53 protein-coding genes (2 of these 53 running past the window's edge) are annotated in these 56,630 nt (G+C 72.1%); 18 read left to right on the top strand and 35 right to left on the bottom strand.

The genetic code is table 11. The features are described from left to right. The 10 genes from GQF42_RS33700 to GQF42_RS33655 form a co-directional block, all read right to left on the bottom strand. A protein-coding gene (locus GQF42_RS33700; RefSeq protein ID WP_158926275.1) for an MFS transporter crosses the window boundary here: on the bottom strand, positions 1-881 show its 5' portion. 1,777 nt of this gene lie to the left of the window's left edge; 881 of the gene's 2,658 nt are visible here — the first part of the coding sequence; the start codon lies at positions 879-881; its stop codon lies off the left edge, out of view. A gap of 256 nt (positions 882-1,137) precedes the next feature. After that, the gene (locus GQF42_RS33695) at positions 1,138-1,581 is read right to left on the bottom strand and encodes a hypothetical protein (protein WP_158926273.1); all 444 of its coding nucleotides are present in this window, start codon (positions 1,579-1,581) and stop codon (positions 1,138-1,140) included. A gap of 341 nt (positions 1,582-1,922) precedes the next feature. After that, positions 1,923-3,914, bottom strand: coding sequence for an SWIM zinc finger family protein (locus tag GQF42_RS33690; protein ID WP_456115213.1), 1,992 nt, complete (start codon positions 3,912-3,914; stop codon positions 1,923-1,925). A gap of 536 nt (positions 3,915-4,450) precedes the next feature. Continuing rightward, complete coding sequence (locus tag GQF42_RS33685) at positions 4,451-7,297, bottom strand: DEAD/DEAH box helicase (protein WP_158926271.1); 2,847 nt, start codon at positions 7,295-7,297, stop codon at positions 4,451-4,453. 98 nt (positions 7,298-7,395) lie between these two features. After that, positions 7,396-7,977 (bottom strand): sugar kinase, encoded by a 582-nt coding sequence (locus GQF42_RS33680; RefSeq protein WP_158926269.1) that lies wholly within the window; start codon positions 7,975-7,977, stop codon positions 7,396-7,398. Beyond that, positions 7,974-9,119 carry an ROK family glucokinase gene (locus tag GQF42_RS33675; protein ID WP_158926267.1) on the bottom strand — a complete coding sequence of 382 codons (1,146 nt, stop codon included), beginning with the start codon at positions 9,117-9,119 and terminating at the stop codon, positions 7,974-7,976. The genes GQF42_RS33680 and GQF42_RS33675 overlap by 4 nt, the downstream gene beginning before the upstream one ends. A gap of 118 nt (positions 9,120-9,237) precedes the next feature. Next, on the bottom strand, positions 9,238-10,041 hold the full coding sequence (locus GQF42_RS33670) for an ATP-binding cassette domain-containing protein (protein WP_407699505.1): 804 nt from the start codon (positions 10,039-10,041) through the stop codon (positions 9,238-9,240). Further along, positions 10,038-11,099 (bottom strand): ABC transporter permease, encoded by a 1,062-nt coding sequence (locus GQF42_RS33665; RefSeq protein ID WP_158926265.1) that lies wholly within the window; start codon positions 11,097-11,099, stop codon positions 10,038-10,040. Before GQF42_RS33665 ends, GQF42_RS33670 begins: the two co-directional genes overlap by 4 nt. Continuing rightward, positions 11,096-12,100, bottom strand: a complete 1,005-nt coding sequence (locus GQF42_RS33660) for a sugar ABC transporter substrate-binding protein (protein WP_158926264.1) — start codon at positions 12,098-12,100, stop codon at positions 11,096-11,098. Before GQF42_RS33660 ends, GQF42_RS33665 begins: the two co-directional genes overlap by 4 nt. 166 nt (positions 12,101-12,266) lie before the next feature. Then, on the bottom strand, positions 12,267-13,016 hold the full coding sequence (locus GQF42_RS33655; protein ID WP_158930870.1) for a GntR family transcriptional regulator: 750 nt from the start codon (positions 13,014-13,016) through the stop codon (positions 12,267-12,269). A 118-nt stretch (positions 13,017-13,134) separates the two neighbouring features. Between GQF42_RS33655 and GQF42_RS33650 the strand changes: the two genes are divergently transcribed. After that, the gene (locus GQF42_RS33650; protein WP_158926262.1) at positions 13,135-14,157 is read left to right on the top strand and encodes a Gfo/Idh/MocA family protein; all 1,023 of its coding nucleotides are present in this window, start codon (positions 13,135-13,137) and stop codon (positions 14,155-14,157) included. Between the two features lie 59 nt (positions 14,158-14,216). Here the strand turns inward: GQF42_RS33650 and GQF42_RS33645 are convergent, their stop codons facing one another. The 10 genes from GQF42_RS33645 to allB all read right to left on the bottom strand — a co-directional run bounded on the left by GQF42_RS33645 (position 14,217) and on the right by allB (position 23,794). After that, positions 14,217-15,401: a cytochrome P450 family protein gene (locus GQF42_RS33645; RefSeq protein ID WP_325100369.1), complete on the bottom strand. Its 1,185-nt coding sequence runs from the start codon at positions 15,399-15,401 to the stop codon at positions 14,217-14,219. Positions 15,402-15,473: 72 nt separating this feature from the next. Next, positions 15,474-16,145, bottom strand: a complete 672-nt coding sequence (locus GQF42_RS33640) for a response regulator (protein ID WP_158926260.1) — start codon at positions 16,143-16,145, stop codon at positions 15,474-15,476. Between the two features lie 13 nt (positions 16,146-16,158). Continuing rightward, complete coding sequence (locus GQF42_RS33635) at positions 16,159-16,368, bottom strand: hypothetical protein (protein WP_158926258.1); 210 nt, start codon at positions 16,366-16,368, stop codon at positions 16,159-16,161. A 257-nt stretch (positions 16,369-16,625) separates the two neighbouring features. Continuing rightward, positions 16,626-17,885 carry a sensor histidine kinase gene (locus GQF42_RS33630; RefSeq protein ID WP_375994730.1) on the bottom strand — a complete coding sequence of 420 codons (1,260 nt, stop codon included), beginning with the start codon at positions 17,883-17,885 and terminating at the stop codon, positions 16,626-16,628. A 241-nt stretch (positions 17,886-18,126) separates the two neighbouring features. Next, positions 18,127-18,522: a ribonuclease domain-containing protein gene (locus GQF42_RS33625; protein ID WP_158926256.1), complete on the bottom strand. Its 396-nt coding sequence runs from the start codon at positions 18,520-18,522 to the stop codon at positions 18,127-18,129. An 85-nt stretch (positions 18,523-18,607) separates the two neighbouring features. Next, positions 18,608-19,519: a DMT family transporter gene (locus tag GQF42_RS33620; protein WP_158926254.1), complete on the bottom strand. Its 912-nt coding sequence runs from the start codon at positions 19,517-19,519 to the stop codon at positions 18,608-18,610. A 110-nt stretch (positions 19,520-19,629) separates the two neighbouring features. Beyond that, entirely contained in the window at positions 19,630-20,256 is a 627-nt protein-coding gene (locus tag GQF42_RS33615; protein WP_158926252.1) for a dihydrofolate reductase family protein, read from the bottom strand. A 75-nt stretch (positions 20,257-20,331) separates the two neighbouring features. Continuing rightward, complete coding sequence (locus GQF42_RS33610) at positions 20,332-21,147, bottom strand: AIM24 family protein (protein WP_158926250.1); 816 nt, start codon at positions 21,145-21,147, stop codon at positions 20,332-20,334. A gap of 140 nt (positions 21,148-21,287) precedes the next feature. Then, entirely contained in the window at positions 21,288-22,403 is a 1,116-nt protein-coding gene (alc, locus tag GQF42_RS33605; protein ID WP_158926248.1) for an allantoicase, read from the bottom strand. Positions 22,404-22,456: 53 nt separating this feature from the next. After that, positions 22,457-23,794, bottom strand: a complete 1,338-nt coding sequence (gene allB / locus GQF42_RS33600; protein WP_158926246.1) for an allantoinase AllB — start codon at positions 23,792-23,794, stop codon at positions 22,457-22,459. Between the two features lie 271 nt (positions 23,795-24,065). Here allB and GQF42_RS33595 point away from each other — a divergent pair, with 271 nt between their 5' ends. Next, a complete protein-coding gene (locus GQF42_RS33595; protein WP_158926244.1) occupies positions 24,066-24,860 on the top strand; it encodes an IclR family transcriptional regulator in 795 nt (264 codons plus the stop codon). A 108-nt stretch (positions 24,861-24,968) separates the two neighbouring features. On the opposite strand, the gene GQF42_RS33590 is transcribed toward GQF42_RS33595, so the two are convergent. Next, positions 24,969-25,283: a DUF5955 family protein gene (locus GQF42_RS33590; protein ID WP_158926242.1), complete on the bottom strand. Its 315-nt coding sequence runs from the start codon at positions 25,281-25,283 to the stop codon at positions 24,969-24,971. A gap of 129 nt (positions 25,284-25,412) precedes the next feature. Between GQF42_RS33590 and GQF42_RS33585 the strand changes: the two genes are divergently transcribed. After that, positions 25,413-26,015 (top strand): nucleotidyltransferase family protein, encoded by a 603-nt coding sequence (locus tag GQF42_RS33585; protein ID WP_158926240.1) that lies wholly within the window; start codon positions 25,413-25,415, stop codon positions 26,013-26,015. A gap of 184 nt (positions 26,016-26,199) precedes the next feature. After that, the gene (gene aceB / locus GQF42_RS33580; RefSeq protein ID WP_158926238.1) at positions 26,200-27,825 is read left to right on the top strand and encodes a malate synthase A; all 1,626 of its coding nucleotides are present in this window, start codon (positions 26,200-26,202) and stop codon (positions 27,823-27,825) included. 54 nt (positions 27,826-27,879) lie between these two features. On the opposite strand, the gene GQF42_RS33575 is transcribed toward aceB, so the two are convergent. The 3 genes from GQF42_RS33575 to GQF42_RS33565 form a co-directional block, all read right to left on the bottom strand. After that, positions 27,880-28,794 (bottom strand): HipA family kinase, encoded by a 915-nt coding sequence (locus tag GQF42_RS33575; protein WP_199272887.1) that lies wholly within the window; start codon positions 28,792-28,794, stop codon positions 27,880-27,882. A 103-nt stretch (positions 28,795-28,897) separates the two neighbouring features. Continuing rightward, the gene (gene trpS / locus GQF42_RS33570) at positions 28,898-30,010 is read right to left on the bottom strand and encodes a tryptophan--tRNA ligase (RefSeq protein WP_233273535.1); all 1,113 of its coding nucleotides are present in this window, start codon (positions 30,008-30,010) and stop codon (positions 28,898-28,900) included. 171 nt (positions 30,011-30,181) lie between these two features. Further along, positions 30,182-31,687, bottom strand: a complete 1,506-nt coding sequence (locus GQF42_RS33565) for an IucA/IucC family protein (RefSeq protein ID WP_158926232.1) — start codon at positions 31,685-31,687, stop codon at positions 30,182-30,184. Positions 31,688-31,915: 228 nt separating this feature from the next. Here GQF42_RS33565 and GQF42_RS33560 point away from each other — a divergent pair, with 228 nt between their 5' ends. Genes GQF42_RS33560 through GQF42_RS33550 form a run of 3 tightly spaced genes read left to right on the top strand, consistent with a single transcriptional unit; the run spans position 31,916 to position 35,511 of the window. Next, positions 31,916-33,430 carry an IucA/IucC family protein gene (locus GQF42_RS33560; protein WP_158926230.1) on the top strand — a complete coding sequence of 505 codons (1,515 nt, stop codon included), beginning with the start codon at positions 31,916-31,918 and terminating at the stop codon, positions 33,428-33,430. A 9-nt stretch (positions 33,431-33,439) separates the two neighbouring features. Then, entirely contained in the window at positions 33,440-34,702 is a 1,263-nt protein-coding gene (locus tag GQF42_RS33555) for a VWA domain-containing protein (RefSeq protein WP_158926228.1), read from the top strand. Then, positions 34,702-35,511, top strand: a complete 810-nt coding sequence (locus tag GQF42_RS33550) for a hypothetical protein (protein WP_158926226.1) — start codon at positions 34,702-34,704, stop codon at positions 35,509-35,511. The genes GQF42_RS33555 and GQF42_RS33550 overlap by 1 nt, the downstream gene beginning before the upstream one ends. Positions 35,512-35,580: 69 nt before the next feature. On the opposite strand, the gene GQF42_RS33545 is transcribed toward GQF42_RS33550, so the two are convergent. Then, entirely contained in the window at positions 35,581-36,207 is a 627-nt protein-coding gene (locus GQF42_RS33545; protein ID WP_158926224.1) for a winged helix-turn-helix transcriptional regulator, read from the bottom strand. An 81-nt stretch (positions 36,208-36,288) separates the two neighbouring features. On the opposite strand from GQF42_RS33545, the gene GQF42_RS33540 reads away from it, so the two are divergent. The 6 genes from GQF42_RS33540 to GQF42_RS33515 all read left to right on the top strand — a co-directional run bounded on the left by GQF42_RS33540 (position 36,289) and on the right by GQF42_RS33515 (position 41,953). Then, on the top strand, positions 36,289-37,497 hold the full coding sequence (locus tag GQF42_RS33540) for a pyridoxal phosphate-dependent aminotransferase (RefSeq protein ID WP_158926222.1): 1,209 nt from the start codon (positions 36,289-36,291) through the stop codon (positions 37,495-37,497). 155 nt (positions 37,498-37,652) lie between these two features. Beyond that, positions 37,653-39,524 carry an FG-GAP-like repeat-containing protein gene (locus GQF42_RS33535; protein ID WP_233273534.1) on the top strand — a complete coding sequence of 624 codons (1,872 nt, stop codon included), beginning with the start codon at positions 37,653-37,655 and terminating at the stop codon, positions 39,522-39,524. Positions 39,525-39,551: 27 nt separating this feature from the next. Further along, complete coding sequence (locus GQF42_RS33530) at positions 39,552-40,085, top strand: DUF4232 domain-containing protein (RefSeq protein WP_158926220.1); 534 nt, start codon at positions 39,552-39,554, stop codon at positions 40,083-40,085. A 75-nt stretch (positions 40,086-40,160) separates the two neighbouring features. Beyond that, complete coding sequence (locus GQF42_RS33525) at positions 40,161-40,763, top strand: histidine phosphatase family protein (RefSeq protein WP_158926218.1); 603 nt, start codon at positions 40,161-40,163, stop codon at positions 40,761-40,763. 96 nt (positions 40,764-40,859) lie between these two features. After that, positions 40,860-41,480 (top strand): hypothetical protein, encoded by a 621-nt coding sequence (locus GQF42_RS33520; protein ID WP_158926216.1) that lies wholly within the window; start codon positions 40,860-40,862, stop codon positions 41,478-41,480. Between the two features lie 50 nt (positions 41,481-41,530). After that, entirely contained in the window at positions 41,531-41,953 is a 423-nt protein-coding gene (locus GQF42_RS33515) for an acyl-CoA thioesterase (RefSeq protein ID WP_158926214.1), read from the top strand. 16 nt (positions 41,954-41,969) lie between these two features. Here the strand turns inward: GQF42_RS33515 and GQF42_RS33510 are convergent, their stop codons facing one another. After that, a complete protein-coding gene (locus tag GQF42_RS33510; protein WP_199272886.1) occupies positions 41,970-42,371 on the bottom strand; it encodes a winged helix-turn-helix transcriptional regulator in 402 nt (133 codons plus the stop codon). 91 nt (positions 42,372-42,462) lie between these two features. Between GQF42_RS33510 and GQF42_RS33505 the strand changes: the two genes are divergently transcribed. Next, entirely contained in the window at positions 42,463-43,902 is a 1,440-nt protein-coding gene (locus GQF42_RS33505) for an MFS transporter (protein WP_158926212.1), read from the top strand. Positions 43,903-43,977: 75 nt separating this feature from the next. Here GQF42_RS33505 and GQF42_RS33500 read toward each other — a convergent pair whose 3' ends face one another. Further along, a complete protein-coding gene (locus GQF42_RS33500; RefSeq protein WP_407699504.1) occupies positions 43,978-44,832 on the bottom strand; it encodes an NAD(P)H-binding protein in 855 nt (284 codons plus the stop codon). Positions 44,833-44,927: 95 nt separating this feature from the next. Here GQF42_RS33500 and GQF42_RS33495 point away from each other — a divergent pair, with 95 nt between their 5' ends. Then, positions 44,928-45,731 carry an AraC family transcriptional regulator gene (locus GQF42_RS33495; RefSeq protein ID WP_158926208.1) on the top strand — a complete coding sequence of 268 codons (804 nt, stop codon included), beginning with the start codon at positions 44,928-44,930 and terminating at the stop codon, positions 45,729-45,731. Between the two features lie 96 nt (positions 45,732-45,827). Here GQF42_RS33495 and GQF42_RS33490 read toward each other — a convergent pair whose 3' ends face one another. The 8 genes from GQF42_RS33490 to GQF42_RS33455 all read right to left on the bottom strand — a co-directional run bounded on the left by GQF42_RS33490 (position 45,828) and on the right by GQF42_RS33455 (position 53,601). Then, positions 45,828-47,195, bottom strand: a complete 1,368-nt coding sequence (locus tag GQF42_RS33490; RefSeq protein WP_158926206.1) for a nucleobase:cation symporter-2 family protein — start codon at positions 47,193-47,195, stop codon at positions 45,828-45,830. A gap of 734 nt (positions 47,196-47,929) precedes the next feature. After that, a complete protein-coding gene (locus GQF42_RS33485; protein ID WP_158926204.1) occupies positions 47,930-49,315 on the bottom strand; it encodes an 8-oxoguanine deaminase in 1,386 nt (461 codons plus the stop codon). Positions 49,316-49,387: 72 nt separating this feature from the next. Next, the gene (locus GQF42_RS33480; protein ID WP_158926202.1) at positions 49,388-50,800 is read right to left on the bottom strand and encodes a nucleobase:cation symporter-2 family protein; all 1,413 of its coding nucleotides are present in this window, start codon (positions 50,798-50,800) and stop codon (positions 49,388-49,390) included. Between the two features lie 64 nt (positions 50,801-50,864). Then, on the bottom strand, positions 50,865-51,788 hold the full coding sequence (gene pucL / locus GQF42_RS33475; protein ID WP_158926200.1) for a factor-independent urate hydroxylase: 924 nt from the start codon (positions 51,786-51,788) through the stop codon (positions 50,865-50,867). 3 nt (positions 51,789-51,791) lie between these two features. After that, entirely contained in the window at positions 51,792-52,199 is a 408-nt protein-coding gene (gene uraH, locus GQF42_RS33470) for a hydroxyisourate hydrolase (RefSeq protein ID WP_158926198.1), read from the bottom strand. A 4-nt stretch (positions 52,200-52,203) separates the two neighbouring features. Further along, positions 52,204-52,716: a 2-oxo-4-hydroxy-4-carboxy-5-ureidoimidazoline decarboxylase gene (uraD, locus tag GQF42_RS33465; protein WP_158926196.1), complete on the bottom strand. Its 513-nt coding sequence runs from the start codon at positions 52,714-52,716 to the stop codon at positions 52,204-52,206. Between the two features lie 262 nt (positions 52,717-52,978). Next, a complete protein-coding gene (locus GQF42_RS33460) occupies positions 52,979-53,341 on the bottom strand; it encodes a helix-turn-helix domain-containing protein (RefSeq protein ID WP_158926194.1) in 363 nt (120 codons plus the stop codon). Next, complete coding sequence (locus tag GQF42_RS33455) at positions 53,338-53,601, bottom strand: hypothetical protein (protein ID WP_158926192.1); 264 nt, start codon at positions 53,599-53,601, stop codon at positions 53,338-53,340. Before GQF42_RS33455 ends, GQF42_RS33460 begins: the two co-directional genes overlap by 4 nt. A gap of 149 nt (positions 53,602-53,750) precedes the next feature. Between GQF42_RS33455 and GQF42_RS33450 the strand changes: the two genes are divergently transcribed. From GQF42_RS33450 to GQF42_RS33440, 3 genes are all read left to right on the top strand, one after another. After that, positions 53,751-54,590, top strand: a complete 840-nt coding sequence (locus GQF42_RS33450; RefSeq protein ID WP_158926190.1) for a TIM barrel protein — start codon at positions 53,751-53,753, stop codon at positions 54,588-54,590. A gap of 42 nt (positions 54,591-54,632) precedes the next feature. Beyond that, positions 54,633-55,523: a 2-hydroxy-3-oxopropionate reductase gene (locus GQF42_RS33445; RefSeq protein WP_158926188.1), complete on the top strand. Its 891-nt coding sequence runs from the start codon at positions 54,633-54,635 to the stop codon at positions 55,521-55,523. 183 nt (positions 55,524-55,706) lie between these two features. Further along, positions 55,707-56,630, top strand: partial view of a catalase gene (locus tag GQF42_RS33440; RefSeq protein WP_158926185.1) — the 5' portion only. The gene runs 540 nt beyond the window's last position; the window shows 924 of its 1,464 coding nt (coding positions 1-924); its start codon is at positions 55,707-55,709; its stop codon lies beyond the right edge, outside the window.

Here is a 56,630-nt window from a genome sequence, read left to right as displayed (position 1 = left end):
TTGCTGAAGACCGCGCTGCGGAACAGCCGCATCGGGATCAGGGCCTCCTCGCCCATGGCCCGCTCGACCAGCACCCACACGATCAGGCCGACCGCGCCGACCCCGTAACAGACGGCTGCCTTGGTGGAGGTCCAGCCCCAGTCCTGGCCCTGCTCGGCCACGAGCAGCAGGGGCACCACACCGATGGCGATGGTCACGGCGCCCCACCAGTCGATGCGGTGGTCGCGCCGGGTGTGCGGGAGGTTGAGCACCTTGGCGACGACGAACAGCGCGACGATGCCGACCGGCACGTTGACCAGGAAGACCCAGCGCCAGCCGGTGATGGCCAGGATGCTGCCGCGGCCCGCCAGGAAACCGCCGATGAGCGGGCCGAGCACGCTGGAAGAGCCGAACATCGCGAGCATGTAGCCCTGGTACCGGGCCCGCTCGCGCGGCGGCACGATGTCACCGATGATCGCCAGCGCCAGTGCCATCAGGCCGCCCGCGCCGATGCCCTGGAAGGCCCGGAAGGCCGCCAGCTCCGTCATCGAGGTGGCGAACGAACAGGCCGCCGAGCCGACGATGAAGATCGAAATGGCCGCGAGGAAGAAGGGTTTGCGGCCGTAGATGTCGGACAGCTTGCCGTACAGCGGCGTGCTGATGGTGGAGGTGATCAGGTACGCGGTGGTGACCCACGCCTGCGCGCTGAGACCGTGCAGATCGTCGGCGATCGTTCGGATCGAGGTGCTGACGATGGTCTGGTCGAGCGCCGCGAGGAACATCCCCAGCATCAGGCCGCTGAGGATCGTCATGATCTGGCGGTGCGTGAGTCTGCCGGCCGGCGGTGGTGGCGCGGATATCTCTGCGGTTCCCCCGCGGGCCGGGGACGCGGACATGGTCATGCGTGCAAATCTCCTTGCCTCGCCTCGCCCCCCGGGCACTGCCCGGCTCCGAGGCTCGTGTACGTGCGGTCCACCAGGTCGTCGTGGGGGCGCTTCACCGGACCCCGTCCACCGTGCGAGCGCACGGCACCCTCACGACCTCGCCGACGGCCCGTGCCGATCATCACTCACGTTCCGTTGCTTGCGGCTACCAACTGAGTGTAGATCCTGCCCGGGGCAGGCTCTATCTGATATGTCCGATCGCTCGATTCTGCCGTCAGGGCATGGCCAGCCAGCCGATCACGCCCGTCACCCCGAAGACGGCGAAACCGACACCGCACGCCTGCAGCAGCCGGCTCAGCATCCGGCCGGCCTTCGGTGACCACAGGGCCGCGCCGATCCGGCCGCCCAGCCGCGGCATCACGGTGGCAAAGGCGCCGCACAAGGAGGCCAGGCCGCCGACGAGTGCCACCACACAGGCGCAGATCCCCGCCAGCCGCCCGGCAGTCGGGGCGACCCCGACAAGGTGGCAACGGCCCCTCGCGTCCCGCTGGACCGGTAGGACCGTCCCCTTCTGGTAGGACTCGCCGATGGCGGCGAACTGGTCCGTGACCTGGTGATCGTCGGAGCGGAAGACGCCGTGGCAGTCGGTGTGCCGCTGTTTGCCGGTACCCGTGGTGATGCACTCGTCGATCGTCAGCAGCCCCGGGGTGCCGGACATTCGCGTCGAGTACCTCAGGTCCCCGGCGAGACCCACGCCTCCGCCGATCCCGAGGCCGGCGAACAACACCCCGACGAACACCATGAACAGCGCCGTCCCGATACGGCCCAGCCTCGTCCTGGGTTCGCTGCCCGGCCTCGTTCGGGGACGTCTTTGCGTCCTCACCGGTGTCACGTCTCCCCCGCCCGCCGATGTCGATCCGGCCGGTCATGATGCCACCGGCCACCAGGCACCGGCGCACCGCCCCGTACCGGCACACCGGACATCCACAGTTCGTGCGCGGTCTTCGCAGGCACCACCGCACTAGCCGCGCCGGGGGAAAGAGCGTGACCGCCACGGCGTCACGGGTGCACACCATCGCCCTGCGCGTCGTCCGGTGTGCCCAGGCCGGTCAGCGCGCCCACCGGATCCAGGTCGGGCGTGCCACGGGGCCACCAGTCGTCCTGGCCCGGATCCGACTCGTACGCGTACCACAACCCCTCGCGGCTCAGCCGGAGCTGGACGTGGCCACGCGGGTGGGTGAGGCGGTTGCGCCAGGGGCGGAAGGCCGGGAGGTCGGCGGCGAGCAGCAGCGGGCGGGCCCGGTCGAAGCGGCCGGCCGGCGGGTCCCACGGCTCCTGCAGGACGGCCAGCCCGCTCGCCCCGCCCTGGCGCCAGGCGGCGACGGCCCGCGCGAGGTCGGACGGGGTGCGGCCGACGGCGGTGGCGAGCGTGGCGTAAAGGGTGCGGGTGGTGGCGGTGAGGCCGGAGCCGGGGCGGGCCGCGGCGAGGCGCACCGCGTCCTGCCACAGGGTCAGCTCGCCCACCGGGTCATGCCCGGTCCCGAGCAGCGTGTGCGCCCGGGCGGCGGCGTCCGTGGCGAGCTGGTCCAGCGCGAAGGGGTCCGGGCCGCCGGGCGCCGCCGGGTACACCGGTGGCTGCTCGGGATGCGGTGGGACCGGCAACGGCGGGGGCAGCGGCGGCAGTTGACGGGGGGCGAGCGCGTCGGTGGCGCGTACACCGGGCAGGGTCCCGGGCCGCCGGTCCCGGGCCGCGCGGGCGGCGCTGCGCCGGGAGAGCGCGTCGAGCAGGTCCTTCTCGCCCCGGCCGCGCAGCAGGAGCAGCACGAACGGGTCGGCGTCGAGCAGCCGGGCCGTCTGGTAGCACAGGGCGGCCGCGTGCTTGCAGGGGTGACCGGAGTCGGGGCAGCTGCAGCGCGGGGCGAGGTCGCCGGGGCCGGGCAGCAGGGGGACGCCGCAGGCGGCGAGGGCCTGGGGCAGCTCTTTGTCGAGCAGCGCGGCGATGTGCCCCGGCCGCTCGGCTGCCGCGTCGAGGAAACGCTCCCAGTCGGTGTCCTCCAGCGTGCGGACCCGTACCTGCACGCGGTACGGCCGCGGCCGGCTCCCTCGCACGTACGCCAGCACGAGCCCCGGTGTCACGGTGATCGCGTCGACATGCCCCTGGTCGGCATAACCACGCCCCCGCTCCAGCCGCTTGGGATCCAGCGCCCCCTGCTCCAGGGCATCCGCCCACGCGTTGCCCCACCAGGTCGCGGCGAACGACGCACCCTCAGCGGTGGCCTCGCGGGGCGCGAACTCCGGGAACGTACGCCGCAGTTCGAAATCGCGGTGCGGGGTGGCCATGGTGAGGGGCAGGCGCGGGGACGTGGGCGCGGGGGTCGGGTGATGAGGGTCGTCGGGGCTGGTGGGGGTGATCTGGGTGGCAGAGGCAGTGGGCGACTGAGCCGCGTGTGCCTGGTCGGTGGGGGCGGCGGGAGCCGAAGAGGACCGGTCCTGGCGTGCGTGGGCGCCGGAGTCGGTGTCGGTGTCCGTGGTCCGGTGCTGCTCCTCCGGGGTGTCGGACCAGGTCGGCATCCGGAAGGCGTCGGCCAGGTAGTGCCGTATGTCCTGGACCGCCTTGACGCGAGCCGCTCGGGAGTCCGGCCCGGGGTCGGGCGCGGTGGGCGGCGTCGTGGCGGCAGGGCCGCCGGTCACGCGGGGCCCGCGCCGGGTGCGCGGTTCTGCCGCGCGGGTGCCACGCACGGTGGCCTGCTCCGCCTCGTTCTCGGCCCGAAGTGCCTCCTGCCGGGCCGCACGCAGCGCTTCCCGGGCGACGTCGGCGGGACGGCCGCCGGGCGGGGCTGTGGGGCGGGGCATGGGGCTCTCGGCCTGGGCCCCGCCGCTGCCGTCGGCCGGTGCGGCGGCGGGGAGGGTCCGGGGCTCCGGAAGCTCACTCCGAGCCGGGGTAGTCACGTCGCCCGCCGCGGCGGCAGCCCGAAGCCGGGCCACCGGATCCCCACCCCCGGCCGAAACAGGCGCCTCACCCGCCACAACCCCAGGACCGAGCCCGGACATCGGGTACTCACCGCCCCGAGCCGAAACAGGCGCGTCCCCCACCGCAGCGCCAGGGCGAGAACGAGACCCCGGATCCCCACCCCCGGCCGACACCGGCGCCTCACCCGCCGCAACGGCAGGGCGAAGCCGGGACATCGGGTTGTCACCGCCTTGGGCCGAACCCGCAACCGCGGTCCTGAGTGCCGCGCGTGCCGCGTCGGCGGGCCTCGGTTCGGTGCGGGCGGAGTGTTCCGCCGCGGGCTCGGCCAGGTCCTGCGGTGGCCGGGTCTGCGTCTGTGCTTGTGCCGTACCGCACGGCTGCGGCTCGCTGCCGGGCGAGACCTCCGCCGCCTCCGCTACGTCAGTTGCCTCCGCTGCCTCCGTTGCTCCCCCGGCGCCGCCGGGTGCCGGGGCCTGCGTCGTGTCCGGTGCCACGTCCGTGTCCGGTGCCGCGTCGCGCTCGGCCTGTGCCCGCTCCCGTGCAGCCCGCAGGGCCTGCCGGGCCGCGTCGGCCGGGCGTGGGGTGGTGGCCGGGGTGGGGTCCTGCGGGGGGAGGCTCATGGTGTCCTCCGCAGGGAGACGAGGTCGGACAGCTCGCGGTCGGTCAGTTCGGTCAGGGCCGCCTCGCCGGAGCCGAGGATGGCGTCGGCGAGGGCACGCTTGGCGGCGAGCATCTCGGCGATTCGGTCCTCGACCGTGCCCTCCGTGACCAGGCGGTGGACCTGGACGGGCTGGGTCTGGCCGATGCGGTAGGCGCGGTCGGTGGCCTGCTCCTCGACGGCCGGGTTCCACCAGCGGTCGAAGTGGATGACATGGCCCGCGCGGGTGAGGTTCAGGCCGGTGCCCGCCGCCTTGAGGGACAGCACCAGGACCGGTGTCTCACCGCTCTGGAAGCGGTCGACCATGCGCTCGCGCTCCGGCACCGGGGTACCGCCGTGCAGGAGATCCACCGGGACCGCTCGGGCGGACAGGTGCGCGGTGATGAGGCGGGCCATGCCGACGTACTGGGTGAAGACGAGCGCCGAGCCGTCCTCGGCGAGCAGGGTGTCCAACAGCTCGTCCAGCAGGGCGAGTTTGCCGGAGCGAGCCGCCAGGCCGTCGCGGCGCGCGTCTTCCTTCAGGTACAGCGCCGGGTGGTCGCAGATCTGCTTCAGGGCACCCAGGAGCTTGAGGACCAGGCCCCGGCGGGCGATGCCCTCGGCGGTCTCGATGGCGAGCAGCGACTCGCGCACCACCGCCTCGTACAGCGCGGCCTGCTCGCGGGTGAGGGGCACCGGGTGGTCCGTCTCGGTCTTGGGCGGCAGCTCGGGGACGATGCCCGGGTCGGACTTCTTGCGGCGCAGGAGGAAGGGGCGGACCAGGCGGGCGAGGCGGTCAACGGCCTCCTGGTCCTCGCCGTTCTCCACCGCGCGGGCGTGGCGGGCGCGGAAGGACTTCAGGGGGCCGAGGAGGCCGGGGGTGGTCCAGTCGAGCAGGGCCCACAGTTCGGAGAGGTTGTTCTCCACCGGGGTGCCGGTGAGCGCCACGCGCGCGGGGGCCGGGATCGTGCGCAGCGCCTTGGCCGTGGCGGAGTAGGGGTTCTTCACGTGCTGGGCCTCGTCGGCGACGACCATGCCCCAGGGCTGCTCGGCCAGGCTGGCCGCGGCGGAGCGCATGGTGCCGTACGTGGTGAGCACAAAGCCGCCCGCCAGGCCGTCCAGGGTGCGCTCCTGGCCGTGGAAGCGGCGGACCGGCACGCCTGGCGCGAACCGGGTGATCTCCCGCTGCCAGTTGCCGAGCAGGGAGGCCGGGCAGACCACGAGGGTCGGCTCGGTGCGGGCCCGCTTCAGGTGCAGGGCGATGAGAGTGACGGTCTTGCCGAGGCCCATGTCGTCGGCGAGGCAGCCGCCGAGGCCGAGGGAGGTCATGAGGTCGAGCCAGGCCAGGCCGCGCAGCTGGTAGTCGCGGAGGGTGGCGGCGAGGCCCGGGGGCGGGTCCGCCGGGCGCAGGCCCGCCGTGAGGCGGTCGCGCAGAGCCGCCAGGGCGCCGGCCGGTACGGCTTCGACGCTCTCGCCGTCGACCTCGGCGGTGCCGGTGAGCGCGACGGACAGCGCGTCGACCGGGTCGAGCAGGCCCAGTTCACGCTTGCGGGCTTTGCGGACCAGCGCCGGATCGACGAGGACCCAGCGGTCCCGGAGCCGTACGACCGGGCGGTGGGCCTCGGCGAGGGCGTCCATCTCGGCCTCGCTGAGCGGATCACCGCCGAGCGCCAGCTGCCAGCGGAACTGCAGCAGGTCCTCGCTCTCGAAGAAGCCGGTGCCGTCGGTCGCCGAGCCGGGGGCCGGGCGGACCACGGCGGCGGCCGTCAGATCGCGGGCGAGGTCCCGCGGCCAGTGCACGGCGACCCCGGCGGCGGCCAGCCTGGAGGCCGCGACGCCCAGCAGCTCGCCCAGCTCCTCCTCGGACAGGGCGAGCACGTCGGGCACGTCCTGCTCGGCAAGCCGGTCCAGGGGCGGCCACACACGGGCCGCGCGCCGGACGGCGAGGGCGGCGTCCACGCGCGCGCGGGGACCGAACGCGGCATCGGCCTCCCCCGCCCACAGGGCCGCCGCGTCGGCCACCAGGGTGGGGTCGGCCAGGCTGTGCACCTGCACGATCGCCGCCCCCGCGGCCCGCGCGCCGTCGGCAGCACCTGCGTCGAAGACGTCGTACGCGGACAGGTCCAGGCGCAGCGAGATGCGTACGCCCGCGTCCATGCCGGCGGCGACCTCGGCCGCCCACGCGTGCGCCTGGGGCAGCGCCACGGGCTCGCGGGCGGCGAAGGGCCGGCCTGCGGTGTGCGGGGCGGCCGGGGTGCGGGGCAGCACGTCGGCGACCGCGTCGAGGAAGGAGCGGACCAGGGCCTCCGGCTCGGGCAGCCGGAGCGGGCCGGGGTCCGGCAGCGGTACGGCGTGGCCCTCCGGCGGCAGGGCCGCGGCCACCGCGCGCAGATGGGCGATGTCGTCGGGCTCCAGGGGGCCGGCCCGCCAGGCGTCGTGTCCGCTCGGGGTCAGGCCCGGCAGCAGCCGGCCGCGGGCGACCAGCCTGAGCGCGTGCAGCGCGGCGGCGCCCCAGCAGGCCGTCGCCGGGTGGGCGGCCGGGTCGCGGCGGGCCCTGACCAGCAGCGGCAGGGCCTCGGTGAGCGGCAGGGTCAGCGCGGGGACCTGCCGGCGGCGGACGCTCGCGCCTTGACGTCGTACGACGGTCAGTTCCTCGGTGTCGCCGGGGCCGGGCAGGGCGCCGCCGTCGGGGTCCCAGAAGGCGATGCGGCCCTCGCGCGGCAGGGCCGCGGGCAGATAGACCGACGCGAGGCGCACCGGGACCCGGTCCCCGGTCCGCCCGGAACCGTCCGCGCGCTCGGCCACCGCGGCCGTGCCTGTGCTCATACGTCCCTTCCACCTCCCGCCCGTGCGCCGGATCAGACGTCTTCGACTCTACGGGCGGGGTCTGACAACCGGCCCCGGACACCGGCCGGGGTCCGGTGTCACGGCACGGTGCGCGAGACGACGTACACCGCCGGAGCGCTCGGGTCGGACATGTTCACGACCACGTCCTGAGTGGGTGCGGGGTTCTTCTGCGCGTGCGTGAGCCCCAGCCAGGGGCCGGTGCCGGTGAAGTGCCAGCCGCTGACCTTCTGGTCGCGGGCGCCGATGGCGATGTCGTCCCTCTTCAGCTCCTCCCGGCGTGCGCCCATGGACTCCAGGAAGGCGTCCAGGCCCGCGGCGTTGGTGCGGAACTGTACATAGAGACGGCTGGTCTTCCAGTTGTTCGTCTCGTAGGAGGCGACGGAGACGGCGGGGTGCGGAACGGTCACCTGGTACAGGCGGCGCTGCACCTTCGACGGCCAGAGCGGGGTCAGGCCGGTCGCCGCGTACTTCGCCTCCTTGTCCTTGCCGCTGTTGCGGCTCTGGTTGGCGGAGATCACCAGGTAGCCGGCCGGGATGCCGATGAGCAGGCCGATGATCAGCAGGGTGAGCGCACGGCGCTTCGCCTTGTGCCGGGGGTTCTCGACCGGGTGGCGCGGCTCGTCCGGCGGAGCGGCCTGGCGGGGCAGCGCCGCGGTCATGCGGTGTCCTGGTCGCGGCGGACCTGGGCGTAGCGTTCGTAGCGCTCGTAGCGCTCCACCCGGCGGCGCTTGGCGCGGCGGAACCGGCGGGCCACCAGCCGGGCCAGGTCGGCGGCGCCGACCATGCCGGCCTCGGGGCCGAGCTGGGCGCGGGTGATGCGGGCCTCGGGGCGGTAGCCACGGCCGGTGAGGTGGCGCTTGAAGGCGTCCCGGGCCGGGCTGATGAGCAGGTCGTCGGCGGCCGAGACACCGCCGCCGATCACGAAGCAGGACGGGTCGAGGGCGGCGGCGAGGTTGGCGATGCCGACGCCGAGCCACTGGCCGATGTCCTGGAGCAGTTCGATGCACATGGCGTCGCCCTCGCGGGCCAGCTCGGTGATCATCGGGCCGGTGATGTCGCCGATGTTGCCCTTGACGTGCTCGATGATCCCGTAGGCCACCGGGGAGTCGGCGGCGGCCAGCTCCCTTGCCTCACGGACGAGGGCGTTGCCGGAGCTGTACTGCTCCCAGCAGCCGCGGTTGCCGCACGGGCAGCGGTGGCCGCCGGGCACGACCTGCATATGGCCGAACTCGCCCGCGACGCCGAACTTTCCGCGCTTGACCTGGCCGTCCTCCAGGATGGCGCCGCCGATGCCGGTACCGAGCGTGATCATCACGAGGTGGTCCTCGCCGCGGCCGGCGCCGAAGCGCCACTCGGCCCAGGCGGCGGTGTTGGCGTCGTTGTCGACGAGGACCGGCACGGAGAGCCTGCCGCTCAGGCGGTCGCGCAGGGGTTCGTTGCGCCAGGACAGGTGGGGGGCGAACAGGACGCGGTTGCGGTCGGCGTCGACCCAGCCGGCGGCGCCGATGCCGACCGCGTGCACGTCGTGCCGGTCGGACAGGTCCAGGACCAGTTCGACGATGGTGTCCTCGACGACCTGGGGGCTCTTGGACTTGTCCGGGGTCTCCGCGCGGAGCTTCTCCAGGATGTTGCCGTCGGCGTCCACGACGCCCGCCATGACCTTGGTCCCGCCGATGTCGATACCCACCGTGGGGACACGCGGTGCGGTCAGGTGGGAGCGGCGTTCCCTGGTGCCGACCGTCCGGAGCACGGGGGCCCGGCGGGAGCCGATGGGGGCGGTGAGGTCGCGATAGGTGCTCATCGTTCGTCGATTCTGCCTCACCGCCGGTAAGCGTGCTGTACGGGGAAGGGCAGGCGGGGGCGCGATCGGTGACGGGTGCGAGTGGTCCGTGGTCGATCGCGTCGCTGCCCACGCCCCTCTAACTGCGCTGCAGTTCGTGGCGTAGCGCGTCCAGGTCGGAGCCGCCGGCCATTTGCCCGGTCAATTCGTCCAGGGTTATTTCATCCCGTGTGTAATTGCCCACCATCGTGCCTCGGCGCAGGAGTACGAACCTGTCCCCCACCAGGTAGGCGTGGTGCGGGTTGTGGGTGATCAAGACGACGCCCAGGCCTTCGTCCCGTGCTGCCGCCACATATTTCAGGACCACACCGGACTGCTTCACACCCAGTGCCGCCGTCGGCTCGTCCAGGACCAGGACCTTCGCTCCGAAGTGGACGGCGCGGGCGATCGCCACGCACTGGCGTTCGCCGCCGGAGAGGGTGCCGATGGGCTGGTCCACGTCCCTGAGGTCGATGCCCATGCGCAGCAGTGCCTCGCGGGTGGTGCGGCGCATGAGGTCGATGTCCAGGCGCTTGAAGGGGCCGACGCCCTTGCGGGGCTCGGAGCCCAGGAAGAAGTTGCGCCAGACCGGCATCAGCGGGACGACGGCGAGGTCCTGGTAGACCGTGGCGATGCCCCGGTCCAGGGCCTCGCGCGGGGAGGCGAGGCGGGTCTCCTCGCCTTCGATGCGCAGGGTGCCGCCGTCGTGGCGGTGCAGGCCGGCGATCATCTTGATCAGCGTCGACTTGCCGGCGCCGTTGTCGCCGAGTACGCAGGTGATCTCGCCCGCGTGGACCTCCAGCGAGACGCCCTCCAGGGCGCGGACGTTGCCGTACTGCTTGGCCACGTCGGCCAGCTCGACCAGCGCCGTGCGCTCGGATGTCTCGGTCACTTCGTCGGTCATGCCGTCGCCTCCGCGCGCTTCTTGACCCAGGCGTTGAGCAGGGTCGCGAGGAGCAGCATCGCTCCGAGGAAGAACTTGAACCAGTCCGGGTTCCACTCGGCGAAGACGATGCCCTTGCTCGTCATGCCGAAGAGGAGCGCGCCCACGGCGGAGCCGATCGCGCTGCCGTAGCCGCCGGTGATCAGGCAGCCGCCGATGACGGCCGCGATGATGTAGATCAGCTCGTTGCCGACGCCCTCCCCGGACTGGACGGCGTCGAAGGAGAAGAGCAGGTGCTGGCCGGAGATCCAGGCGCCGAACGCCACGCCCATGTAGAGGCCGATCTTGGTCGCCGCGACCGGGACGCCGACCGCGCGGGCCGCGTCCTGGTTGCCGCCGACGGCGAAGATCCAGTTGCCGGCGCGGGTGCGCAGCAGGATCCAGGAGGCGAGGGCGACCAGGCCCAGCCACCACAGGATCGTGACCTTGAAGTCGACACCGCCGATGGAGAGGGTCGAGGCGAAGACGGCGCGGGCGGAGGGGAAGCCCTCCATGTCCCCGATGGTCTTCGTCGACACCGTGCCGTCGATCAGCTTGGTGAAGCCGAGGTTCAGGCCGGTCAGCATCAGGAACGTGCCCAGGGTGATGATGAAACTGGGCAGCCTGGTGCGGGTGAGCATGAACCCGTTGAAGGCACCGACGGCCAGGGTGACCAGCAGGGAGACGCCCACGCCGACCCAGGTGTTCGCCGTCATCTGGTAGCTGAACATCGAGGAGATGAGCGCCGAGGACGTCACGAGGACACCGGCCGACAGGTCGAACTCGCCGCCGATCATCAACAGCGCCACCGGTACGGCCATGATCCCGATGGTCGAGGAGGCGTACAGGACGGTGCTGAGGCTGGAGGCGTTGAGGAAGCCGTCGGCGACGACGGCGAAGAAGACGAAGACGGCGAGCGCGCCGACGACCGAACCCAGCTCCGGCCGGGAGAGCAGCTTCTTCAGCGGCGAGGTCTGCAGAATCCTTTCGTCAGCCGTCTTCGGGGGTTCGTCGGCCGTCTTTTCCACGGTCGCGCTCATCGGGTGCCCCGCTCGGTGTACTCGGCCAGCGCCGCGGCCTGGTCCTTGGTGATGATCTGCGGACCGGTCAGCACCGGCTTGCCGCCGCCGAGGACGTCGCCGTTGTACTTGTAGGCCCACAGCAGGTCGACCGCCTCGTAGCCCTGGAGGTACGGCTGCTGGTCCACGGCGAAGCCGAGGGTGCCGCTCTTCAGCTCGGCGGCGACCTGGGCATTGAGGTCGAAGGTGTCGATCTCGGCCTTGCTGCCCGCGTCGCCCTTCGCCTTCACGGCGGTGTCGGCGTAGGGGGCGCCGAGGGTGACGACGGAGTCGATGGACCTGTCGGCCTGGAGCTTGGCCTCGATCGCGGACTGCACGTCGGGCATGTTGGTGCCGTTGACGTACAGCTTCTGGAGCGTGCCGCGGAAGGTCTTGGCGACGCCGTCGCAGCGCTGCTCGTGCCCGACGTTGCCCTGCTCGTGCAGGACGCACAGGGCCTTCTTCTTCCCGCGCTTGTTCAGCTCGTCGCCGACGGCCTCGCCGGCGATGGTCTCGTCCTGGCCGATGTGGGCCAGGGCGCCGAAGGCCTTGGACTCCTCGGAGCCGGAGTTGACCGTGATCACCGGGATGCCCGCCTTCTCGGCACGGGCCACGGCGGCCTTCATGGCGTCAGGCTTGGCGAGGGTGAGGATGATGCCGTCGACCTTCTTGTCCACGGCGGCATCCACCAGCTGCGCCTGCTGCTGGGCATCGTCGTCGTGCGAGTACAGGAAGTTGATGTTGTCCTTGACGGCGGCCTGCTTGGCCCCGTTCTGCACGATGTCCCAGAAGGTGTCACCGTCTCCGGAGTGGGTGATCATCGCGAAGGTCCAGCGCGGGGTGTTCACCGCCGCCCTGCCCTGGGCCGCCGCGGCGTTGCGGGCGTCCTCGGCCCGCTTGCCGCCGGTGCTGCTGCACGCCCCCAGAGACAGCGAAAGTGCCCCTGTCAGCGCGATGACTGCCCAGGTCCGAAACCGTGCCACGAGGCCGTGCCCTTCTTGCCGTGTTCATACGTACGGAAGGGGCCGGCGATCAGTCTTCAGCGGCCCCAAATACTCCAGTATCGAACACCGTGAACACTCATGACAGGGCAGGGGGTGGCCCAGCGGTCCTCTTGTCCGGACATTGCGACGAATCCGGAGTCCTCCGTCACGGCCGTACGAGCAACTGGAACTCGAAGGAGTAACGGCTCGGACGGTAGGTGTGGTCGCCGAACTCGACCGCCCGGCCGGTGTCGTCGAACGTGGTGCGCTGCATGGTGAGCAGCGGGGCGCCTTCGGTCTCGGCGAGCCGCTCGGCCTCGGCGGCCGTGGCGCCGCGGGCCCCGATGGACTGCCGCGCGCTGTGCAGGGTGATCCCGGCGGCACGCATCAGCCGGTACAGGCCGGTGGCCTCCAGCTGGCCGGTGTCCAGGTCGAGCAGCCCGGTCGGGAGATGGTTGACCAGGTACGCCATCGGCTCACCGTGCGCAAGGCGCAGCCGTTCGATGCGGTGCACCTCGGCGCCCTCGGTGACACCGAGCGCGGCCGCGACCGCGGCGGAGGCCGGCACGACGGTGTTGACCAGCACCTTGGTCGCGGGCCGCTGGCCGGCCGCCTCCAGGTCGTCGTAGAGGCTGCTCAGCTCCAGCGGGCGCTTGACCTGGCTGTGCACGACCTGCGTGCCGACGCCTCTGCGGCGCACGAGGAGCCCCTTGTCGACCAGGGACTGGATGGCCTGGCGGACGGTCGGCCGGGACAGGCCGAGCCGTGCGGCCAGCTCGATCTCGTTGCCCAGCAGGCTGCCCGGGGTGAGGCTGCCGTGCTCGATCGCAGCCTCCAGCTGCTGGGAGAGCTGAAAGTACAACGGCACCGGTGAACTGCGGTCGACACGGAGGTCGAGCGCGACGGTCGGGTCCACATCTGGTTTCGGCACGGGCTCGAGCGTAGCCGTGTGACGGGTTGACGGGAAGTTGTGTAGTCCGATTGTCCGGACATTTGCATTGACAGCGCCAGGGGTCCGCCCTCACTTTGTTTCCATGCGCATCGGGGTCATCGGTACGGGCCGCATCGGCACCCTTCACGCGAGAACGCTCAGCCGCCACCGAGAGGTCGGCTCGCTGATCCTCACGGACACGGATCCGGCGCGGGCGCAGGAACTGGCGCACCGGCTGGGCGAGACGGCGGCTCCCGGGGTGGACGAGATCTTCACCTGGGGCGTGGACGCGGTGGTGATCACCACCGCGACCGCGGCGCACGCCGAACTGATCGGCCGGGCGGCCCGTTCGGGCCTGCCGGTCTTCTGCGAGAAGCCGATCGCGCTCGACCTGCCCGGCACGCTGCAGGCCCTCACCGAGGTGGAGTCGGCCGGAACGGTCCTGCAGATGGGGTTCCAGCGGCGCTTCGACGCGGGGTACGCCGGCGCCCGCGAGGCGGTGCGCTCGGGACGGCTCGGGCGGCTGCACACCGTACGGGCGATGACCTGCGACCAGTCCCCTCCCCCGGCCGAGTGGCTGCCGCTGTCCGGTGGGCTGTTCCGGGACACACTGATCCACGACTTCGACATACTGCGCTGGGTGACGGGGCGTGAGGTGGCCGACGTGTACGCCGCAGGTTCGGACGCCGGGCCCGTGATGTTCCGCGAGGCCGGTGACGTGGACACCGGCGCGGCCCTGCTCACCCTGGACGACGGCACGCTGGCCACGGCGAGCGCGACCCGTCTGAACGGCGCCGGTTACGACGTCCGCATGGAGTTGGCCGGGGAGCGGGACACGGCGGTGGTCGGCCTGGACGACCGTACGCCGCTCGCATCCACCGAGCCGACCGGGCCGCCGCCCGCGGACAAGCCGTGGACGGGCTTCCTGGAGCGCTTCGGGCCCGCCTACGAAGCCGAGCTGAACGCCTTCGTCGAGGTGGTGCGCGGCGAGCGGCCCAACCCGTGCGACGGCCGCGAGGCCCTGCAGGCGCTGCGGATCGCCGAGGCCTGTGAGATCTCCCGGCGGGAGCGGCGCCCGGTGGCCCTCGCGGAGATCCCGGACCGGGTGCAGCCGTCGTACGGCTGAGGGCGGGGCCTGCGCACGACGCATCCCGTGGGCCGCCCACACCCCGGGTCAGGGGCCGCTCACCAGCGCACCGGAAGGCTGCGCATCCCCCTCATCAGCAGGCCCGGCAGCCACGCTCCCGGTGTGCCGTCGAGCGCGAGGCCGGGCGCGCGCTCCAGGAGGGCGCCGATGGCGATCCGGCCCTCCAGGCGGGCCAGCGGCGCACCGAGGCAGAAGTGGATGCCGTGGCCGAAGGCGAGATGGCCCCGGGTGTCGCGGCGGATGTCGAAGCGGTCGGGGTCACCGAAGCGGCCGCCGTCGCGCTGGGCGGCGGTGAGGCCGACCACCACATGGTCGGCCTTCCCGATCGGCGTGCCGGCGATCTCCAGGGGCTCGGCCGCGAACCGGTACGTGGCGGTGTGCACCGGGCCCTCGTAGCGCAGCATCTCCTCCACGGCACCGTCCAGGAGCCCCATGTCGCCGCGCAGGGCGGAGAGTTGGTCGGGGTGGGTCAAAAGGGCGTGGATGCCGTTGCCGATCAGGTTGACGGTGGTCTCGTGGCCGGCGATCAGCAACAGGAAGGCCATGCCGCGCAGTTCCCGCGCGGAGAGCCGGTCGCCGTCCTCGGCGGTGGTGCGGAGCAGGTCGCTGAGCAGGTCGTCGGTGGGGCCGGCGCAGCGCTTGTCCTCGATCAGCTCGGTGAGGTACGCGCCGAGGCGGACGACCGCGTCGTCCGCCCCCTGCGCGGCGGACGGGGCGACCACCTCGGTGGACATCTTGCGGAACTCCGCGCGGTCCATGTCCGGGACGCCGAGCAGCTCGCAGATGACGGTGATGGGCAGCGGGTAGGCGAGCGATCCGATGAGGTCGGCGCGGCCCGCCGGGAGCATCTCGTCCAGCAGATCGTCGGTGATCTGCTGGATCCGCGGGCGCAACTGCTCGACCCGGCGCATCGTGAACGCGCGCGTGACGAGGGCCCGCAGGCGGGTGTGCTGGGGCGGGTCGGTGGCCAGCAGGTGATCGCCGACCATCTCCCGCTCCATGACGGTCACGCCGATCTTGCTGGTGTCCTTGGCCAGCCGGGGGTCGGCGAGGGCCGCCCGCGCCGCCTCGTAGCCGACGACCAGCCAGGCGTCGTCGTCCCAGCCCGGGAACCGGACGCGGTGCACGGGACCCTGCCGGCGCAGCCGGGCATAGACCGGATGCGGATCCTCGCGGAGCGCCTCGTCGAACTCCCGCAGATCGACCACCTGTTGCCCGTCCACAGTTCCCCTTCCGGACTCCCCCGAGGCCCACCGGGTGTCTCCCCGTGAAGGGACAACGGGCGGCGTACGGCGTTAGTGCCCGTCCTCGTCGAGAAGTCCCGCGTCGTAGGCGAGCAGGGCGATCTGGACCCGGTTGTTGAGGCCGAGCTTGGCGAGGACGCGGGAGACGTGGGTCTTGACGGTGGCCACGCTCATGAACAGGTCGGTGGCGATCTGGGCGTTGGCCAGGCCGCGGCCGACGGCGACGGCGACCTCGCGCTCGCGGTCGTTGAGCGCGGCGAGCCGTTCACGCGCGCGTGCCTGCCGGGAGTCGGCGGCGGTGCCGGCCGCGTGCCGCATCAACTGACGGGTGACGTCGGGCGACAGCACCGGTTCGCCGGCCGCGACCCTGCGCACCGCGTCGACGATCTCGGCGGGCGCGGTGTCCTTGAGGACGAACCCGGCGGCGCCCGCGCGCAGGGCGTGCAGCACCTGTTCGTCCGCGTGGAAGGTGGTCAGCACCACGACCTGCGGGGCGTCCGCACGCGCGCGCAGCCGCTCGGTCGCCGCGAGCCCGTCCACCGAGGGCATCCGGATGTCCATCAGGACGACGTCGGGCCGGGTGCGCCCGACGAGGTCCTCGACCTCGGCGCCGTCGGCGGCCTCCCCGACGATCTCGATGTCCTCGGCCCCGCCCATCATCAGCGCGAGTCCGGCGCGCACCAGGGGGTCGTCGTCTACGAGGAGGAGTCTGATCGGCGTCATGGGCCCAACGTAATCACGGTTCGTGCGGCCCCGGGTGCCGCCGTGGACCCACCCGCTCGGCGGGCCGGGGAAAGCCGCGCGTGACACCGGGCCGCCGCCCACGGAACCGATCCGTATCAGCGGCGGGCCCGACGGGGGCGTCCAGGACGACGCCGATGCCGATCTCCATGACCGTGCTCATGCCCACGCCCGTGCTCATGCCCGCGCCCGGGCTCGTGCGCATGCCCGTGAACTCCCGCCCCTGGACCGGCGGACCGCCGGACCCCGTCTCCCGCTCGAATCCCGCCCGGATCCCGCCCTGATCCCGCCCTGATCCCGCCCTGATCCCGCCCTGATCCCGCCCGGATCCCGCCCGGATCCCGCTCGGATCCCGCTCGGGTCCCGCTCGGGTCCCACCCGGATCCCGCTGTCGGTCCGACGCCCGCACGCGGCCGGGGGGGTTGGTCCCCGCCGCCCACCCCGGACGGGACCGCGCCCCGTTCACCCCCAGGGCAGCCAGGCCCGGATCTCGAATCCGCCGTCGGCCGTGGCGCCGTGCTCCAGCCGCCCGCCGGCCAGTGTCGCCCGCTCCCTGAGGCCGATCAGGCCCTGGCCGGAGCCGGGCACGGGCGGGGCCTCGGCCTTCGGGGGCGGGTTGGTGACCGTGATCGTGAGGCCGTCGCCGGGGGCGCCGGCGAGGCGGAGGGCGACCTCGGCGCCGGGGGCGTGCTTGCGGGCGTTGGTCAGGGCCTCCTGGGCGATGCGGTAGGCGGTGCGGCCGACCGAGGCGGGTACGGCGGCCGGGTCGGCGACGCGGTGATCGAGGACGATCTTCATACCGGCCTCGCGACACTCGCCGACGAGTTGGTCGAGCACGGCGAGCGTCGGCTGCGGACGGCCGCCTGCCGCGTCGTCGGAGCCGCCGGTGCGCAGGACGCCGATGATCTCCCGCAGGTCCTGCAGAGCCTCGTGGGCGCTCTCGCGGATGACGCCGGCGGCCCGCACGACCTCCTCGCGGGGCGCGTCCGGCCGGAACTCCAGGGCACCGGCGTGCACGCTGAGCAGGGTGAGCCGGTGGGCGAGCACGTCGTGCATCTCGCGGGCGATGTCCTCACGGGCGAGCCGCTGGGCCTGCTCGGCGCGCAGCCGCGCCTCGGTCTCCGCCCGGTGGGCACGGTCCCTGAGGCTCAGCATCAGCAGCCGCTTGGAGCGGACGAACATCCCCCAGCCGATCACGGCGACGGTGAGCAGCAGCGCGAAGACGAGGCCCGCCGTGTACGACAGACCGGACTCGGGCCGCAGCCAGTAGTAGAGGGGTACGAGGGCGAGGTTGGCACCGCCGGTCCAGGCGACGTACCGGAACGGCCGGTGCACGGCGACGGTGAACAGGGTGACCAGGGTGACCCAGCCGGAGGTCTCGGAGGCGAAACCGACCGCGATCATCACGACGGCGAGGCCGACCGGCCAGCGGCGGCGAAACCAGACGGCGAGACAGGACAGGCCGCCCAGCACGACGTCGGCGACGACGTAGCCCTGGGGCACGTCGGGATGCCGTACCAAAGACACCGCGGTCACCAGGTACAGCAGGACGACCAGCAGGAAGCAGCAGGTGTCGACGGCCCAGTCGCGGGCCGTGCGCCGGAGCCGGCGCCCCTCGGGCACCGCGTCCGGGTCCAGTTCCTTCACCACGGCCGACGGGAGCATCCAGCGGCGCAGCTCGTTCTCGGGAACGGGGGCCGGCCGGGGTCGGTCTTCACTCACGGTCGACAAATCTACGCAGAGCCCGTCACTGGTGACCGCCCCGCGCGCGGGATCGGCTACCAAAGTCGCAGGATCACCGACTTTCGGCGCGTACCACCGGCCTTCGTACGGCCCCTGGGCGTCCGGGCCGGCGCCGGCCCGGACGCCGCTCGCCCTGCGGCCCGGGGTGGGGGCGTGGCCGCGGGGCGAGGGCCTGGCTGTCACATCTGTCGCGCTGTTCTCCCGGGTCCTGTCGTCCGGCTCAGCAGCCGAAGTCGATCAGGTTGAACGTCGCGTAGTGGTCGGAGGTGTAGTAGTCCTCCTGGGACGCCTCACCGGTGACGATGCGCCGGGCACCGCGCGTGGGGGAGCCGGGGGTGATCACCGTGTACTCGTGGTAGTACCCGCTGGGCTCGCTGGGCAGGACGCCTTCACGGTTGGAGAAGACCACGCCGTCCTGCGAGTACGGGAAGGGGCCGCCCTGGTCGATGAGGTCCAGGGTGTCGTGGGCCTGCGACGGGAGGCTGCCGTAGCAGATGCTGCCGACCGAGTCGGCCGCGGCGTTCGCCGTGGTGGCGGAGACGGTGCCGCCGACGACGAGGGCGGACAGGAGCGCGGCTGCGGCGCCGATGCGAGTTGCGCGTGGGGGGAATCTCATGCCCTCATGATGACGCGCGTAGACGTTGGCATGTCAACGACAATATTGAAGATTTTCCTTTCAAGTCCGATGAGTTTTCAGGAAGTTAACCTGCCGCCCTGCGTCCCCACGCGGTCCCCACAAGCACCAGGACGCCACCGGCGAGACCGGCTGTGCCGAGCCGTTCCCCGCCCAGCGCGATGCCGGCCGCGGCGGCCCACAGCGGCTCGGTGCCGAGCAGAAGACCGACCCGGGACGGGGACGTGCGGCGCACCGCCCACATCTGCACGAAGAACGCGAACACCGTGCACAGCACGGCGAGGAACAGCAGCCCGGCCCAGTCCCGCACGCCGAGGTCCGCCGCGACCGCCCAGGGCGCAGGACCGCCGGAAAGGGCCGACAACAGGGCGAAGACGGCGACGGACGCGCCGAGTTGGACGGTGGTGAGCGGCAGCGCGTCGGCGCCCTGGACGGCCCGAAGCCGGGACATGGCGAGGACGTGCACGGTGCGGGCGAGCGCGGCGAGCAGCATCAGCAGGTCGCCGGGCGAGGGCCGGGTGAGGCCGCCGTTCTGGGTGAGCAGGACGACGCCGAGCACCGACAGCAGCGCAGCGCCGAGGAAGGCCGGGGTGGGCCGGGTGCGGGTGACGGCGGCCTCGGCGAGCGGAGTGAAGATCATGGTGAGGCTGATGATCAGGCCGGCGTTGGTCGCCGACGTGTGCACCACTCCGTAGGTCTCCAGCAGGAAGATCCCGCTGAGGATCAGCCCGAGCAGGGCCGCACCGCGCCACTGGGCGCCGGTGAGCGAGCGCAGCGCGCGGCGTCCGGCGACGGCCAGGACGGGCACGGCGAGCGCGAACCGCAGCACCAGGACGGCGAGCACGGTACGGGCCGTGGTGACGTCCTTGGCGGCGAGGTAGCTGGCGCCCCAGCACACGGCGACGAGCAGGACGGGCAGGTCGGTGCGCCAGGCACGGCGTGGCAGGGCGGCGGCGCCGGACACGGTGAGCGAGGACATGCGGGCGGCTCTCCCGGTCTCCGTAGGGGGTGCGGAGACGTCGGCGGCTCGCACGGGGCGCGCTCACCGTACCGGCGGCGATGATCTTCGGCCACCGCTTTCGCGCGCGGTCAGGCGTCCTCGGGCAGTTCGTACGACCCGTACTCGGGGTCGCCCGTCAGGTCGTAGGTCTGCAGGGAGATGCCGGCTGCGGTGACGCGGCCGCCGGTGTGCCGGAAACGGGTGGGCACCGTGCCGTCCGGGAACAGGCGGTGGCCAGTGCCGAGGACGACCGGGAAGGTCAGCAGGTGCAGGGTGTCGAGCAGGCGCAGGTCGATCAGGGACCGGACCAGGGCACCACTTCCGTGGACCTGGAGTTCGCCGTCCGTGCGCTCCTTGAGGGCCCGCACCTCCTTGGCGAGGTCGCCGGAGATCACCGTGGTGCCGGACCACTCGGGCGCCTGGAGGGTGGCGGAGACGACGTACTTGGGAAGGGCGTTGAGCGGGGAGGCGATGGGGTGGGACGCTTCGGTCACCTTCGGCCAGTAGCCGGCGAAGATGTCGTACGTACGGCGGCCGAGCAGGAAGGCGCCGGCGCGGCCGAAGACCTCGGCGACGAAGCGGCCGAAGTCCTCGTCGCCGAACGTGAAGCTCCAGCCGCCGTGGGTGAAGCCGCCCCTGGTGTCCTCCTGGGGGCCGCCGGGCGCCTGGTAGACGCCGTCGAGGGTGACGAAGACGGTGGAGACGAGCTTGCCCATGGCGGGTGCCTTCTTCCGGGTGCGGGGGCTTTCGGTCGTCTCTTGAGACCCCGCCCGCACCCGCGACTCATCGGTTCAGCCGGCGTGGGTGGAGAACAGACCGCCGGTCGGGCCCTGCTTGTCGCCGCCCTGGGCCTTCTTCAGGGCGTTGGCCAGGGACTCGATGGTCAGCGACTGCAGGATCACCCGGCCGTTGCCCTCCAGGGTGGCCAGGGAGAGGCCCTCGCCCCCGAAGACGGCGTTCATGATCCCCTGCCGGTTGAGGCCGCCGACGCGCTGGACGCCGTACTGGATGCCCTCCTCGAAGGCGACCACACAGCCGGTGTCCACCTCGATACGGCCGCCGAAGTCGGCGGGGTTGAGGTCGATGAAGTTGCCCGCGCCGGCGATGATCACCGTGCCGTACCCGGTGAACTTCTCCAGGATGAAGCCCTCGCCGCCGCTCATGCCGGTGCGACCGCCGGCGAAGGCGATGCCGAAGTCCACGGTGGACTCCGCGGCCACGAAGGCGTCCTTCTCGGCGAACCACGCGCGCGTGCCGTCCAGCTCCAGCGCGCGCATCTCGCCCGGGAGCACGCCCGCGAAGCCGACCGTGCCCTCGCCGCCCTGGGAGGTGAAGTACTGGAACGCCAGCGACTCGCCCGCGAGCATGCGCTGGCCGACCTGCATGGCGGTGCCCATGGCCTGGCGCAGCAGGCCGCCCATGCCGCCGCCCTGCCCCTGCTGGCCTCCGCTTCCGTTTCCGGACGGGCCGGACAGGCGGGTCTCCATGGTCACGTTCGTCGTCTTGAACAGGAACTTCCCGGCCTCGCAGTACACGGTCTGGCCGGGCTGCAGGTTGACGACCGCCATCTGCATGGCGTTGCCGACGATCTCTTGCTGAAGGGTCACACGGGAAGAACGCGGGAGACGGACCGTTGAGTTCCTGGCGGCCGAAAGCCGATCCTTACGGGTGACCGGATCCGTAAGGGTGACACGCGGGGCGCCCGGTGCTGTCCAGGCCGGGGCGCCCCGCGCGCGTGCTGGGTGGGTCAGCCGCCCAGTTCCTGGTGCCGCGCGGCGAGACCGGCCGCGCCCTGCTCCGTCAGCGAACCGAACAGCCTCAGGCGGGAGATGCCGCCGTCGGGGAAGATGTCCACGCGCGCGTGCGTGCCGACGGCCGGGGCGGGCAGCACGAAGCGGTGGTTGGTGTCGGGCTGGAGGCGGGTGCGCGGCAGGATCTCGGTCCACTCACCGTCCTCGCCGTCCTTGACCGAGACCGAGGCCCAGCCGGCGCTGTTGCCCTTGAGATAGGCGGTGTCGATCTCGATCGCACGGATCTGCGCCTGGGCGGCCAGCTGGTAGCGGATCCAGTCGTTGCCCTGGTCTCGGCGGCGGCGGGTCTCCCAGCCGTCGTCCATCTTGCGGGAGCGGCCCGGCTGGATGGTGTTGGTGGCCGGGGAGTAGAAGAGGTTGGAGGCGTCCTGGACCTGGCCGCCGTTCTCCAGGGCGACCACGTCGAAGGTGCCGAGCACACCGAGCCACTGCGGGTCCGGTACCACCTCGCCGTAGACCCGCAGGCGGGCGATGCCGCCGTCGGGGTGCTGGTTGACGCGCAGATGCGTGAAGCGCGCCTCGACGCCGACCTCGAAGCCGTTGGCCGCATGTCCGCCGACCGGGGTGCGCGGGACGATCGTCGTCCACTTCACGTCGTCGCCCAGCAGTTCCTGAGGGGACGGGGAACCGGGGACGCAGGCGGCCTCGACCGAGACGGCCTGGGGGTAGTTGCCGCGGAAGTGGGCCGTGTCGACGACGATGCCGCGGATCACGCCGGGCGCGCCGAGACGGACCAGTGCCCAGTCGTGGTCCTCGGCGGTGGGCCACGGGTGCCCGGCCGAGACACCGCGCCGGCGGCGGGTCTCCCAGCCGTCCATGATCTTGCCCTTGTGCCCGAAGTGCTCGGGGTCGAACTCGGCCCGCTCGGGCACCAGGAGGTTCTCGCGCTGGGCGAAGAACTCGTCATTGGCGGCGACGACACCGGCGCCGAGCTGCCGGTCGGCGAGGTTGGCGTACTGGGTGAAGGGGAAGTCGGCGGTGCGGTAGTCCGCGTACGGGTCGCCGCCTCCGTAGGGGTTCGCGTCGCCGGTGAAGCTGGGGGTCGCCGTCACGGTGATCAGGGTTTCCTTTCTGTGCGTCGGCCGGCCCGCTGGTGCGGGGTGGCTCACTGGGGGCGGGCGAGCAGCGTGCCCTTCGGCTCGGTGAACTCGCCGTCGTGGACGATGCGTTCGCCGCGCAGCCAGGTGGACTTCACGACGCCGTGCAGGGTCCTGCCGGCGTACGCGGTGACCCGGTTGCGGTGCTGGAGGGCGACCGGGTCGACGGTGAAGGTCTCGTCCGGGGCGAGGACGGCGAAGTCGGCGTCGCGGCCGGGTGCGATGGCGCCCTTCTGGTCCAGGCCGACGAGTGCGGCGGTCCGCTCGGACATCCAGCGCACGACGTCCTCCAGGCCGTGGCCGCGCCTGCGGGCCTCGGTCCATACGGCGGACAGGCTGAGCTGGAGGCCGGAGATGCCGCCCCAGGCGGTGGCGAAGTCGTCGGTCTTCAGGTCGGCGGTGGAGGGCGAGTGGTCGGTGACGACGCAGTCGACGGTGCCGTCGGCCAGCGCCTGCCACAGCAGGTCCTGGTTGGCGGCCTCGCGGATGGGCGGGCAGCACTTGAACTCGCTGGCGCCGTCCGGGACTTCCTCGGCGGTCAGGGTCAGGTAATGGGGGCAGGTCTCCACGGTGACGCGGACACCCTCGGCGCGGGCGGCCCGGATCAGCGGCAGCGCGTCGCTGGAGGACAGGTGCAGGATGTGCACGCGTGCGTCGAGCCGCTTGGCCTGCGCGATCAGGGTGGCGATGGCCGTGTCCTCGGCGTCGCGCGGGCGGGAGGCGAGGAAGTCGGCGTACCTGGGTCCGCCGTGCTGCGGGGCGGCGGCGAGGTGGTGCGGGTCCTCGGCGTGCACGATCAGCAGCCCGTCGAAGCCGGCGATCTCCGCCAGCGACTGGGCGAGCTGGTCCTGGTCCAGGTGCGGGAACTCGTCGACGCCGGACGGGGACAGGAACGCCTTGAAGCCGAAGACGCCGGCGTCGTGGAGCGGGCGCAGGTCCTTGACGTTGTCGGGCAGGGCGCCGCCCCAGAAGCCGACGTCGATGTGCGCCTTGTCGCGGGCCACGTCCTGCTTCACCCGCAGGTTCTGCACGGTCGTGGTGGGCGGGAGGGAGTTGAGCGGCATGTCGACCAGGGTCGTGATGCCGCCGGCCGCCGCCGCGCGCGTGGCGGTCCAGAAGCCCTCCCACTCGGTACGGCCGGGGTCGTTGACGTGCACGTGGGTGTCGACCAGGCCGGGCAGCAGGACGTGGTCGCCGAAGTCCTCCAGCCGCGCACCCGCCGGGACCTCGGCGTCGTACGGCAGCACGGCCGTGATCTTCCCCGCCGACACGGTGACCGTGGCCGCCCGCGTCCCTTCCGGAGTGATGACGCGCGTCGAGCGCAGGACCAGTTCAGCGTCGGACACCCGAACCCCTCTCTGTACCGCCGTTTTACGCCCAGAAAACGGGATTTACACCCACGTAACGGATTTCAACGTTCTGTTGAAGGAGTCTTCACTCCCACTTCCCCGCCGTCAAGGGGCACACTTCTGGACAGCAGGCCACCCGCACCCACTCTGGACGTTTCCACAAAGCGGAATTAGAATTCCAGCAAGCAGAACGTAGCTACGTACAAGCAGGGAGTCAACCGGCTGCCGGGTAGGCTTCTGCCCTCCTGCCAGCCCCGAAAGGAACGCCGTGCCGACGTCCAGCGCCAGCACCACCGACTCCGCCAAGCCCTCCGCCGGCGGCGGGGTCCAGTCCCTTGAGCGCGCCTTCGACCTGCTCGAGCGGATGGCGGACGCGGGCGGCGAGGTGGGCCTGAGCGAGCTGTCCGCGACCAGCGGGCTGCCGCTGCCGACCATCCACCGGCTGATGCGCACACTGGTCGCCTGCGGGTACGTCCGCCAGCAGCCGAACCGGCGCTATGCGCTCGGCCCCCGGCTGATCCGGCTCGGCGAGTCGGCGTCCCGGCTGCTCGGCACCTGGGCCCGGCCGTACCTGGCCAGGCTGGTCGAGGAGACCGGCGAGACAGCGAACATGGCGCTGCTGGACGGCGACGAGATCGTGTACGTGGCGCAGGTGCCCTCGAAGCACTCGATGCGGATGTTCACGGAAGTGGGCCGACGGGTGCTGCCGCACTCGACCGGGGTGGGCAAGGCGCTCCTTGCCGGGGTACCGGACGAGGAGGTGCGGGCACTGCTCTCCCGCACCGGGATGCCGGCCGCGACCGAGAAGACGATCACCACGCCGGACGGTTTCCTGGCGGCACTGCAGGACGTCCGGCAGGCGGGGTACGCCGTCGACGACAACGAGCAGGAGATCGGGGTCAGGTGTCTGGCGGTGTCCGTCCCGGACTCCCCCACCGCCGCCGCGATCTCCATTTCCGGGCCCGCCGGGCGGGTGACGGAGGCGGCGACCGACAAGATCGTGCCGGTGCTGCAGCAGATCGCCCTCGAGCTGTCCCAGGCTTTGGCGAGTTCGGGCGTCTGAGAGCCCCGGGGACGCAATCGTCTGCACATAGGGGTGCGGGGGCGGGCGCATCGGGGCCGTTCCCGCGGTTCCCCGCGCCCCTTGGGCAGATCGACGCACCCCACGCCGTCAAGCCCGCGGCGGCTCCCCGAACAGATCCACGGCCTCGCGCACACCCCTCAGCCCCCTCGCCAGGGCGCTGACCGAGCCGATCGCTCCCGCGACCAGTAACAGGGAACTGCGCAGGCGCGGGATCTCCGGCGCGCCGCCCGCGGCCATCGCCGCCAGGGTCGCCAGCTCGTCCTCGGCTATGGCGCGGTCGGGGAACTCGGCGGGGAGTGCGGCGAGTTCGCGGCGCAACCGGGACACCGCGGTCCGCAGTTCCACCACTCTGGGGTCCTCGTCGCTGCCGATCACCGGTCTCTGCCCCAAGCTCCGCAACACAGCCCTCCCCCTCACACGCCGTCGTGCGCGGGTCAGTAAACGCCACCGCGCCCGGGAGCGCCACAGCACGGACCGAAATTCAGCCCAAGGGAACGCGCCGTCGCCGCCCGCGTCAGGTATGCAGGACGCATGACGGACAAGCATCACGCGGAGGTCGCCGGGCTGCTGCTCGCGGCCGGCGGGGGACGGCGGCTCGGCGGACGGCCCAAGGCGCTGCTGGAGCACCGGGGACGGCCGCTGGTCGAACACGCGGTGGGGGTGCTGCGCGCCGCCGGGTGCGAGCGGATCCATGTGGTCCTGGGCGCCCGGGCCGACGAGGTCCGTGCGCGGGCCGACCTGCCCGGCTGTGTGCTCGTGGACAACCCCGACTGGGCCGAGGGCATGGGCTCCTCGCTGCGGGCCGGGCTGGCCTCGCTCGAGGGTACGCGGGCCCGCGCCGCCCTGGTGAGCCTCGTCGACCAGCCGGGCATCGGGGCGGCGGCGGTGGCACGGGTCCTCGGTGCCTTCGAGGACGAGAAGTCGCTGGTCTCGGCCGCCTACGACGGCACGCGCGGGCATCCCGTGCTCTTCGGCGCCGCCCACTGGGCGGGCATCGCGGCGACCGCCACGGGGGACCGCGGAGCACGCGCCTACCTGAAGGACCACGAGACCGGGATCCGGCTCGTGGAGTGCGCGGACGTCGCCGAGCCGTACGACATCGACACCGAGGCCGACCTGCGCCACCTTGAGTGAACGGGGTGGCACTGGGCGCCACCTTGCCTCGACTCAGAGAATCTCGACATCAACAAACCATTGAAGTTCCACGATGAGGAAACTACTATCCACTGTTCAGAAGCGCCTGACCGCACAGCGGGCGCTGTTTGCCCTATTCGTGCCACTAGGCACCCGGTGCCACCGCTGAAGGAAGTGACAGCTCATGTCCGCACCAGCGCCGTCCCCGCTGGCCATCGTCGACGCCGAGCCCCTGCCCCGGCAGGAAGAGGTCCTCACGGACGCGGCGCTCGCCTTCGTGGCGGAGCTGCACCGGCGGTTCACCCCGCGCCGTGACGAACTCCTCGCCCGCCGGGCGGAGCGCCGCGCCGAGATCGCCCGCACCTCCACGCTCGACTTCCTGCCCGAGACGGCCGCGATCCGCGCGGACGACTCCTGGCAGGTCGCCCCCGCCCCGGCCGCGCTGAACGACCGGCGCGTCGAGATCACCGGCCCCACCGACCGCAAGATGACCATCAACGCCCTCAACTCGGGCGCCAAGGTCTGGCTCGCCGACTTCGAGGACGCCTCCGCGCCGACCTGGGAGAACGTCGTCCTCGGTCAGGTCAACCTGGCCGACGCCTACACCCGCAGCATCGACTTCACCGACGCGAGGTCCGGCAAGTCGTACGCCCTGCGCCCGGACGAGGAGCTGGCGACCGTCGTCATGCGCCCGCGCGGCTGGCACCTCGACGAGCGGCACCTCGTCGACGCCGACGGCAAGGCGGTCCCCGGCGCCTTCGTCGACTTCGGCCTGTACTTCTTCCACAACGCCCAGCGGCTGCTGGACCTCGGCAAGGGGCCGTACTTCTACCTGCCCAAGACCGAGTCGCACCTCGAGGCCCGGCTGTGGAACGACGTGTTCGTCTTCGCCCAGGACTACGTCGGCATCCCGCAGGGCACCATCCGCGCGACCGTCCTGATCGAGACCATCACGGCCGCGTACGAGATGGAGGAGATCCTCTACGAACTGCGCGACCACGCCGCCGGGTTGAACGCCGGACGCTGGGACTACCTGTTCTCCATCGTCAAGAACTTCCGTGACGGCGGAGCCAGGTTCGTCCTGCCGGACCGCAACGCCGTGACGATGACGGCCCCGTTCATGCGGGCCTACACCGAACTCCTCGTGCGCACCTGCCACAAGCGCGGCGCGCACGCGATCGGCGGCATGGCAGCCTTCATCCCCTCCCGCAAGGACGCCGAAGTCAACAAGGTGGCCTTCGAGAAGGTCCGGGCCGACAAGGACCGTGAGGCGAACGACGGGTTCGACGGTTCCTGGGTCGCCCACCCCGACCTCGTCCCGATCGCCATGGAGTCCTTCGACAAGGTCCTCGGCCACAAGCCGAACCAGAAGGACCGGCTGCGCGAGGACGTGCACGTCGAGGCCGCCGACCTGATCGCGATCGACTCGCTGGACGCCAAGCCGACGTACAACGGGCTCGTCAACGCCGTCCAGGTCGGCATCCGTTACATCGAGGCCTGGCTGCGCGGACTCGGCGCGGTCGCCATCTTCAACCTGATGGAGGACGCGGCCACCGCGGAGATCTCCCGCTCGCAGATCTGGCAGTGGATCAACGCGGGCGTCGAGTTCGAGAACGGCGACACCGCCACGCCCGAACTGGCCCGCAAGGTCGCCGCCGAGGAACTGTCCGACATCCGCCAGGAGATCGGTGAGGAGGCCTTTGCCGCCGGTCACTGGCAGGAGGCCCACGACCTGCTGCTGCAGGTCTCCCTGGACGACAACTACGCCGACTTCCTCACCCTGCCGGCGTACGAGCAGCTCAAGGGCTGAGCCTCGTCGGACACGAGCGGCTCCGGGTTCCGCCCGGGGCCGCTCGGCCGTTCCTCAGCCCAGGTGCACCGACCAGTCCTGCTGCGCGGCCGGCTTGCCGTGCAGGTCGGGGACGCGTTTGAGCCAGTCGGGGCGGCCGGCCCGGGTCTTCGCGGCGCGGGCGGCCTCCTCGGCGGCGAGCTGGTCGGGGCTCGGGAAGTCGGTGGGCAGCCACTCGTGCGACAGGCGCACCCGGGCCAGGAGGTGGTCGACGTAGGCGGCGCGGACGTCGTCGGGGGTCGCGAAGCCCGCGTCCTCGGCCAGCCAGGCGTCGGGGACCTCGGCGACGATGCGCCGCAGCAGTTCCTCGGTCACCCTGGGGGCCAGTTCGGCGTCGGCCGCCCGGACGTCGGGGCCGTAGTGGCCGAGGGCGTGGTTGCGGAAGTCGTACTTCTTGCCGGGGGCCGTGGTGTCCCAGCGGTGGTGGAAGACGAGGGCGGCGCCGTGGTCGATGAGCCACAGGCGCGGCCGTGCGATGCCGAGCGTCGGCCAGACCATGAGGTTGGAGCTGTGGACCGTGCGGTCGACGTTGACGGTCAGCGCGTCCAGCCAGACGATCCGGCCCGCCTCCAGCGGGTCCACCGGGAAGACCTTCGCGATCTCGGGGGTGAAGTCGGCGGCGCCCGGCAGGTGGTCCATGCCCAGGTTCACACCCGCGCTGGCGCCGTGCAGGTCCCGGACCTCCTGGTGGGGCTCGGCCGCGGCGATCGCCGGATCGAAGTGGACGAGGACCAGCTCGGGGAAGCGCAGGCCCAGCGCGCGGGCGAGTTCACCGACGATCACCTCGGCGACCAGCGCCTTGTGCCCCTGGGCCGAGCCGGTGAACTTCACGACGTACGTGCCGAGGTCGTCGGCCTCGACGACTGCGGGCACGGAGCCGCCGGACCTGAGGGGGGTCACGTATCGAACAGCAGTCACGTCGCGCAGCACACCGCCCAGCGTATGCGCTCCGCCGGCCCGGCCGTGTCGCGCCGCCGTCCGACCACGGGTTCGTCGTGGCCGGTCGCGCCGTACCCCGCGCCCTCAGGGGCGCTCAGTAGTGGCTGTTCATGGCGGTGCGGACCTCGGCGAGCGTGGCGTCGGCCACCGCCCTGGCGCGCTCGTTGCCCTCGCGCAGCGTCCCGCGCAGGAACGTGCGGTCCTGCGCGTACTCGGCGCGACGGGCCCGGATCGGGGCCAGGTACTCGTTGACCGCCTCGGTCACGGTCCTCTTGAGCGCGGCGGCGCCCGCGGAGCCGATCTCCTCGGCCACCTCCTCGGGGGTCCGGTTCTGGCACAGGGCGGCCAGCAGCAGGAGGGAGGAGACCTCGGGGCGCGTACGGGGGTCGTAGGTGATGTGCCGCTCGGAGTCCGTCCTGGCTCCCTTGAGCAGACGCGCGGTCTCGTCGGCGTCGGCGGCCAGGGTGATCGCGTTACGGCGGCTCTTGCTCATCTTGGTGCCGTCCGTGCCGAGCAGCACGGGCGCGCTCGACAGCAGGGCGTCGGGCTGCGGGAACACGGTGGTGCCGTTGCCGTAGCGGTCGTTGAAGCGGCGGGCGATGGTGCGGGTGACCTCCAGGTGCGGGAGCTGGTCCTGGCCGACCGGGACCAGGTTGCCCTTGCAGAAGAGGATGTCGGCGGCCTGGTGGACGGGGTAGGTGAACATCAGGCCGCTGACGGCGGACTGGCGCGAGTGGGCGATCTCGTCCTTGACGGTGGGGTTGCGGCCCAGTTCGGCGACCGAGACGAGGCTGAGGAAGGGCAGCATCAGCTGGTTGAGTGCGGGGATCGCGCTGTGCGTGAAGATCGTGCTGCGCTGCGGGTCCACGCCGATGGCCAGATGGTCCAGGACGAGATCCTCCACGTGCCCGGTCAGGTTGTCCGCCACGTCGCGGTCGGTGAGGACCTGGTAGTCCGCGATGATCACGAACATCTCGACGCCGAGGTTCTGCAGGCGTACGCGGTTGTGCAGGGTGCCGAAGTAGTGCCCCAGGTGCAGGCGGCCGGTGGGGCGGTCACCGGTCAGCACACGGAACCGTCCTGGATCCTTGAGGATCAGCTCTTCCAGCACCGCACTGCGATCCTGCGCCGCGGACGTGCCGAGCGCGTCGGTGGAGGGAGTTGTGGCAGCGTCGGCGGTGGCTACGGCCTGGGGCGTGGTGTTCACGACGTCTCCTGGTGGGTTCGGGTCTCGCCGACGGAACGGCACGAGCCCTGGTCCAGGGGACACGAAAGGGCCGTCCATCCGAACGGCCCGGTCATGCCTGCGAGGTGGCCGCTCCTACGCGGAGCGCCACCAGCTCAGGCATGGTGAAAGATGCATGCGCACAGCATAGCCTCAGCCGCCGACGAGCGGGCTGGGCAACGGCTGATAGCGGGCGTCCGCACCGCCCGCGCCGGTCCAGCGCAGCAGCAGGTTGGTCTTGCCGGGCAGGGTGGGCGAGGCGAGCAGTGCGGGGATCTCCGGCAGGTCGTGCCGGGCGAGCGCGCGACGGACGGCGGGCCAGGGGTCGAGGCCGGGGTGGTGCTCGGCGAGGGCCGCGGCGATCTCGCTGAGGTGGTTCACCACCAGGCAGTACACCAGTCGTTCCCAGCCCGCGGCCCGGGTCACTTCCGGCAGCAGCTTGACGCCCTCGGCATCCCGGAACAGCGCCTGCACGGGGGTGCCCGCCGCGTCCACGGCGACGAGGGTGTTCTGCAGATGGGCCTCGAGGACGACGCCGTGCTCGTCGAACGCGGTCAGGACGGGCGGCACGACCTGGCGCAGATACGCCTCCCACCAGGCCGCCGGGTCGGGCGCGTCGGCCAGGGGGCTGTCGTCGAAGCCCTCCGCGAGCCCGGCCGCGAGCAACGGGGTGGCGCCGGGCAGGAGGTGGCCGCGCAGCCCGTCGCGGACGAGGACCGCGAGTTCCTCGAAGGCGAAGGCCGCAGTGCGGTAGCCACGGTCGCTGAGCCAGGCCGCGGACGGGTCCAGGCCGGCGAAGGCGTGCCGGACGACCGTGTCGGTACGGCACAGCCGGCGCAGGTCGTGGCGCCACAGGCGGCGGATGTCGTTGGTGATGCGGACGTCCAGGGAGAACTTCAGGAACAGATCGCGCCGCGGCTCGTGGACGGTGCGGATCGCCGCGGTCGGCCAGGCGTCGTGGGCGGTGGTGCCGATCCGGACCAGCCGGCCGTCGGCGAAGGCCGGGGCGAGGTCGCGGCCGAGCAGGTCGAGCTGCCAGGGGTGGGCGGGCAGCAGCCGGTAGCCGGGCGGGGCGGTGCCGAGGGCGTCCAGGGCGCGGGTGTCGCCCTCCTCGCTCATCTCGTCCTCGCGGACGCCGAGCAGCACCAGCGGGAAGCGGGCGTGCGCCTCGGGGGCGTACGGCAGCCAGGACGCGACCGGGCCGCCACCGCGCGCCTTGGGAGCCGGATGGTAGGGGTGGCCGGTGATCAGGGACTGCTCGGAGCGCAGATAGGGGTCGGCGGGCGGGGCCGCAAGGGCGCGGGCGGTGAGCAGCGCGGCGACCGCGTCCCGGCTGTCGAGCATCTCGGCGGGCAGGTCACCGCCCGGCAGCCCGGTGTGGCGGCGCAGCTCCGCGGCGACCAGTTTGACCAGTTCCGGGTGGCCGACGGGCTGCCAGGTGCCGGCCGTGCGCACCTCGGGGTCCGTGGGGCGCCGTCCGGCGCGCACCCGCAGCAGCCGTCCGCTCGGCAGCCGGTGCACCCGGTACGCGCCGGGGTCCGGGTCCGCAAGCGGCTCGGCGACCTCGCGCAGCAGGCAGTTGAGCAGGGGCGCGGCCGCATAGGCGTCGGCGCGGCGGCCGACGGCTGCGGTGGGGGGTGTGAGGTCCACGCGATCCATTCGTTCATCCAGGGAGCCGGGCACGTCGTCCATTGTCCGGCGGCCTCGTGCCCGGCGTCGCGGTGTGCTCGCCCGGCGCGCCGCCGGCCCGGGACGCATCGGGAGGAGCGGGCGGTCGGCCTCGTGCGGGGCACGTCCGGGAACCGGTAGCGATCAGTATGGCTGCCGTCACGCACAATCGTGCCCCGAGCCCGGGCCCCGGGCCCCCGCGTACCCGAGGAGCCGACCGTGCACCGTCCCCCTGCCGTCGAGGCCGAGATCGCACGGGAACTGGCCGCCGTCCGGCCCGCCCTGCTGCCCCGGTACACGCAGGAGCTGCCGGGCGCGCGCGCCGCCGTGCTGACCCGGCTGTGGCGGGCGCTGGCCCATGAGCCGCTGCCGTGGATCACCGGCCGGGTCCGCGGGGCGCACAGCCTGGCCCTGCGGCTCGCCGACGGCCGCACGCTGCACGGCCCGCACGCGGATCCGTACGCCACGAGCGCCTACGTCACCTCCGTCCGCCTCGACCGGGACCGCCATGTCGATCCGGCGGGCCTGATGACGGCGCTCGGGGTGCCGCACGCCGATGCCTTCGCGGCGGAACTTGCACACAGCACGGCGTCGTTGGCACTGTCGCGGGCCGACACGGATCACCCGAAGGAGTGGCCGGAGCACGACTGGGAGTGGGAGCAGCGGGTGACCGACGGGCATCCGTACCACCCCAACTGCCGCTCCCGGCCCGGCTTCTCGGTCGCGGAACAGCTGGCGTACGGTCCGGAGCACCGGCCGGTGGTGGACCTGGTGACGGTGCCGGTGCCGGCGGACGCCTGCCTGGTCAGCGGCGACTGGCCGACCGAACTGCGCGACGGGCGGCAGTTGCTGATCCCCGTGCACCCCTGGCAGTGCGTGCACGTCCTCGACCGCCCCCACACCCCCTGGCGGTCCGCCCGGCCCCTGCTCTCCCTGCGCACTCTCGCGCTGCCCGGCGGACCGCATGTGAAGACCGCGCTGAGCACCCGGCTGACCTCCTCGATGCGGGACATCTCGGCGTACTCGATCCGCAGCGCCGCACCGCTGGGCGACCTCGCCGAGCAACTGGCCGCGCACACCGACGGTCTGCTGCACATCACCCGGACGCTGGGCGCGGTCACGGCGGACTCCCCCGACCTGGCGGCGCTGCTGCGGGAGTCGCCCGAGGTGTACGCGGGGCCGGGCGAGCGGGTCCTGCCGGTGGCCGCACTGCCCGGCAGCGGCCTGCCGCAATCCCCCGGCTGGCTGGCCGCGTTCGCGCACCTGACGCTCACGGTGGGCCTGCGCCTGCTCGACCTCGGTGCGGCCCTGGAGGCGCACGGCCAGAACCTGCTGGTGATCCTCTCGGCCGACGGCCGCCCGCGGCGCCTGGTCTACCGCGACCTGGCCGACATCCGCATCAGCCCTGCCCGCCTGGCCCGTCACGGCCTCACCCCGCCCCCGCTGACCGGCCGTCTGATCACCGACGACGAAACCGCCCTGCGCCGCAAGCTGTTCGGCTCCCTGGTGGCAGGCGCGCTGGCCGCCACGGCAGGCTCCTCGGCAGCCCTCGGGGCGGCCCTGACCGAAGCCGTACCCCGTCTTCCGCGCACCGCCGACCTGCCGGCGCTGACCGGAGCCCCCCTGCCGGCCAAGGCGTTGACCCTGATGCGGCTGTCTCCGCGGACGCCGGGGGACCAGTGGACGTCGCTGCCGAACCCGCTCGTTTTGGAGCCCGGTGGCTGTGATCAATAAGATCCGGCGATGATCAGAAGACAACGGCTGGCAGCAGGAGTCTGCGCCCTGCTCGCCGCCCTGGCGGCCGGGATCGCGTTCCCCGGCGGAGCTGTCGCCGACGAGACACGGACGGCCGCTCCCAAGGTCGAACTCGTGCTGGACGTCAGCGGTTCCATGCGGTCGAAGGACATCGACGGCGACTCCCGGATGGCCGCGGCGAAGCAGGCGTTCGACGAGGTCCTCGACGCGACACCCAAGGACGTCCAGCTCGGCATCCGCACCCTCGGCGCCAACTACCCCGGCAACGACCGCAAGGTGGGCTGCAAGGACACCGCGCAGCTCTACCCGGTCGGCCCGCTGAACCGGACCGACGCGAAGACCGCGGTGGCCACGCTGCAGCCGACCGGCTGGACACCGATCGGGCCCGCGCTGCTGAAGGCCGCGGACGACCTGAACGGCGGCACCGGAACCCGCCGTATCGTCCTGATCAGCGACGGCGAGGACACCTGCCCGCCGCTCGACCCGTGCGAGGTGGCCCGCGAGATAGCCGCCAAGGGCATCGGGCTGACCATCGACACCCTGGGTCTGGTGCCGGACGCCAAGACCCGCGACCAGCTCAGCTGCATCGCCGACGCGACCGGCGGCACCTATACCGACGTCCGGCACAAGCAGGAACTGAGCAGCCGGGTCGGGCAGTTGGTGGACCGGGCCGCGGATCCCGTGGTGACTCCGGTGGCCACCGAGGGCGCCGACCGCTGCGAGAGCGCGCCGCTGCTCAAGTCCGGGCTGTACACCGACCGTGCCGCGTTCGGGCAGCAGCGCTGGTACAAGGTCGACGTCGCCCCCGGCCAGGAGCTGCGTGCTTCGGTGAGCGTGGCCGACGACCGCGCCGTGAACCCCGACTACGGGGTGCTGCTGCGGGCGGTGACGGTCCACGGCCGCGAGATCGTGCGCGGTGAGGCCGCCGGCACCGGCCGTACGGATGTCGTCTCCACCGGGCTGCGCTACCCGAAGCCCAGCAGCGACGACGACAACGCGCCCGCGGAGACCGTGTGTCTCCAGGTCGCGCACTCCTTCTCGGCCGCCGCCGGGGTCAAGACCACGCCCGGCCTGCCGCTCGAGCTGACCGTCGACGTCGTGGACGGCCCGTCCGGACATCACGACGTGGCCGCTTTCGGCCTCGGGCGCGGCTGGTGGCTGCTGGCCGCGCTCGTGGTGGTCGGGTTCCTGGCCGGTCTGCTGTGGGGCTGGCTGTCGCGTTGGCGGGTCGCGGTCTGGAGGACGAACTGATGCGGGTCACACGTGTGTTGAGCGCCGCGCTGCTGGCACTGGGGCTGGCCGCCGGACCGGCCGTCGCCGACTCCTCCTCCCCGAGCCCCTCCGCGAGCGCCTCGTCCGACGGCTCGGCGCCCACCCAGGCGGGTACGTCCTTCCGTACGGCGACGGAGATCGAGCAGGGGCAGTCCGCCACCGCGTCCGGCTCGACCGGTGACTACCTGTACTGGTCGTTCCCGGCCGACGTCGGCCGGCGTCCGACCGTCAGGGCGAGCGTCAAGCTCCCCCGGACGCACGGGTCGCAGACCTGGCAGCTCGATGTGTACGACGGGCTGCGGCGCCGGCAGGCCTGCCAGTACGGCGCCAGCACCCGCACCGCCGCGCAGGACGCCTCCCAGGTCGAGCTGGCCTGTGTGCTGCGTACGGTGCGCGGCTGGGCCGAGCCGTGGGCGGACGATCCGCTGCCGGGCACCTACTACCTCCGGCTGACCGTGGTGGACCTGGGCGCCTCCGACCTCGGCCTGCCGGTGAGTGCCGAGGTGCGCGTGGACTCCAAGGACATCGGCGGCGCGGCGGCCGTGGACGGCTCGCTGGGCAAGCCGCTCGTCCCCGGGATTGCCGTCAAGTCCGAGCAGGGCAAGGACGGTTCGAAGACGGCGGTGCTGTCCAGCTTCGGCTCCCACGACGGCTGGTCCTCCGGCTGGTGGTCCGACCGCTGGGTGTGGACCGCGATCGGCGGCGTGCTCGCGGCTCTCGCCGGCATCGGCGGGTACGCGCTGACGCGGGGGTCGGGGCGGCCGTCCCGGGTGCCGCCGGGCGTCTGACCGACCGTTGTGAAGGCCCGTCGGAAGGCGGGCCTTCACCTTCTGCCCGCCGGAGGCGGCAGTTCGTCCTCACGCCTGGCGCAACAGCTTCGCCGGCGTGCCCTCCCCCGTCACCGTGACCCGGCCGTGCCGCACGGCGTCCGACAGGCTCACCTCCCCGCGGGCCACGGCCTCGCAGGTCCCGGCGTCCATCACAAGGCGCGCGCCGGCCTCTGCGGGCGCTGGTCCGTCGCCGTAGACCGGGCCCTCCTGCGCACCGACCTGCAGATGGAACTCGCCCTCCTCCAGGCTGACTTCGACCAGCCCCTCGCCCTCGAGGGCCCGCAGCAGGGGCAGCGCGAACCAGTGGGCGCGTACCGCGTCGGTCGGCCGCCGTTCGCCCAGTTCCGCCTCGCCCCATGCACCCAGGGCCTGGAGCACCGGCAGCAACTGCTCTCCGCGCGCGGTGAGTTCGTACACACTGGCCGCGCCGGGCGGGGGCAGCCTGCGGCGGACGGCGAGGCCGCCCTGCTCCATGTCCTTCAGCCGTGAGGCGAGTACGTCCGTGCTCACGCCGGGCAGGTCCGCGTGCAGGTCCGTGTAGCGGCGGGGGCCGGCCAGCAGCTCCCGGACGATCAGCAGGGTCCAGCGGTCGCCGACGAGGTCGAGGGCGCGGGCGGCGGAACAGTACTGGTCGTAGCTTCGGCGAGGTGACATGCGACGCAGTCTAGACAAGATGTTGGACTTTCCAAGCGCCCACTTGGTAAAACCAAGCAACACCAGTTTCCGGAGGGGCGCATGGAGTTCCGGCAGTCGAACAAGCTCAGCGAGGTCTGTTACGAGATCCGCGGCCCGGTGATCGAGCACGCCAACGCGCTGGAGGAGGCGGGGCACAGTGTGCTGCGCCTGAACACCGGCAACCCCGCGGCCTTCGGCTTCGAGGCGCCGGAGGAGATCCTCCAGGACATGATCCGGATGCTGCCGCAGGCGCACGGCTACACGGACTCGCGCGGCATCCTCTCGGCCCGCCGCGCGGTCGCCCAGCGCTACCAGAACCTGGGCCTCGAGGTCGGCGTGGACGACGTCTTCCTCGGCAACGGCGTCTCGGAACTGGTCTCCATGGCGGTCACCGCGCTGGTCGAGGACGGCGACGAAATCCTCATCCCCGCCCCGGACTTCCCGCTCTGGACGGCCGTGACAACCCTGGCCGGCGGCAAGGCGGTGCACTACCTGTGCGACGAACAGGCCGACTGGACACCGGATCTGGCCGACATGGCCTCGAAGATCACGGACCGGACGAAGGCCGTGGTCATCATCAACCCCAACAACCCCACGGGCGCGGTGTATCCCAAGGAGGTCGTCGAGGGCATCGTCGACCTCGCCCGCCGGCACGGCCTGATGGTGTTCGCCGACGAGATCTACGACCAGATCCTGTACGACGACGCCGTGCACCACTCGGCCGCCGCTCTCGCCCCCGACCTGGTCGTCCTCACCTTCTGCGGCCTGTCCAAGACGTACCGGGTGGCGGGCTTCCGCTCCGGCTGGCTGGTCGTGACCGGTCCGCGGCAGCACGCGAAGGACTATCTGGAGGGCCTGACGATGCTGGCCTCCATGCGGCTGTGCGCCAACGCGCCCGCGCAGTACGCCATCCAGGCCGCGCTCGGCGGCCGTCAGTCCATCCGCGAACTGACGCTGCCCGGCGGCCGGTTGCACGAACAGCGCAACACCGCCTGGGAGAAGCTCAACGAGATCCCCGGTGTGTCGTGCGTGAAGCCCAAGGGCGCGCTGTACGCGTTCCCGCGCATCGACCCCAAGGTGCACCGGATCCACGACGACGAGAAGTTCGTCCTGGACCTGCTGCTGCGCGAGAAGATCCAGGTGGTCCAGGGCACGGGCTTCAACTGGCCCGCCCCCGACCACTTCCGCATCCTCACCCTGCCCCACGCCGAGGACCTGGAGGCGGCGATCGGCCGGATCGGGCGGTTCCTGAGCGGGTACCGGCAGTAGCCCGTCGTCCGCCTCGTCGGTAACCCGTTTTCCCGCGTTCGCGCACCTGTGCGAAGATCGGCGCGCACGACCGGGGGGACTGCCGCACTCGCGCCCGACCAGCGCCGCATCGCTGTTCCTCCTGGTCCGGTTCGAACAGACCAGGGGGAACAGCATTGTTCGCGCACCGCATACGCCGGGCGACCGTCGCCGCTCTGTGCCTCGCGGCCGTCGGGGGCCCGGCGTCCGCGGCCCAGGCCGTCACCGGCACCGGCACCGGCACCGGCACCGGCACAAGCAGGGACACGGGGACCGACGCGGCGGCCCCGTCCGCGTCCACGCCGTCCCCCACCGGACGCGAGGCCCGGAACGCCGCCCGGTTCTGGACCGCGGCGCGCATGGCCGACGCCCAGCCGCTGGACGGCCCGCGCGCGGCACCGAAGGCGCCCGGGCAGTCGGTGGCGGCGGCAGGGGGGCCGCAGGGCACGGCGTTCCCGGGGACGCGGCTGGTGGGGACGTTCTTCGGGTCCGACGGGCCGGGCGGCACCACCTGGCACTGCACCGGCAGTGTGCTCGACACCGCGGCGCGCAACATCGTCCTGACCGCGGCTCACTGCGGCCTGAACATGAACGCCGACTACATCTTCGTCCCCAAGTTCGTGATGGGCGCGGGCCCCGACCAGCAGCCGTACGGCATCTTCCACATCCAGCGCCTGTTCACCGACCCCCGGTACGTGCCCGACAAGGGGTCGTCGACCACCAGGACGGCGGCGTCCGACCTGGACACCGCCTTCGCCCGGGTCTCGGCCAACCAGCGCGGCCAGAGCCTTCAGGACGCGGTCGGCGGCGGACTGACCTTCACCCAGCCGTCCGGCTACACGAACAAGAACGTGACCGTCGTCGGCTACCCCTCCTACCGGCACAACAGCGCCGGCAGCGCCCTCAAGTGCACCGTCCCCACCAGCCAACTGCCCGGCTTCCGGCAGATGTCGATGACCTGCGGCGGCTACTACGGCGGGGTGTCGGGCAGCCCGTGGATCACCGACTACTCCGACGACGCGCGCACCGGGCACGTCATCGGCAACCTCGGCGGCTACAACGGCGGCGGCAACGACGCGGACGTCGACTACATCAGCTACGCCCCGGCGTTCGGCGCCGACGCGGCGAACCTGCTGGCCGACGCCGTCGCGAACCAGGACCCGCCCACCGATCTGCCGCCCTACAAGGGGCTCCAGGACGCGCTGCCGGGCGGCGCCGCGCGCTGGCGCGGGGCCGCGCTGCTGACCTCCGCCGACTACACCGGCGACCGCCGGGGCGACCTGCTGACCGTCTGGTCCGACGGCGGGATCACCCTGTATCCCGGCGACGGCAAGGGCGGGTTCGGGTCCGAGAAGCGCCTGTTGAAGGCCAACTCCACCTGGACCCACGCCCGCACCCTCAGCGGCGGGGACTTCAACGGCGACGGCCGCGCCGACCTCCTGGTGCGCTGGTCCGACGGCGAGGCCACCCTGTACCCGGCCATCGGCACCGCCGGCCTGGGCCAGGAGGTCCAGATGGCGAAGTCCGGCTCCGCCTGGAAGAACGCCGTGCAGATCACGTCCGGGCAGTTCGACGGCGGCAAGGGCGCCAGTGACCTGCTGGTGCGCTGGTCCGACGGCCGGCTGACCCTGCACACCGGCGTCCGCGCCGGCACCTTCGGCCCGACCCAGCAGCTCCTCAAGGCCAACGACACCTGGACCAAGGCGGCCCTGCTCACCGGCGGGACCTTCGGCGGCTCCAGCGCCGCGGGCCTGCTGGTCCGCTGGGCGGACGGCTCGCTCGACTCCTACGCGGGCACCTCGGCCACCGGGCCCGGCACCCGGTCCCGGGTGCTCGGCCCCAACGGCACGTGGCCCCACGCCCAGGTCATGACGTCCGGCGACTTCACCCCCGACCACAGGAGCAACGACCTGATCGTGCGCTGGTCCGACGGCGAGACCACGCTGTACGCCGACACCGGCACCAACGCCCTCGGCACCGAGAACACGCTGGTCCACCCCGGCACCTGACACCGCGGAGAGGAAGAGGGGGGAACGATGCGCGCGACGACCCGGCCGACCACCGGCATCCTCGCCGTCCTCGTCGCCGGCCTGGCTCTGACGGCCTGCGGCACGACCACCACGACCGACGCCACCGCGGACACGGCCGTACCGCCGTGCCGCACCGCCTCGCTGGCATGGACGCTGACCCTGCTCGGCGCGGACCGGGGCGGACGTGAGGCCCACGCCCGGCTCACGGCCGTCAACAAGGGCCCGGACACCTGTGTCTTCGACGGCTATCCGGGCCTGGAGATCCACAACGGCAAGGCCGAGAGCGTCGAGGGCGCCGGATCCGGCCGCCCCGCCGCCCTCTCCGTGCCCCGCAAGGCAGAGGTCGCGGTGGACGTCCGCTACACGCCCGGTGGCACGAGCGGCACGGGCGACTGGTGCGTGCGCCGGCCAGAAGCGGTGGTCCGGGCACCACACGACTCCCGCCCCGCCGTCGTCCCCGTCACGGACGCCCACGGCAAGGACGCGACGATCGACGCCTGCGGCGAAACCGTGTCCCTGGCACCGCCGCGCCGGATCTGACCGCGGCGGGCAGGGGTACGGCCGTCCGGCGCAGTCCGGCCTGCGGGCGGCGGCCTCCTGTGCCACGGTGGGCGCGTGGGTGACCTCTTCCTCGTCCGGCACGGTGAGACCGAGTGGTCGCGCTCCGGACGGCACACCGGCTGGACCGACGTACCCCTCACCGAGCACGGCCGGGAGGAGGCGCGCCAACTGATGCCGCTGATCCGCTCGCACCGCATCGGGGCCGCCTTCGTCAGCCCGCTCCAGCGGGCCCGGGAGACCGCCGAACTCATCGGGATCCATGACGCCCGGGTCGACGTCGATCTGCGCGAGTGGGACTACGGCGGCTACGAGGGTGTGACCACCGTGGAGATCCAGCGGACCCGGCCCGACTGGTTCCTGTTCACGGACGGGGTCGCACCTGGCCCGCCCGAGCATCCGGGCGAGACTCCCGAGCAGGTCGGCGAACGCGCCGACCGGATGCTGGCCAAGGCCGACGCCGCCCTGTGCAACACCGAGGGCGTGGTCGTCCTCATCGCGCACGGCCACTTCCTCCGCGTCCTGACCGCCCGGTGCCTGGGCCTGCCACCCCAGCGGGGAGCCCTCTTCCAGCTGGCGACGGGCGCCCTGTGCCGCCTCGGCACGGAGCATGCGCGGCCGGTGGTGTCGGGGTGGAACATCCGGCCGTGGCAGGAGTAACGGGCCGTACTCCGTCCCGTGGCCACCGGGACCCCGTTGTCGGACCCGCGCCGTACTCTGCGAGCAGGACGGAGGGAGCACGGAAGGAGTACGGCTGTGAGCGGACCGCGAAGTGCCGCCCAGCGGCGTGTGATCGAGGACGCCGATCCGGTCACCGGGCGGTTGCGGGGTACGCAGGCGCAGCTCGCGGCGCTGGTGAAGCGGGGACTGGCGTTCCGGCATCCGCGACCGCCGCACGACCACTTCCTGACCCCGGCGGGCCATCGGGTACGGGAGGCGGCGCCCGAGGAGGCGCAGGAACCGGCGCCCGCCCCTGGGGTGTTCGCGGCGCGGGTCGGCGGCGAGGAGGAGCCGCCCGCCGACGGGCCTGCGCGGCTGCGCGAGGTGCGCAGTGCCTGGCAGGGGCTGCTGGAGCTGCGCCGGATGACCAACCCGGACGGCGCCGTGGACCGGCCGTGCGGCTGGGAGCGGGCGCATCTGGTGCGGGCCGCGGCGCTCGCCCTGGAGGCGGCCGGGCACCGTCCGGCGGGCGCCGGCGCGGACGGCTACCGGGTCCGGGCGACCCCGCAGCCGGAGGCGGTCGCCGTCCACGCGCCGGACGCCGGGACCCTGGCGGCCTGCGCGGTCACGCTGGAGCGCGCGGGCTGGCAGCCGGGTGAGTACAGCGAGCCACGCACGCGGACGCGCTATCTGCTGGCCTCGCCACGCCGGGTGTGAGCGGCATGCCAGGATCGGGGTGAGTGTGTCGTACACGAGAAGGGGAATCCGTGAGCGAGCCGTTTTCCGTGCGCGTGACCGTGCGCGGTTACGAGACAGACGTGCAGGGCCATCTCAACCAGGCGGTGTACCTCAACTACGCGGAGCACGCCCGCTGGTCGCTGCTGAAGGCGGCCGGTATCGGCCAGGCCGAGCTGGTGGCGCAGGGCGTGGGTCCGGTGGCGCTGGAGACGACGATCCGCTACCGGCGGGAGCTGCTGGCCGGTGACGAGGTCGATGTGACCTGCGCGTTCGAGTGGGGCGAAGGCAAGACCTTCCGGATCGTCCAGGAGGTCCGCAAGACGGACGGCACGGTGGCGGCCGAGATCACCGCGGTCGGCGGGCTGCTGGATCTGCGGGAGCGCAGGCTGGTCACCGATCCCGGCGCGACCTTCAAGGAACTGGGCGCGGATCCGGAGCTGTTCGGCCTGTAGGCACCCGGCCGTGTGCCTACACGTCGAGCAGCTCAGGGCGGTGCTCGGCGTCGTAGGCCGCCCTGGCCCGGGCGATGTATTCCCGGTTGCCCTCGGCCCAGTCGGTGAGCCGGCGCAGGGTGCCGTACAACTCGTGGGCGACCGTGGTGAGTTCGTACTCCACCTTCGGCGGCACCGTCGGATGGACGGTGCGGGTGACGAGGCCGTCACGTTCCAGGTTGCGCAGGGTGAGGGTGAGCATACGGCGGCTGATGCCCTCGATGCCGCGCTCCAGTTCGGTGAACCGGGTGGGACCGTGCGCGGCGGCGACGAGGATCTGCACGCTCCATTTGCCCGCCACCCTGTCAAGAACTTCCCGGATGGGGCAGACCTGCGCGTTCACTGCCTGGGCGGTAACACCCGTGTTCCTCTGGGACATGGGACTTCCTCCTTACGGCGACCCCCATCGTCACTCACGATGTTCCCCGTTACAAGTCGTGCACCAAGGTGCGCTGGAGAAACGGGGAGCCATGTCGGCCACCACAGAGAACGGCACGTCACCGGCGGCGGTGACATCGCCCCGGCTGCACGCACGCTGGACGTCCCTCGCCGTCCTGTGCGCAGGCACGCTGATGACCGTTCTGGACGGCAACATCGTCACGGTCGCGATGCCCGCCATACAGAACGACCTGGGCTTCGACGGACCGGGCCTGGCCTGGGTGGTCAACGCCTATCTGATCGCCTTCGGCGGGCTGCTGTTGCTGGTGGGCCGGCTCGGCGACCTGGTGGGCCGCAAGCGGATGTTCACCACCGGGCTGGTCGTGTTCACCGTGGCGTCGGTGCTGGCCGGAGTGGCCACGACCCAGGGGATGCTGATCGCGGCGCGGGCACTGCAGGGGGCCGGCGGGGCGATGGCCTCGGCCGTGGTGCTCGGCATGCTGGTCGCGCTCTTCCCCGAGCCGCGTGAACAGGCCCGCGCCATCGCGGCGTTCAGCGCGGTCGGCGCGGCCGGCGGGGCGCTCGGCACCTTTCTCGGCGGCGCGCTGACGCAGGCGCTGAGCTGGCACTGGATCTTCCTGATCAATCTGCCGATCGGCGCGGTCGCGTGGGCGGCGGCGGTACGGGTGCTCGCGCCGGAGCGTGGCGCCGGGCTCGGCAGGGGCGCCGACTTTCCGGGGGCCGCGCTGGTCACGGGTGCGCTGATGCTGACGGTGTACGTGATCGTCGGCGCCGACGGCCGGCCCCTGACCGGCACGCTGCTGTTCACGGCCCTCGCCCTCGCCCTGTTCGGGGCGTTCACGCTGCGCCAGGCCCGCGCCGACCGCCCGCTGCTGCGGCTGCGCCTGCTGCGCTCGCGCGTACTGACGGGCGCCAACGCGGTCCAGATGCTGATGATCGCGACGATGTACGGCTTCCAGTTCATCGGCGCGCTGTATCTGCAGAGGGTGCTGGGCTACGGCGAGTTGGCGACCGGAACCGCGTTCCTGCCCGCGCCGATCGCGATCGGGCTGCTGATGCTGGGCCTGTCGGCCCGGACGGTCGCCCGGTACGGCGGCTACCGGGTGCTGCTGGCCGGTCTGGCACTGATCGTGGTCGGCATGGCGCTGCTGAGCCGCGCTCCGGTCCACGCGTCGTACGCCGTCGACGTGCTGCCGGCGCTGCTGCTGCTCTCGGCCGGGTTCGCCGCGGCGATGCCCGCGCTGACCGGGCTCGCGATGTCGGGAGCGCGCGAGGAGGACGCGGGACTGGCGTCGGGGCTGTTCAACACCACTCAGGTGGTGGGTGGTTCACTGGGGCTCGCGGTGCTCAGCACGCTGGCGGCGAGCCGCACCGGCGGCCTCCTCGACCGGGGCGCGGAGCTGATCCCGGCCACGGCGCAGGGGTACCGACTGGCGTTCCGGGTGGCGACCGCGATCGCGGTGGCGGCCCTGGTGCTGGCCGGGGCGGTACTGCGGCCCCGGAGCCGGTGAGGCACACCGTACGGCGGAGGGGCCCGGCCGCTGCGGCCGGGCCCCTCCGCCGACTCCCCCGTCCCTCGGGCCGGTTCAGTGGGCGGCGAAGGTCTCCTTGTGGTCCTCTGCCCACTCCCGGAACGAGCGGGCCGGCCGGCCCAGCACCTGGGGCACGTCGTCGGTCACCGTCGCGTTGCGGCCGTCACGGAGGTAGGCGATCCCGGTCAGGACGTCCTCCACCGCGGCCTCGTCGATGCCGTAGGCGGTACGGAGGAAGTCGCGGGTCTCGTCCGGTGTCAGATTCCGGACGGCGAGCGGGCGGCCGAGCACCTCGGCGAGGACGGCGACCTGGCCCGGGGTGCTGATCGCCGTCGGCCCGGTCAGCGTGTACGTCCGCCCCGCGTGCCCGGGGTCGAGCAGGGCCCGCACCGCCACCTCGGCGATGTCACGCGGGTCGATCACGCCCGACGCCCCGTCGGCGGTCATGTTCGGCACCGACTCGCCCCGGCGCACCGATTCCACCCAGGCCAGCGCGTTCGAGGCGAACGACGACGGCCGCAGGACCGTCCACTGCGCCCCGCTCTCCCGGACCACGCGCTCCCCCTCACCGTGCCAGGCGACGGTCGGACCCGTGGCGGGATCGTCGCTGCCGATGGCGGAGAGCTTCACCAGCCGCCGTACGCCCGCCGCCCGGGCCGCCGCGACCAGCGCCGTGTCGTGGGCGGCGCCGGGACCGGGCGGAGACACCAGGTACGCGGCCGTCACGCCTGCCATCGCCGCCGCCAGGGAATCCGGGTCGGCGTAGTCGCCGCGGACCGTCTCCACCGCGGCGGGCACCCGGGCCCTCGCCGGGTCGCGCGTCAGGGCGCGCACCTTCTCGCCGCGCGCCGCAAGCTGTCGTACGACTTCACTGCCGGTGGTGCCCGTGGCACCCGTCACCAGAATCATGCGGTCCACGATGGGCGGGAGACGGCGGGGGCCTCTTGGAAATTCCGGCACGGTTCACCCGCCCGCCGACCGCGCCGGCGACTTACCGTGGAGTGATGCCGAACGCCATCGCCGAGCAGGACCTGGCCACGCCCGAGGTCCTGCGCCCCTGGATCGCCGGGGTGCGCACGCTGTCCGTGTCCCTCGCCGAGCCCGCCGACAAGCCCTTCGTGCATCTGCCCGCCGCGGTCACCAAGGTGGTGCTGCGGGTGGGGGCGGACGGGCGGCGCGATGTGCTCGCCTCCGGGCCGCGGGTGCGGGCCTCGTACCACTCGGGCAAGGCCCACGTCCGGTGCGTCGAGCTGCGCCTCACGCCGGGCATGACCCGTCCCCTGCTGGGGGTCCACGCCGCCGAACTGGTCGGCCGGGTCGTGCCGTTGGAGGGACTGCCGGGCACGCTGCCGCGCCGGCTCGCGGCCGGGCTGCGCCGGCTGGACCCGCTGGAGGCGGTGCCGTATCTCACCGAGACGCTCCCCGGGCTGCTGGCGGCCGTCGTGGACCCGGCCCGTACGGCGCTGCTGCGGGCGGGCGTCGACGCACTGTCGGTCCGCCCGGACCGGACCCCCGCGCAGGTGCGGGAGGTGGCCCGGGAACTCGCGGTCAGCGAGCGGCAGTTGCGCAACCTCTTCGCCGAAGGAGTCGGGGTCTCCCCCAAGCACTACGCCCGCATCGACCGCGTCCGTACGGTCGTCACCCGGGCCGGGCACGCCCCATGGTCCCAACTGGCCGCCGCGACCGGATACTTCGACCAGTCACACATGACGTCCGACTTCCGGGCGCTGATGGGGGTGCCGCCGCGCTCGTACTTCACCGGCCGGCTGCCCGCCCTGACGCCCTGCCGGTCGGTGCCGCGTTTCTGAGCGGGCCCGCTCGGGGCGTGGTCCGATCCCGGCGGAGCGGCAGGGGTACCCCCGTCGGGGCCGGAGGACGACTCCGGCCCCCGCTCCGCGACTGGTTCAGCCCGTGTGTGCCAGCTCCTCCCCCGCCTCCATCGGATGGGTGACGTCCTCGGCCTCCTTGCCGCGGCCGAGGTGGTTGAAGACGAGGTTGAGCACAACGGCGGTGATACAGCCGGTGGAGATGCCGGAATCGAGGACGATCTTCGCGGTTGCGGGGAAGGCGTGGTAGAAGTCCGGCGCGGTGATCGGGATGATGCCGACGGCCAGGGAGACGGCGACGATCAGGACGTTGTTGTCCTTCTCCAGCCTGGCCCGGACGAGGGTCTGGATGCCGCTCGCGGCGACGGAGCCGAACAGGACGATGCCGGCGCCGCCGAGGACGGGACGGGGGACGACCGCGATGAGCGAGGCGGCCATCGGACACAGGCCCATCAGGACCAGGAACCCGCCGCCCACGGCGACGACGAAGCGGCTGCGGATCCGGGTCATGGCGACGAGGCCGATGTTCTGGGCGAAGGCGCTGCACATGAAGCCGTTGAACAGCGGGCTGAGGGCGGAGCCGAGGGTGTCGGCGCGCAGGCCCGCCGCGATGGTCCTCTCGTCCGAGGGGCGTTCGACGATCTCGCCGAGGGCGAGCATGTCGGCCGTGGACTCGGTCATGGAGACCACCATCACCACGCACATCGACAGGATCGCCGCGAGGTGGAAGGTCGGTGCCCCGAAGTGGAACGGGGTCGGGAAGCCGACGACGTCGGCGTGCGCGACGGGGCTGAAGTCCGTGGCGCCGACGGGTATCGCGATGAGCGTGCCGAGGACCAGGCCGAGCAGGACCGCGATCTGCTTGACGAAGCCGCGGGTGAAACGGCGCAGGAGCAAAACGATCAGCAGGGTGATCCCGGCGAGGGTGAGGTTGCTGGTCGAGCCGTAGTCGCTCGCCTTGGCGTCGGGGCCCTGGGCCCAGCCGAAGGCCACGGGGAGCAGGGAGACGCCGATCAGGGTGATGACCGAGCCCGTGACGACCGGCGGGAAGAAGCGGACGGCCTTGCTGAAGAAGGGGGCGGCGAGGAAACCGAGCAGACCGGCGACGATCACCGCGCCGTAGATCATCGGCAGGGCGTCGGACTTGTCCTTGGCGGAGGCGACGATGGCCGTCATGGGGGCGACGCCGGCGAAGGTGACGCCGTTGACGAAGGGCAGCCGGGCGCCGATCTTCCAGAAGCCGAGGGTCTGGAGGAACGTGGCGAGGCCGGCGGTGAAGAGGCAGGCTCCGGTGAGGAAGGTGAGATCGGCGCCGGAGAGGCCAACGGCCGCGCCGACGATCAGGGGTGGTGCGACGACTCCCGCGTACATGGCGGCCACGTGCTGCAGGCCGCTGGTCGCCATTTTGAGGGCGGGGAGTTTCTCGTCAACAGGATGGGCGGCCACGGCGGCTCCTCCGGTCGGGTAACACGTCTCAGGCGTGGGTTTCATGGAGGTGGTACGTGTGGTCGTGCGGGACCGGGGACGGGTCACTCGAGCGGTGAGCTGTGAGGGGTGACCGTTCCGGGGTGCGTGCGTCCACACACACCCCGGAGCGGCTGCCGCGGACCCCGCTCGGGTCCACGGTTCCCGGCCGGGAGCCGTCCCTCCCGGCCGGAGTCTTCCGGCCGACCGTCTCCACAAGGCGACGACCGAGCCTTCCGGCGAGCCGACCACATCCGCGGCCCTCCGAGTTGTCCGGAGGGCCGGCCGTGTGGTCGGCCGCCGGGTTGTCCGGCGTATCGGTCCCGTGGAGCCCCGCCGGGGCCTCCGGCGGGGCTCCCCCTGTACGGGGAAACCGCCCGGAATCCTCCGGTGGTGCGTCCACAGGGACGACAGCCGAGTTGTCCAGTTGTCCTGCTGTCCAGCTGTCCGGCGAGCCACCGGGAAGGCGGCCGCCGGGCTTCCGGCGTACGCCCGACAGGGCGGTCACCGAGAGCCCCGGCACACGGCCCCGCAGGGCATGCACCACCGAACCTCCCGACGCCCGACCCCCGCAGGGAACGCTCGCCAAGTGCTCCGGTGCCGGCCCCCGCGGGGACGGCCACCGAAGGCCCCGGTGTCGGCCCCGCAGGGCCCGGCCGGGTTTTCCCGGTGAGACCGGTCCGGGTGGGGCCGGTCTCGCCGGAGTGTGGGGTGGATCAGGCCTGGGCGGCGATCCGGGCGAGGCGCTGGGCCTCCTCGCGGGTGGAGCGGGCGATGGCGTCCTCGTCGACCGTCACCAGACGCCCGCTGTCCACGATCTGGCGGCCGTTGACGAAGGACGCGGTGATCGGGGCCGCTGCGCCGAAGACCAGCGCGGTCACCGGGTCGGCGATGGAGGCGTGCGCGAGGGTGTCCATCTTCCACAGCACCACGTCGGCCAGCTTGCCCGGCTCCAGCGAGCCGATCTGGCCGGCCCGGCCGAGGACCTGGGCGCCGCCGTAGGTGCCGAGCCGCAGCGCCTGGCGGGCGTTGAGTGCGGCCTCGCGGTGGGCGCCGAGGCGGTTGATCAGCAGGGCGTTGCGCAGTTCGGTGTGGAGTTCACCGGACTCGTTGGACGCCGTACCGTCGACGCCCAGACCGACCGGGACACCGGCCGCGAGCATGTCCGGGACCCGCGCGATACCGGCCGCCAGGCGGGCGTTGGAGGACGGGCAGTGGGCGACACCGGTCTTCGTACGGCCGAAGGCGGCGATGTCGGAGTCGTTCATGTGGACGCAGTGCGCCATCCACACGTCCTCGCCGAGCCAGCCGGTGGACTCGAAGTAGTCGGTCGGGCCCATGCCGAACAGCTCGTGGCAGAACTTCTCCTCCTCCACGGTCTCCGAGCCGTGGGTGTGCAGCCGTACGCCCAGACGGCGGGCCAACTCGGCGCCCTGACGCAGGAGTTCGGTCGACACCGAGAACGGGGAACAGGGGGCCACGGCCACCTGGGTCATGGCGTCGAAAGAGGCGTCGTGGTGCTTCTTGACGGTCTCCTCGGTCGCCGCGAGCGCACCCTCCAGCGTCTCCACGGCGAAGTCCGGCGGCAGGCCGCCGTCCTTCTCGCTGCGGTCCATCGAGCCACGGGCCAGCGTGAAGCGGACGCCCATCTCGGCGGCGGCGCGGATGATCGAACCGGACAGGTCGCCGGAGCCCTGCGGGTAGACGTAGTGATGGTCCATGGCGGTGGTGACACCGCCGCGGGCCATCATGGCGAGGGAGCCCTGCGCTGCCGCGTACGTCATCTGCTCGTCGATGCGCGCCCAGGTGGGGTAGAGCGCGACGAGCCAGTTGAACAGGTTGTGGTCGGTGGCCAGGCCCCGGGTGATCCACTGGTAGAAGTGGTGGTGGGTGTTGACCAGACCGGGCGTGGCCAGATGGCCGCGCGCGTCGATCCGGCGCACCACGTTCTCAAGGTCGTCGGGAGCGTTGCCCGCGCCGACCGACTCGATGCGGTTGCCGGCGAGGACCAGGTACCCGGAGGCGTACTCGGTGTCGCTCGCGTCCACGGTCGCGATCGCGCAGTTCTCGATGACGATGCGCTGGTCTGCCGATGGTGCCATCGTGCTTCCTTGTCTTTCGGTGGCGGCCCGGGGACGGGGAGGCAGTGTCCGCGGGGAGGGCACGGCAGGACCCTAGGAGGATTTGAGTGCCGGAGCGGTGCTGCCACTCCGGGTGCCGAGATGGTGGAAGAACAGGTTGAGCAGGACGGCGACGAGCGCGCCCGCGCTGATGCCGGAGCCGAGCACGGTCTGCGCCCAGGCCGGGAAGGCGTCGTAGAAGGTCGGTGCAGCCAGCGGGATGATGCCGGCGCCGAGTGCCACGGCGACCAGGATGATGTTGGAGCTGTCGTCGAGGCCCGCTTCCGACAGCGTACGGATGCCGCTGACCGCGATGGAGCCGAAGAGCACGATGCCCGCGCCGCCGAGGACCGGCATGGGGACCAGGGAGACGACCGCGCCGAGGACCGGGAAGGCGCCGAGGACCAGCAGGGTGCCGCCGGCGACGGCGACGACATAGCGGCTGCGCACCCGGGTCAGCGAGACCACTCCGACGTTCTGGGCGAAGGCGGAGGTGGGGAAGCCGCCGAAGACCGGGCCGATCAGGGTGGCGAAGCCGTCGGTGCGCAGGCCCCGGGTGATGGTCCTCGCGTCCGTGCGGCGGTCGCAGATCTCACCGAGGGCCAGCATGCCGGCGCTGGACTCGGTCATCAGGACGAGCATCACGATGCACAGCGACAGGATGGCCGCCGGCTGGAACTCGGGGGCGCCGAAGGCGAACGGCGTGGGCAGCGCGGCGACGGGCGCGGACTTGAGTGCGCCGAAGTCGGCCATGCCGAACGGGATCGCGGCCAGGGTGCCGATGAGCAGCCCGAAGAGCAGGGCGACCTGCTTGACGAAGCCGCGGCCGAAGCGCTGGATCAGCAGGATGACGGCGAGGGTGAACCCGGCGAGTGCGAGGTGGCGCATGGAGCCGAAGTCGGCGGCGGTCTTGTCGCCGCCCTGGGCCCAGCTCACCGGGACGGGCATCAGGGTGACGCCGATCAGGGTGATGACGATGCCGGTGACCAGCGGCGGGAAGAAGCGCAGCAGCCGTCCGAAGAACGGTCCGACGGCGAGGCAGAAGACACCGGCGACCATCACCGCGCCGTAGATGGCGGGGAGTTGGTGCCCGTTGCCGTTGGTCTCGGCGATCGCGAGGATCGGGGCGATGCCGGCGGAGGAGGCGGCGTTGACGAAGGGCAGCCGGTTGCCGACGAAGCCCTTGACGCCGAGGGTCTGCAGGAGGGTCGCGACGCCCGCGACGAGCAGGCTCGCGGCGATCAGCCGGGTGCGGGCCGCGACGTCGAGTCCGCAGGCCTGGCCGATGATGAGCGGAGGAGTGACAACGCCCGCGTACATCGCGGCGATGTGCTGGAGCGCGGCGGGGACGAGCCGCGTCGGGTGGAGCTTTTCGTCCACCGGGTGCACGGACGTGACGGCGTCCTCGGTGTGCACCGGCGGGGTGGAACACGGGGCTGAGTCGGGCCCCTTCGCAGGCAGTGCCATTTCGTTCCCTCCGGTGTGGCGTGTCCCCGGTCCGGGCGGCGGGACCGGGGACGCGCGTCCCGCGTCAGAGGTTGGTCAGGTCGACCGGGATCTTCGGCTCGCAGCCGTCACGCAGGACGGTCGCCTCGATCAGGCCGTAGGGCCGGTCGGCCGCGAAGTAGACCTCGTTGTCGTTCTTGAGCCCGAAGGGCTCGAGGTCGACCAGGAAGTGGTGCTTGTTCGGCAGCGAGAAGCGGACCTCGTCGATCTCGCTCCGGTTGTTGATGATGCGCGCACCCATCTGGTACAGCGTCTGCTGCAGGGAGAGGGAGTAGGTCTCGGCGAAGGCCTGGAGCATGTGCTTCTTGACCTGCTCGTAGGACTTCTCCCAGTTGGGCATCTTCTGCTCGTCGTCGGTCCAGTTGAACCGCCAGCGGGCGGAGACCGAGGTCGCCAGGATGCGGTCGTACGCCTCCTGCAGGGTGGTGTACTTGTCCTTGACGTAGCCCCAGAACTCGGAGTTGGTCGAGTTCATCACCGTCAGGTCCTTCAGACCCGAGATGATCTCCCAGTTCTCACCGTCGTAGGTGATCTGGGTGACGCGGGTCTCCTGGCCCTTCTTCACGAAGGAGTGCTTGACCTCGTCCGCGCCGATGAACTTGGAGTTGGCGTCGGAGGTCTCGATCCGCTCCCAGGCGTACTCCTCGATCCGGATCCGGGCGCGCCGGATCGGCTCCTGCGAGCCGACGAAGTGGCGGGCGAGGTGGATGCCGAACTGCTCGGCGGACTCGATGCCGTGCTCCTTGGCGAACGCGAACACCGTGTTCTTGGTGGTGTCGGTCGGCAGCACGTTGGCGTTGGAGCCGGAGTAGTGGACCTCCTCCATGTCGCCGCTCAGGGCGACGGAGACGTTGAGGTCCTTGATGTGGTGGGTGGCGCCGTCCCGCGTGATCTTGACGACTCGGTTCTCGGCCTTGCCGTACTGGTTCTGTCCCAGAATGGTGGGCATTAGCTAGCTCCCTCGGTAAACGGAGTAGCCGAACGGGTTGAGCAGCAGCGGTACGTGGTAGTGCTCGCCCGGTACGACGGCGAACGTGATCGCCACCTCCGGGAAGAACACGCCAGGTCCGCTGTCCCGAGTCGCGGGGGCGTCCTGCTGCGCATCGGCTTGCTTGTTCGCAGATTCTTCTTCGAAGTACGGCTCCACCGCGAAGTCGAGCCGTACGTGGGTGGTCCCCTCCGGCAGCGCCGGCAGGTCCTTGCACCTCCCGTCCGCGTCGGTCGCGGAGCCGCCGAGCGACTGCCAGTCCGCCGTCCGACCGGAGCGGGCGGCGAGCTGGACGGCGACGCCCTCGGCGGGGCGGCCGATCGAGGTGTCCAGGATGTGCGTGGACACGGAGGCGGTGGTACTGGTGCTCATGGTGTCAGGCGTCCTCTTCGACGAGTCGGGCCAGGCGGATACGGTTGATCTTGCCCAGCTCGGTGCGGACGATCTCCCGCTCCTGCTCCGGCGCGTTCCCGATCCGCTCCTTGACCGCGTCACGCATCTGCTCGCCGGTCCGGCCGGTGGCACAGATGAGGAAGACATGACCGAACTTCTCCTGGTAGGCCAGGTTGAGCTCGAGCATCTCCGCCTTGAGCCCCTCGGCGGCACCGGCCATGCCGGCCTGCTCCCGCGCGGAGGTGGGGTCACCGGGCTTGGGACGGCCGATCGGCGGGTGCCCCGCCATCGCCTCTTCCAGGTCCGCCGTGGTCAGCTCTGCCATGGCGGCGTCACTGGCGGCGTACAGGGCGTCGGTGGTGGCGTAGGGGCGGCCGGCGGCGAGGCGCCGGGCCCACTCGGTGGAGGCGCACGCCTCATGGAGGGCGGCGAGGGCCTCGCGCTCCTCCAGGTGATTGAACCGGGCCAGGCCCGGGGGCGTGGAAGTCGTCGTCACGGGAGCCTCCGTGGCCGGAAACGGCCTTCGTGCTGAACGGGCTGCCGATAGCTAACGCCCCCGGAAACGCCACGTCAACACTTTGTTGAAAAATCCGCGTAACAAGCGGAGCGCCTCGCGGACGGCCGGATGCCCACCCGCGGGGGCACGGACCGCCGTCGGGCGATCACGGCGCCATCGAGGCCGGGGGGCCGCACCCCGCACCCCCCCGGCGAGGCGCACCCCGCCCCTGACGAAGCGCACCCCACCCCCCGGCAGAGCGCTAAGTGCCCTTCTCCCGGTTCAGGTAGTTGTAGACGGTGAAGCGGCTGACGCCGAGCGCGCCGGCGACGGTCTCCACGCCATGGCGCACCGCGAAGGCACCGCGCGCCTCCAGGGTGCGTACGAGTTCCTGCTTGGCCCTGCGGTCCAGATCGGCCAGCGGCCGACCCCGACGACGCTCCATGGCCGCCAGGATGTGGTCGAGGGAGTCGGCGAGCTGGGGCAGGCGTACAGCGACGACGTCGACCCCCTCCCAGGCCAGCACGACATCCTCGGGGCCGGCCTCGTCGGGCGGGAGCAGCTCCGCGCCCATCGCGTCGACCAGCGGCTTCACGGCCGCGATGAAGGGCTCCTCGCCGGTCATCTACCGGCCTCCCCGAAACCGTCGTCGATCACGTTGACCTGGAGCGAGATCCGGGTGGCGCCGGCCTTGAGGCTCCTGCGCAGCAGCGCGTCCACGGCCGTGAGGACCCGGTCCGCACCGCCCTCCGCGGTGTTGCCGAACGGGCCGACGTCGACGGCGTCCAGCTCGGCCGTCTCGATGACCTCCCGCGCCGCCAGGGCGTGCGCGGGCGCCTCGTCCAGGTCGAAGGGCTCGGTCGTGAACTCCACTCTCAATCGCACGCGCACAACCTAACGCCCGGCGGCGCTTTTCGGGCGGCCGACGACAGACCCCTCTTGACAAGCACCGACACACGGCGGCAATCTTCCATTACGCAGAAACAAACTTCCGCAATATGGAATCTCAAGCACGGAAGGGAGCGCGGCCCCCGATGGGATTCGCAGACCAGCGCTTCAACGTCAACCTGTCGATCCTCTTCACGGAACTCCCGCTCCTGGAGCGTCCCGCGGCCGCCGCCGCGGCAGGCTTCACGGCGGTCGAGCTGTGGTGGCCCTGGGTCGACTCCCCCACCCCCGAGCAGTCCGAGCTGGACGCCCTGAAGAAGGCGATCGAGGACGCGGGCGTCCGGCTCACGGGGCTGAACTTCTACGCCGGACAGCTGCCGGGCCCGGACCGCGGCGCCCTGTCGGTTCCGGGCGAGGAGTCGGAGAGGTTCCGCGCCAACATCGACGTGGCCGCCGACTTCGCCGCCTCCCTCGGCTGCACGGCACTCAACGCCCTGTACGGCAACCGCGTCGAGGGCGTGGACCCGGCCGAGCAGGACGCGCTCGCCCTGCAGAACCTGGTCCTCGCGGCCCGGGCGGCCGACCGGATCGGCGCGATCCTGCTGGTCGAGGCGCTGAACGAGCCCGAGTCGCCGCTGTACCCGCTGGTGAGCGCGCCCGCCGCCATCGGGATCGTGGACAAGGTCAACGAGGCGACGGGCCTCGGGAACGCCAAGTTCCTCATGGACCTGTACCACCTGTCCATGAACGGCGAGGACCTGCCGTCGGTCATCGAGCAGTACGCAGCGAAGACCGGCCATGTGCAGATCGCCGACAACCCCGGCCGCGGCGCCCCCGGCACGGGCTCGCTCCCCCTGGCGGAGCTGCTCGACCAGCTCGGGAAGGCCGGTTACGACGGCTGGGTGGGCCTGGAGTACAAGGCCGGCGACCGCCCGAGCGCCGAGTCCTTCGAGTGGCTCCCGCGCGAAGTGCGCGCCGCACGCTGAACCCCCCGTCTTCGCAGAGCAGTTGAGAGAGGCACCCCCATCATGAGCAACCTTCCCAAGATCGCCTGGATCGGCCTCGGCATCATGGGCTCCCCCATGTCCGAGAACCTGATCAAGGCGGGTTACGACGTCACGGGCTTCACGCTGGAGCAGGACAAGCTGGACCGCCTGGCCGCCGCCGGCGGCGCGGCCGCCCCCTCGATCGCCGAGGCCGTGCGCGATGCCGACGTGATCATCACGATGGTGCCCGCGTCCCCGCACGTCGAGGCCATCTCCTACGGCCCCGAGGGCATCCTGGAGAACGCGCGGCAGGGCGCCCTGCTGATCGACATGTCCTCGATCACCCCGCAGACCTCGGTCGACCTGGCCGCCGCGGCCAAGGACAAGGGCATCCGGGTGCTCGACGCCCCGGTGTCCGGCGGTGAGGCCGGCGCCATCGAGGCCGTACTGTCGATCATGGTCGGCGGCGAGCAGGCCGACTTCGACATCGCCAAGCCGATCTTCGAGGCCCTCGGCAAGACCATCGTGCTGTGCGGCCCGCACGGCTCCGGCCAGACCGTGAAGGCGGCCAACCAGCTGATCGTCGCCGTGAACATCCAGGCGTGCGCCGAGGCCGTGGTCTTCCTGGAGAAGTCGGGTGTGAACCTGGTGGCCGCGCTGGACGTCCTCAACGGCGGTCTCGCGGGCTCGACCGTGCTGACGCGCAAGAAGGACAACTTCCTGAACCGCGACTTCAAGCCGGGCTTCCGCATCGACCTGCACCACAAGGACATGGGCATCGTCACCGACGCCGCCCGCAACGTCGGCGCCGCGCTGCCGGTCGGCGCCGTGGTGGCCCAGCTGGTGGCCTCGCTGCGCGCCCAGGGCGACGGCGGCCTGGACCACTCGGCCCTGCTGCGGGCCGTGGAGCGCCTGTCCGGCGCCCAGGTCTGACTCCCTGAGACTTCCGGGCCGCGGCGGCGCTGACACCTGTCCTGTCGCGCCCAGGCGCCGCCGCGGCCCGGAACACCTCCCTCCGCCCCGGACTTCAACAAACTGTTGACGCCCGGAAGGCCCGAACTTAGGCTCCACAAAGCGGAAACAGGTTTCCGCTGCCACTCGTACGGAAGGTCCACGATGTCGAAGCGCGTGCTCACGACAGAGTCCGGCGCCCCTGTCGCCGACAACCAGAACTCCGCATCCGCCGGCGTCGGCGGCCCGCTCCTGCTCCAGGACCAGCACCTCCTGGAGAAGCTCGCGCGCTTCAACCGCGAGCGCATCCCGGAGCGCGTGGTGCACGCCCGTGGTTCCGGCGCGTACGGCCACTTCGAGGTGACCGACGACGTCACCGGCTACACCCACGCCGGCTTCCTGAGCGAGATCGGCAAGCGCACCGAGGTGTTCCTGCGCTTCTCGACCGTCGCGGACTCCCTCGGCGGCGCCGACGCCGTCCGTGACCCGCGCGGCTTCGCCGTGAAGTTCTACACCGAGGAGGGCAACTACGACCTCGTCGGCAACAACACCCCGGTGTTCTTCATCAAGGACCCGATCAAGTTCCCCGACTTCATCCACTCGCAGAAGCGCGACCCGTTCACGGGCAAGCAGGAGCCGGACAACGTCTGGGACTTCTGGGCGCACGCCCCCGAGGCCACGCACCAGGTGACCTGGCTGATGGGCGACCGCGGCATCCCGGCGTCGTACCGCCACATGAACGGCTACGGCTCGCACACCTACCAGTGGACGAACGCCCAGGGCGAGGCCTTCTTCGTCAAGTACCACTTCAAGACGAACCAGGGCATCCGCTGCCTGAGCAGCGACCAGGCAGCGGAGCAGGCCGGCAAGGACCCCAACTCCCACCAGACGGACCTGCTGCAGGCCATCGAGCGCGGGGTGCACCCGTCCTGGACCCTGTACGTCCAGATCATGCCGGCGGCCGAGGCGGCGGACTACCGCTTCAACCCGTTCGACCTGACCAAGGTCTGGCCGCACAAGGACTACCCGCTGCAGCGCGTGGGCCGCCTGGTCCTCGACCGCAACCCGGACAACGTCTTCGCCGAGGTC

This window comes from Streptomyces broussonetiae, from assembly GCF_009796285.1.
Taxonomy (GTDB): Bacteria; Actinomycetota; Actinomycetes; order Streptomycetales; family Streptomycetaceae; genus Streptomyces; species Streptomyces broussonetiae.
The sequence above is the reverse complement of the archived record's forward strand: the minus strand, read 5'-3'. Positions and strand labels throughout refer to the sequence as shown.

Excerpts from the sequence above, each read along its gene's own strand:
- GQF42_RS33555 (WP_158926228.1), top strand. The coding sequence starts at position 33,440 with ATGATCAGAAGACAACGGCTGGCAGCAGGAGTCTGCGCCCTGCTCGCC.
- GQF42_RS33460 (WP_158926194.1), bottom strand. The coding sequence starts at position 53,341 with ATGACCGGCGAGGAGCCCTTCATCGCGGCCGTGAAGCCGCTGGTCGAC.
- GQF42_RS33550 (WP_158926226.1), top strand. The coding sequence starts at position 34,702 with ATGCGGGTCACACGTGTGTTGAGCGCCGCGCTGCTGGCACTGGGGCTG.
- uraH (WP_158926198.1), bottom strand. The coding sequence starts at position 52,199 with ATGAGCACCAGTACCACCGCCTCCGTGTCCACGCACATCCTGGACACC.
- GQF42_RS33540 (WP_158926222.1), top strand. The coding sequence starts at position 36,289 with ATGGAGTTCCGGCAGTCGAACAAGCTCAGCGAGGTCTGTTACGAGATC.
- GQF42_RS33665 (WP_158926265.1), bottom strand. The coding sequence starts at position 11,099 with ATGAGCGCGACCGTGGAAAAGACGGCCGACGAACCCCCGAAGACGGCT.
- GQF42_RS33685 (WP_158926271.1), bottom strand. The coding sequence starts at position 7,297 with ATGAGCACAGGCACGGCCGCGGTGGCCGAGCGCGCGGACGGTTCCGGG.
- GQF42_RS33675 (WP_158926267.1), bottom strand. The coding sequence starts at position 9,119 with ATGAGCACCTATCGCGACCTCACCGCCCCCATCGGCTCCCGCCGGGCC.
- GQF42_RS33480 (WP_158926202.1), bottom strand. The coding sequence starts at position 50,800 with ATGGCACTGCCTGCGAAGGGGCCCGACTCAGCCCCGTGTTCCACCCCG.
- GQF42_RS33670 (WP_407699505.1), bottom strand. The coding sequence starts at position 10,041 with ATGACCGACGAAGTGACCGAGACATCCGAGCGCACGGCGCTGGTCGAG.
- GQF42_RS33585 (WP_158926240.1), top strand. The coding sequence starts at position 25,413 with ATGACGGACAAGCATCACGCGGAGGTCGCCGGGCTGCTGCTCGCGGCC.
- GQF42_RS33485 (WP_158926204.1), bottom strand. The coding sequence starts at position 49,315 with ATGGCACCATCGGCAGACCAGCGCATCGTCATCGAGAACTGCGCGATC.
- GQF42_RS33680 (WP_158926269.1), bottom strand. The coding sequence starts at position 7,977 with ATGACCGCGGCGCTGCCCCGCCAGGCCGCTCCGCCGGACGAGCCGCGC.
- GQF42_RS33565 (WP_158926232.1), bottom strand. The coding sequence starts at position 31,687 with ATGGATCGCGTGGACCTCACACCCCCCACCGCAGCCGTCGGCCGCCGC.
- GQF42_RS33650 (WP_158926262.1), top strand. The coding sequence starts at position 13,135 with ATGCGCATCGGGGTCATCGGTACGGGCCGCATCGGCACCCTTCACGCG.
- pucL (WP_158926200.1), bottom strand. The coding sequence starts at position 51,788 with ATGCCCACCATTCTGGGACAGAACCAGTACGGCAAGGCCGAGAACCGA.
- GQF42_RS33690 (WP_456115213.1), bottom strand. The coding sequence starts at position 3,914 with ATGTCCGGGCTCGGTCCTGGGGTTGTGGCGGGTGAGGCGCCTGTTTCG.
- GQF42_RS33640 (WP_158926260.1), bottom strand. The coding sequence starts at position 16,145 with ATGACGCCGATCAGACTCCTCCTCGTAGACGACGACCCCCTGGTGCGC.
- GQF42_RS33505 (WP_158926212.1), top strand. The coding sequence starts at position 42,463 with ATGTCGGCCACCACAGAGAACGGCACGTCACCGGCGGCGGTGACATCG.
- GQF42_RS33695 (WP_158926273.1), bottom strand. The coding sequence starts at position 1,581 with ATGTCCGGCACCCCGGGGCTGCTGACGATCGACGAGTGCATCACCACG.
- GQF42_RS33450 (WP_158926190.1), top strand. The coding sequence starts at position 53,751 with ATGGGATTCGCAGACCAGCGCTTCAACGTCAACCTGTCGATCCTCTTC.
- GQF42_RS33495 (WP_158926208.1), top strand. The coding sequence starts at position 44,928 with ATGCCGAACGCCATCGCCGAGCAGGACCTGGCCACGCCCGAGGTCCTG.
- GQF42_RS33445 (WP_158926188.1), top strand. The coding sequence starts at position 54,633 with ATGAGCAACCTTCCCAAGATCGCCTGGATCGGCCTCGGCATCATGGGC.
- GQF42_RS33545 (WP_158926224.1), bottom strand. The coding sequence starts at position 36,207 with ATGTCACCTCGCCGAAGCTACGACCAGTACTGTTCCGCCGCCCGCGCC.
- GQF42_RS33615 (WP_158926252.1), bottom strand. The coding sequence starts at position 20,256 with ATGGGCAAGCTCGTCTCCACCGTCTTCGTCACCCTCGACGGCGTCTAC.
- GQF42_RS33620 (WP_158926254.1), bottom strand. The coding sequence starts at position 19,519 with ATGTCCTCGCTCACCGTGTCCGGCGCCGCCGCCCTGCCACGCCGTGCC.
- GQF42_RS33625 (WP_158926256.1), bottom strand. The coding sequence starts at position 18,522 with ATGAGATTCCCCCCACGCGCAACTCGCATCGGCGCCGCAGCCGCGCTC.
- aceB (WP_158926238.1), top strand. The coding sequence starts at position 26,200 with ATGTCCGCACCAGCGCCGTCCCCGCTGGCCATCGTCGACGCCGAGCCC.
- GQF42_RS33635 (WP_158926258.1), bottom strand. The coding sequence starts at position 16,368 with ATGCGCACGAGCCCGGGCGCGGGCATGAGCACGGGCGTGGGCATGAGC.
- GQF42_RS33510 (WP_199272886.1), bottom strand. The coding sequence starts at position 42,371 with ATGTCCCAGAGGAACACGGGTGTTACCGCCCAGGCAGTGAACGCGCAG.
- GQF42_RS33500 (WP_407699504.1), bottom strand. The coding sequence starts at position 44,832 with ATGATTCTGGTGACGGGTGCCACGGGCACCACCGGCAGTGAAGTCGTA.
- GQF42_RS33530 (WP_158926220.1), top strand. The coding sequence starts at position 39,552 with ATGCGCGCGACGACCCGGCCGACCACCGGCATCCTCGCCGTCCTCGTC.